The following is a 57,671-nucleotide window of genomic DNA, read 5'->3' on the forward strand; positions in this document are numbered from 1 at the left end:
AAACAGCAAAATCCAGGTTTTCCAGGTTCACAACCTCTATAGGTTTAATTGCGGCTGGTGCCTTGCTTTTTGCAGGTATGGCTAGTGCGCATGTGACGGTCAAGCCTTCCGTTTCACAACCTAATGCGTGGGAAACGTACACGTTGAAAGTGCCTGTGGAAAAAAACATTCCAACCACCAAAGTCGCTTTAAAAGTTCCTAAAGAGGTCGTTTTCAAACAATACGAGCCTGTACCGGATTGGAAGATAGCCACCGAAAAAGACAGCTCTGGCAAAATAACCACCGTCACATGGACGTCTGAAAAAGACGGCATTCAAGCGGGACAGTACCAACGCTTCAGCTTTGTAGCACAAAATGCAGACCAGAATACCGCGGCAGCCTGGGACGCCTTCCAATATTACAGTGACGGAAGTATTGTGGAATGGACAGGCGATGAAGGAAGTAACAATCCTCATTCCATTACCAAAATTACGGCAGATGCCACACCCGAAACTTCTGCTCCTGCCGCAGACAGCGGACATGATTCGGCAGGCACCGCAGAGGGCCATGCGAGCACAGATACGGCCAAAGATAACAGCAGTGCAGCGCCGACCTCGGACAATGCTGCTGAGGCTACGCCTGCCGCTTCTGCTCCAGCCAGCTCTGCTGCACAAACAACAGCACTTGTCCTCTCGATCATCGCAGTCGTGCTTGGTGCCGCAGCAGTAGGCATTGCACTCAAGCGTCGCAAGTAATCTGAGTTACAAACAACAGAGCCTTACATGTAAAAAAGCTGGTGCCATTCATTTAGGCACCAGCTTTTTTTATCGTTATCTCATCCTATCATTTTACATTCACCTATCTATCATTTTTTTGGTAAAATGATAGAAAACTCACGATTCTAACATGATAGCATTGCAATCTATTGAGCATAGGAGATCATAGGATGAAAATCGTAAATAAGGCTCTGTTATCTAGCGTTATCTTTCTGAGTACCGCAGCGGGCATCTATAGTCCCTTGGCACAAGCGGAGGCGGGTAAGGTCAGCATCATGCTGGACGGATATCCATTGCCGTTCCCTGTACAGCCTGCCATGATGAACGGCACGACGATGGTTCCCTTTCGCGCTATTTCTGAGGCTCTGGGCATTACAGTGAAATGGGATCAAGCCAGCCAAAGCATCACCGCTACCAAAGCGCAAGGCAATGCAACCAAGCAGGTGGTTCTCAAAATGGGGAGCCGCAATGCCACAGTAGATGGACAAACGGTTCAATTAACAGCATCACCGCAAACCGTACGCGGCAGCACGATGATTCCGCTGGGCTTTTTCGGGCAACAGTTTGGAGCCACAGTGAACTGGAACCAGGGAACACGGACGGTCTCTATTACATCGCCACGTGAAGCTATGTACACTGTAGGCTTCTATGCACTGTCTTCCTTTGACCAAAAATCCAAAATACCGAATTTTAATGCCGTTGCCTTCGGCTGGAGCCGAATTGATACGAACGGACAGTTCACAACGACCGGCAAAGAATATAAATGGCCTCAAGCTGCTGGAGCTGTAACGCCTGAGTCTATTCTACAGGAGGCAGATAGCCAGGGAACTTCCCCTTACCTGATGGTTTATTCTGTCGACGGTAATCATGAGCTAACCAAGGTTTTGGAAAATGTGCAGCTTCAAGAACAGACCATTTCTCAAATCGTCAGCACTGCCACCGATAAGCAGTTCAAGGGCATTACGTTAGATCTTGAAGGATTAGGCTGGAGTGGCGATAAGGCCAAAGCTCGCTCCGATTACAACGCCTTTATTAAAAAGTTATCAGCCAAAGCGCATCAAGCCGGGCTCAAGCTTACCGTCGTTTTGCATCCGCTGAATAGCTCTTACACTGGCTATGATTACAAGACGCTGGGCAATCTGGCGGACGATCTGATCATCATGGCCTATGATTACGGACAAAAATCTACGCCTGAGCCACTGGATAAAGTGGATGAAGCCATAAAGCTGGCGTTGAAGGAAACCTCGCGGGACAAGCTCATTTTGGGAATTTCAATGGGTAGCGAAAAAGACAGCACCATTAACGCCAAGATCGGTTTAGCCAAACGTTATGACCTCAAGGGAATCGCCATCTGGCGTCTGGGTATTATTGGAGAAACGGCCTGGGCGAAGATGAACGAATCGATCGAGTTTAAATAGTATCATTTTGTAAAAGGAATCCGTCCTTATTCCTCCCGCTAATGATTTTCATGCGCTTTCTATGAAATCATCGGTGGGCTTTTCTCATGTCTATCTTAGCAAAAATGCTTGCCTGACTTGGAAATTGTCTCCACAGGCTCGCATCCCTGTTCTCCGTAGAAGATCCCCCAGTCTCTCATAAAATCCAGCAACGGTCTTAACGTATCTCCCAACGGGGTAAGCGAGTATTCCACACGTGGTGGGTTCTCGTTATAAATTTCACGGTGCACAATGCCATCACGCTCCAATTCGCGCAACTGCAAGGTTAGCATCCGCTGTGTAATATTAGGCAAGGTTCGTCGAATTTCATTATAGCGCCGCGGTCCTGTGGTCAAATGATATAAAATGACTCCCTTCCACTTGCCTCCAATCACCCCAACAGTTTTCGCTACCGGACATCCAAAATTAACGCTAACTGTATGTTCCATCTCCTGTGCCATGTATTCCCCTTCTTTCTACAGGATGTAGGCTAATAGCCTCAGACCTATAACAAGGAACAAATATGTGCGTACTTGTTCCCTGCAAAAACTTTCTATATGATAACTATATATTCGATATTAGCTCTCATTATAGTAGCAGAAAACCCATAGAGTACCAACTAAACCCATATCAAAAGGAGTACATTTTATGTCCAATACATCAGCTAAAAAGCGGGAAATTCTGGATGCCTTTTTATTCAGACATGCCACGAAGGAATTCGACCCCGATCGCATCATACCTGAGGATGATTTTCAATTTATTCTCGAAACCGGACGACTTTCCCCAAGCTCCGTAGGATTTGAACCGTGGCAGTTTGTGGTCGTGCAAAATCAGGCATTGAGAGAAAAGCTGGCGGCGGTTTCCAGTGGTGGTCAAAAGCAAATTCCTGCGGCCAGCCACGTCGTCCTGATCTTGGCACGTAAGGATGTTCGTTATGATTCTCCTTACGTGGAGTACATGTATAAAGAGGTTAAGGGGATGTCTGACGAAGACTTTGCCTCCCTACCAGGCCGCTATAAGATTTTCCAGGGTGAAAACCAACGCCTGCTGGAAAACGAACGCACGTTATTTGACTGGGCCTCCAAGCAAACCTATATTGCCTTAGGCAATATGATGACAGCGGCAGCCCAGATCGGCATCGATTCCTGCCCGATTGAAGGCTTTAACTATGATCAGGTACATGCCATTTTAGAGGAAGAAGGATTGCTTGAGAACGGGCTGCTGGATATTTCAGTCATAGCCGCCTTCGGTTATCGTGCTCATGAACCCAAGCGGGAAAAATCCAGACAACCCCTGGAGAAGGTCACACGCTGGGTCCTGTAAATATTCGTCCAATACTGTTAGTCAATCTTTAAGTTTGACACAATTTGAACAGGCGGGCTTGCGATCACTCATCTTAACGATGGCCCATCGCAGCCCGCCTCTTTATTTAAAATTTTTTCTTCTACAACTGTTTGCTTATAGCCGTAGTCAAGTTATCCTATATAATAAGATGTATCTGCCTACAAAGGAGTACAGTACACGTGGAAAGATCAGAGATATTGACAAGGATTGTTATTGTCGATGATGAAGAGTTAGCTTTGGATTATATGAAGCGTCTGCTTGGCGAGTTACAAGGCATACATATTGCAGGAGCTTTTACGAATCCATTCGTGGCTAAGGACTATATTCTACTTGATGATATAGATATAGCTTTTTTGGATGTAAGACTTCCAGGGATCAGCGGAATTGAATTAGCACATCAAATTTTGGAGCACAAACCCCATATTCAGATCGTTTTTGTTACAGCCTACGATAAGTACGCTATTCAGGCCTTCGAGCTTAACGCACTGGATTATCTGCTCAAGCCGGTCACGACAGAACGTCTTATCAAAACCATGAATCGCATTCTGAAGCGTGACGATCAAGCTGCCTCCATGCCTGAGAATCAGCCTTCTGTTCTCCAGTTACAGGTTTTTCAATATGTCGTCTTTACATTACCGGATCAGCAACCCACTGTTATTCAGTGGAGGACTAAAAAGACCCAGGAGTTGTTTTTGTACTTGCTCCAAAATCATGACCAATGGGTTCGCAAATCAGCTTTGATTGAATTACTATGGCCAGAATATGAAGAAGATAAGGCCTACTCTCTTTTATATACAGCCGCTTATTACATTAGAAAAACGATAGCGCCGTATCATTCCTTTTTAGAGATTTCCAATACTAATGGCGGTTATATTTTGCACACGCAAAACGTTCTGTTAGATACAGAAAGATGGGAGTCTCTCCTGGCATCCGCTCCACAGATGAACAAGGAATCCATCCCATATTATGTAAAAATGATGGAACTTTACAAAGGCGACTATTTACAAGAATATGACTTTTGGTGGGTTGAAAGCGAACGCCAAAGGCTGCATAAAATGTGGTTATCCATATCATTAAAAATGGCAGAATGGTATAGAGGAAACTCCCAGCCAGAAGAGGCGATCTCTATTTATGAGGGCATCTGTAGTCGTCACCCCCAAGAAGAGGAAGCCTACTGGGGATTAATGAAGACCTATGCTGAGATGAATAAAAATAGCTTAGTGATCAAATGGTATGATTTATTATCATCCGTCTTATGGGAAGAGCTTCATGAGAAGCCCAATGAACAAATTACAAATTGGTTTAAAGAGTGGCAAATGGCTCATGCCTAATTTCACGACTGGGAATCATTCTCCGTACCCGTAGAGTCCCCATTAGAAGCGTCACTTACTTCGCCTCGTTCTGTATAGAGGACCTACGGGACAGAGATATTATGTTCCTTATCTTTGTACCTGGGGAACATGGAAGCTTACCGTTGTACCCTGGTTGGGAAGACTGCTAATAGATAATCCTTTACCGTATACTTGCTTCAAACGTCGATCTGTATTCCGTAATCCAATCCCGCTATCCTGTTCTTGATGAGGACTCAGCAGACGGTCCAGTTCCTCTTGACTCATGCCCACACCATCATCAATGATCGCTATTTCTGTTCCATCCTCCCGCTGCTGAATACGAATACACAATGTTCCTCCATCTATCCGATTCATGATACCATGCCTGATTGCATTTTCTGCAAGTGGCTGAATCGATAACGGTGGCAATAGCAAGTTTATCTGTTCGTCTACTTCCCATACAATATCTAGTCTATTGCCAAAGCGTTCCTTCTCTATATAAAGATAAGATTTCAGGAGAGCAAGCTCATATTCCAGTGATACGACTCTATCCAGATTTTGAGGGTTAAAGCTTGATCTTAAATATTTGCCGAATTCTTCAATAAGATTCACCATTCTGGTGTGATCCACATGACTTAAAGATGCAATGGTATTCAAGGTGTTAAACAAAAAATGAGGTTTGATTTGTGCCTGTAACCACGCAGCCTCCATCCAAAGCCTCTCCCTTGCGGACTTTTTAACATCAGTCAAGGCACGGACCCTTGATTTCAATTCCATAGAATCCACAGGCTTCATAATATAATCGTTGGCCCCTGCAAGAAATCCCGTATATAAGTCCTCCTGCTGACTACGTGCAGTCAACAGCAACACAGGCAGCTCGGAAATGCTAAAGTATTCCCTCACACGCCGAGTTAACTCATAACCCGACATTTGGGGCATCATGACATCGGCTATTATTAAATCCCATTCTCGATGATCCAGCCTATGCAAGGCATCCTGGGCACTGGTTACAGTGACAAGGTCGTAAGGCTCCGACTCCGAGGCGAGAATGCCCTCTAACACCCTTAAATTGACCGGATCATCATCTACTGCGAGTATGGCAGATCGTGCAGAGCCTGCTGCAACTTGCATCACAGCTTCGTTCTGTAGAGCTATAAAATCAGTATCTGCTTCTTCATCCATACATACCTGCTCGTTATCTCGTGATTCGTCTGGGGTAGGTGAGGGATCGAGCGGTAGTGTGAAAGAAAAGGTTGAGCCTTGACCAAGTTCAGAACTTACACTCAAAGATCCTCCATGAAGCTCCACCAATTGCTTGCTGATACTCAACCCAAGTCCAAGCCCATCCCCAATAACCGTCAAATGAGAATTTCCTTGTTCATATGGACGAAATATTCGCTTTTGCGTCTCCTCATCTATCCCAACGCCAGTGTCACGCACCTGAATACTGGCCATTTCGCCTTGGATGTGTGCGTGAACGGAAATAGTCCCCTCAGCAGTATGTTTAACAGCATTGTGAAGGAGATTGAACAGGATTTGGATTACTCGGTTTTCATCCGCTAATACATTCGGAAAATCAGCAGGGATGTTAACTACCATGTTTAAAGGTTTCCCATCTGTCATGAATTGAAGCATATCCAATACACCCGAGGCTACAGCCTTGGGCTTCAGGCTTCTTTTTTCCAGAATAATATCCTTTTCACGTAGACGTGTAACATCCAGCAAATCATTCAATAATAAGGACATACGGCGGCCGACCGTAACAAGCAATTGCATGTTTCTCCTGTTGGGTTCATCCAGAGCGCCGCCCCGGTTCTCCAGCACAGTCTGTGCTATATTGATCATCCCATGCAGTGGATTTCGCAGCTCATGAGAGGTGTTGGCTAAAAATTCATTTTTCACCTGATCAGCGCGCTGCAATCTGTCCGACAGCCTTCTCAGTTCAGCATTCGTATTAAAAAACCGTTTGAACCAATACGATGCAAATGCCACAAAAGCCAGCACAATATCCCAAGGGTAATAGGGGAGATCACTCGTTTTGAAAATGCCCCACAGCATGCTGGATGCGATGCTAATGGATGCTAGCAACAGAAAAACAGCCTCTTTTTGCCCTCTGAATGTTCTAAGAAAAGCAAGAGAGGGAACTGTAGCACATAGAGTAATAGCTGGTAATGCGATAAGAATCATAAGAAATGCATACAGGCTGGATGTAGGTGCAAGTAACACCAGAAGCGCAAAACAACAGTGGCCTATAAAAACAATCTGAATGATTCGGGATCGAACCAACAGAGACTGCGCTAGCTTCAGTACACACATGCCTATTCCAATATAGGAAAGGGTGGTTATTTTTAACGAAAGACTCAGATTAATGGGGAACCAGTCCAATAAAAGCTTGTCATCGTCTGTCAAGATGGATAATACCGTGCAGATTACAATTCCCGCAAAATACAGAAGCGCCTTCTTTTGTGGATTCATAAAAAATATAACGACTATATATAATCCGTGAAGCAGCAAAATAATACATACCATAATCTGCATTGCAATCGTGAAGTTGGTTCGGCTATTCACAGCATCCGCGCTTCCAAAAACGATAGGCTTCATAATTCCTCCACTAGCAGAGAAATCAAAATTGGATACTTGGATGACAATCTCAATGGTCTGCCTGTTCGCATCAAACATAGCAGAGAATGGAACAGTCGATCCTATATGCTGTTCGACCTTGCTAGAGACCTGACCACTATGACTAATTAAACGACCGTTCACAAATATGTTGGATGCCGTACTGATCTTTCCAATCCGAAGTCCGTATAGAGTGTCCTCCGACCTGTCACTCAAAATAAGCAGCCGATAGGTTCCAACGCCATATGCCTTATGATCCACAGGAGATACTGACTCACTCCATAATCCTGGTACCTGAATGGTCTGGCGCTGCTTCTGCATAAGTAAGGATTTCAGTTCGGCAGGAGAAGATAAAGTCCCAGGATAAAATTCCCACTCCCCATTTAATGGCAGGGTCTTTATCTCCTGCAGATTCAAGCCCCTCAGATCCAGAATTCCCGCCTTGGCCCGGGGATAATCCTGATTGTGGTAATAATCAAACCACAACAAACGCAAGCCGATAATCACGATCAGAAATAACAGCGTAATTAAAAAAAAGTTCCGCTTATTCATCTACTGGTGATCCGGCACCATACATCAACGTACCGTTGCCGGGCTCTCATCTGAACCAGCAGCATTGGATGGTGACCAATCCTCATAGTTTCACAACCTTATCTACACAAATATCATTTATCGTTCCTTAGCTCAGATTGTCCGTGCTACTCAAGCAACATACGAACCCCAGTAAGCACAATTCCAATCAGAAAACCTGTAAGCGCACCGTTAATCCGAATCCATTGTAAATCCTGCCCCAGCTTGTCCTCCATTAAAGCGATCAGTGAGGCATCATCCATTCGATTTACATTTTCTCGAACCAGATTACCAATCTGGCTATGGTTTGCTTCCACTACTCCGGTAACACCTGCTACGATCCACGAATTGATCTTGTCCAGCAGCTCCGTATTTCTCCATAAATCAGACAGCATTTGATCCAGCAAAGGTACAATGTACACCGTTACATAACTGGCATCTTCCATGTAATCCAGCAGATTACGACGAAGCTCTTCGAGCTTATCGGATATAGCTGCATCACCTTCCCAAGAATCAATAAAGGTGTTTTTCCAGTGATTTAGCCCCTCCCTGACCGTATCTTTGGCTGCCAGATGAATCAGCTGTGTGTTGAACCCATCCAGGACGGCCTGACGACGCGGATGTCCTTCATCTCGAAGCTCCGCTACGCGGTCCAGCAAAAAGTGACGAATCATCTCGCCCATACGCTCCTCATTCAAATAGCCAAGGAAAGCGTTCAGGGCAAACTGCATAAGCCCGCTGACCTGCAAGCCGCTAACAGCCTGCATCCCCAAGGTGCCTAGCGTAACCCCGGTGTCTGACCGCATTAGCCAGGACTCCGTCTGCTCCAGCGCATAATCCAACGCCCGTTGGTCATACTTTCGCTCGCCAGCTTGCCGGGCGAGCACCTCTAGCAATGGTCCTATATCGAATTCAGTCGCCTGTCGCTTAACCCCGATTGCGATGGCCGGGGCCAGCTCTGCCAGCGGAATCGAACGGACAAGTTGCTTGGCAAGAACATCTATAAAAGTAACCGCTTCGGGCGTACGTATTCCTTTTTCCACACTTTTCAGCACCAGCTCTGCCAGTCTAATCTCGGCAATTTTAGATGCAATACTTTCTTTATGAAGCAAATTATTCTCGACCGTGTTAACCAAGGCATCGGTCAGCTTTCCCCGATTTTTAGGGAGAAGCGCTGTGTGTGGAATCGGAATGCCCAGCGGATGACGGAATAACGCGGTTACGGCAAACCAGTCTGCCAACCCTCCTACAAGTCCGGCTTCAAAAGATCCGGCCAAAAGACGGGCCCAGCCAAATTGTTGAAAAGGTAACGTAGCAGCAAAGCCCGCTCCCATCATAACAAGTGACCAAGCTGCTGCGGTTTTTGTGTTTTTTGTTTTTCCCATCATGTAGTCCTCCAAACTAACAGTAAAATTTGTTTCATTACATCTGTAGTACCATCATATCATTGCCTGTGCAGATACCAAAGGTAACCATACTCTATTGTCAACAAATTGCATGATATTTAAAATTTGCACATTAGCTTAAATTGAGTTCGCATAACCACACTTATCCATACATTTTCGTGAACAAAATCACAACAATTAAGTTACAACTATTTTCTAACAAAATGAGCCCTTTGAATCATTTTGTCGAATTATGGTCCCATTTTTCTTGCAACCTAAAGGATAAATGCCTCAAAAAGTGGAATTGCAAGATTACGATATATTCATTGAGGAAATTAATTATTTCCAACCTCATTCTTTATTCCATCAATTTAAGGAATAAATTCCAGAATGACCTTATCCTTTTCAAATAGGTGCCTTCTGGTTAATTTTGTTATATGATGTATAACCCCAAATCGATACATGAATATACTTTAATGTGATAAAATAACCTTTGTAAATGGGAACTCCGGTTCTAAAAGGATATTCATGAAACAAACTACAATTGTCTTACTAAAATTGTTCTTTTGTAAAGGAATTGGATATGACAACAAACCAAAAAAATGCCCAGTATGTCTGGAGCGATGATCCAGTTGCAATTATATGTACACCCTCTGCTTTTGCTAAAAAATCCCTCTTTTATATACAGGAAATAGGCTATTTCAAAACAGATGCTTATGTAATGGAACGGCAAAAGCTCACCTCTTTTTTGCTCCTTTTTACTCTGTCTGGGAGAGGGGAATTACAATACCGGGGCAAGGATTATATATTGAAACCTCATGATATGCTTTTTATTAATTGCGAAGAATATGTACAGTACAAAACTTCCTGTCAGAAGACATGGGAGTTTATTAGTGTGAATCTATATGGCAATCTTATTGACCATTTCTACGAACAATTCGATAAACACAATAAGCCCGTAATCTCACTAAAGGATTCAAGTACAGTACTGGACAAGCTGCGCACCTTATTACATGTACAGCCAGAACGAAGCTTATCATCTGAGCTGCTCTCATCCAGGATAATCGTTGACTTGTTAACGATTATTTTACAGCACCCTTACACCAATCCCAATGCAAATTCAGATGGAACTGCAGAGGTGCGCAAGGTAAAGCAATATCTGGATCAATCCTATTGTGAGCGGATCACGCTGGATTCGCTAGCAGAAATGTTTGGTCTAAACAAGTTCAACCTGGCTAAAAACTTTAAAAAACAGATTGGCTTTTCCCCTATTGAGTATCTTATTAATGTTCGTATCACGGCTGCTCAAAGCTGGCTTAAAACTAGTGATGTAGCTATTGTGGACATCGCACAATATGTGGGCATTCCCAACACAAGTCATTTTATCAATCTGTTCAAAGAGCACATTGGAGAAACGCCTCATTCCTATCGCAAAAAATGGGGAAACCGTATAAAATAGGTCTTATGTATAATCTGCAAGCTTTCTTTGTCGATAAATAGCGAAAATCTGAGATTTAAACTTGCCTAATAGAGTACCTAACTGATAGAATAATAGTACAAGCTATTCAGGATAAATGGCAAACTTGTCGAAAGGCAAGGACGCAAAGCTACAGGGCCTTCTGTATGATGGCAGCCAGCTACCGGTTGAAGTGGCTTTTTGTCGTGCTTATTTTTCCCGAAAACTTTATACGAAATGGCAAACCTGTCGAAAGGCAGGGACGCAAAGCTATAGGGCCTTCTATTGATGATGGCAGCCTGGCCACCGAAAGGAAGTTTTTTATGGGGAAAATGATACTTTCCACACTTCTCCTATTTTTCATGCTGTCCGCAATTCTCTTAAATTCGACAATTTACGCTGCTGATAGTGTTGCATGGTTGGACCAAAACAATGTAAATCATGGGACGGTCAGTGTGCGCTACCCTGTTAAACCTAACGTTAAAACCAAGATTTTGGTTACCAAAGATGCACAAAAATACTCTTATAATTTAACACCCGGGAAATCCGAAGAAGTATTTCCTCTCCAAATGGGTAATGGGAACTATAACATCAGTATTTTAGAACAGCTTAGTGGTAATCAATATAAAGTGATAGGACAAGATACGATCGAGTTAAAGCTAAACGATAGCAAAGCGGTGTATCTTAATTCCGTTCAAAATATTAACTGGAGTAGTACTAATCAAGCGATTCAAAAAGCCCGTGAGTTAACCCAAGGTGCAACAACGGATCGCGAGAAGCTGCAAAAAATCTATGACTACGTAATTAGTCATATCAAGTATGACTCCAATCAGGCCTTTGCCTTAACGACTGACTATCTGCCACAAATTGATCATACGCTAAGCTCTCAAAAAGATATTTGTTATGGTTATGCTTCACTGATGGCTGCTATGTTACGAAGTGTAGATGTACCAACCAAGCTGGTTATGGGCAAATCTTCCTACGTGGACACTTATCATGCCTGGAATGAGGTCTACATCGATAATCAGTGGGTGGTCGTAGACACTACAGTAGATGCAGCACTGTATATGGGTAAACAGAAATTCGAAATGGTCAAAGATCCCTCCAAATACATTAAAACAAAGCAATATTAATATCAATGTTTTTAATTCATATTTTTTAAAAAATGAAAAAATAGAACTACATTTCTTGAAGAGCCTTGATCACATGATCAAGGCTCTTTTTCTATCCTTGTTGAGAAATTGTTGAGATGTGGCATGTATTCTAGTCCAGGAAGACAATGAGATTTCCAACCATTATCTAATTTCGAGTCAAAAGGAGGAGGTTCATCCCGAACATGAATTTTCATAAATTCTGAACAAGTAATTAATGCGGCTAACATAGCATCATATGAATGAATGATGAATATATAAATACAGTTCTCTCGACCTCGAAGGAATAACCATTAGCCGTTAAATAAGAGTATTTTAAGAATAGGAGATTTGTTTACCGTATGAGAAAAAAATGGAATACAGCAACGGTTGCGCTATTGCTCTTTTTGCAGTGTTTGTTCAGCACAACACAAGCTTATGCACAAAATCCCGACTCTACTCTGCCAGTGACCCCAGGAACCGATCCGGTTCAGAGTGTGACTAACGATGTTTATCCAATGCCCTCAGAGCCAATTAACATCCCACCTGCTGTCCCGGCTCCAGTCCCTGAACCAACTGCTGGCTCAACTTCTGAAGTTAGGGCAACTCAAGAAAGTATTTTAACCAAGCTAACCCTTACAGATTCTACTGGAAGTGTTATTGATGCAGTGTATAATCCCGATAGCCGTATTGATATTGGTTCCGCCATCCATTTAGGCTATGAATGGGAACTGCCGAACCATACGTATAAAGCTGGAGACACCTTTACCTTTCAATTACCTGAGCAATTCCAAATTTACACAGATATTACGTCTCCTTTGACGAATACAGATGGAGAAGTAGGTCATTTTACCGTAGACCGTCAAGGTAAAGTGGTTATGACATTTAATGATTACGTAGAAAGCCACTCTAATGTCAGCGGTAAGCTAGAGATCAAAACTGAATTTAGCACACAAATAGAAAAAGGCAGTACACAAGTTATTATTGCGATCCCGATCAAAGGCGGCGAGCAAACGGCTATCGTAAATATTAAGCCTGCAGCTGGTCCTACAATGGAGAAACAAGGAAAGTTTGATGGAAAAGACCAAATTCATTGGACAGTTGACGTAAATAAACACTTGGATCCTATCAAACACGCTGTAGTAACCGACCCAACTCCCCAAGGACTAGAACTAGTCAAGGACTCCATCCGGGTAAACCATTTACAAATTAATGTGAACGGAACCACCGTGCTGGGGGACACTGTTAGCGCAGATAAGTATACAGTAGAGGCTGATCCGGTTGTGCCGGGCTTCAGAATCCGTTTTAACGAGGAGAGTATTAACAGCGCCTACCGAATTCAATACTCCACAAACATAACAAGCGAGGATACTCGTTTCTCCAACACAGCCACTTTTTCAGGGGACGATGTGAAGGATACCTCCGCAACAGCTACAGTCACTGTTCAACGCGGGGATTTTTTAAGCAAAAAAGTGGAGAAATACGACCCAGTCACACAAACGATCTCATGGGCAATCAAATATAATTTTGCCAACAAAAAAATTCCCGCAGCTAAAGCCGCGTTAAGTGACCGTTTTAATAACAGCCAACAACTCATCATAAATTCACTTAAAGTGTATAAAGGGGATACACAGGATGAGCTCCCTGCATCCCAATACAGCGTCACTCCAGTTACTGACGATCATGGTACCAATGGTTTCAATCTGCTTTTCAATACGGATATTGAAGCCCCATATACCATCCGTTATCAAACAAAGGCTATAGATCGTGTAGTTAAAAATAGTAAAATAACGAACAGTGTAACTTCTGATGGGGTAACAAAAGAAACAACCACCGAACTGAAAAGTATAATTATCACCAAAGGCTATAAGGAACCGAACTATAACACCAAAACAATTCCTTGGGTCATTTCTATTAATGCGGATAAGTATACAATGGATCAAATCGTTATCGACGATGCCTTTCCGAATGGCGGTCTGGCCTTATTGCCGAACACATTGAAGATCCAAAGCGCGGACGGAAAAACAACACTAACATCACCGACAGACTACGAACTGATCCCTCTTACGCTGGATTACAAAAAAGGGTTCACTATACGTTTTCATAAAAAGATTCAAGACACGTACACCATTAACTACACAACTACCTTTAACAATGAATGGAAAATCGACAAAACCAAGCCGGACTTTTGGAATAAAGCCTCTATCACTTGGTTATACAACGGAACAACACAAACTGCTGAGGCCGAAGCTCGATTATGGCCGGACAATATGACCCAGCAAAATGGGGCGAAGTCAGGTAGTTACAATGCCAGCTCCAAGCAAATTACATGGGACATTAAGGCCAACTATAACCGCAAAACTCTGAATCATGCTGAAATTAGGGATACCTTGTTACAAGGGCAAAAACTGGTCCCAAATTCTGTTAAGGTATACGATATGACCCTGCTTGGATGGTGGAATGGCGTACAGAAAGGGGCCGAAGTACCTTCGAGCCAATATACTCTGGTTTTACCTTCCGCCGCTAACAACAACGAACTGCGCATCCAGTTTAACCAGTCCATCAACTCTCCTTACTGGGTCACTTTCCAAACAACATTGGAAGGGGAGCTTATTGATAAAGAGATTAACAATAACGCTCTGCTTATGGATGGAAAAAATGTAGATTCGGAATGGGCTGCCAAAGTGTCTGTACCCCACGGCGGAGAATACGTGACAAAGTCCGGTGCTCAGAATGGAAATAAAATCGACTGGAACATCCATATCAATGAAGGGCAATCCCATGTTTCCAATGCGAAGATCGTGGATACGCCCAGCAATAATCAAATTCTGATTGAAGATTCCTTTCATCTATACTCCACCAAAGTGTCTGCCAACGGAGAAGCTGTTAGGGACACTGAGTTAGTCAAGGATCAGGATTATAAGCTAAAAATAACAACGACTGCTCAAGGTCAGCAATCCTTTGAGCTTGCCTTTGCGAAGGCTATATCATCGGGTTATATTTTGCAATATCAATCCTTTCTTCAAGCTGAAGACAAGGCAAAAGTGAGCAATAAGGTTAATTTCGAGGGCGACCGTTTGACCACCGAAATCAGGGAAACAAGTAAGGAAATTACCGTGCGCACATCCTCTGGTTCAGGATCAGGAGGAGGAGTTACGGGAAGTCTGGAGATTACCAAAGTTGATGAGGACGATCACAATAAGGTTCTATCCGGGGCACGTTTTGCACTCTATGACAAGAATCAGAAAAGAGCACCTCTTGTCCAAACTACCAATTCGGACGGGAAAATCGTATTTTCTTCATTGAGTTATGATGACTATATCCTGGAGGAGCTTACTGCTCCTGAAGGCTACAAAATAACAGCGCCAAAAACAGAAATCAAAATAGATACAACTATTAAACAAAGTTCAGGCATTAAACAAATCGTAATCACCAACAAAAAAGACACTCCTGTTGATCCGGGTCCGGGTACACCTACTGATCCAGGCACCCCTACAAACCCAGGTACGCCTACAAACCCAGGTACACCTACCGATCCGGGTACACCTACGAGTCCGGGCTCAGGCAAAAAACATGATAAGGACCCTGAAATAACTGAACCTCCGGCGACGCCTGTTACGCCCGTAACAACCGAAGAACCGAAAATTATCGAGGATGAGGATGTTCCGTTGGGCGTTCCGGTTATTGAACAGCCACCTGTAGAACCAGAGGCGCAACCATCCGCTGAACCAGGGGTGCAACCTGAGACACCGGAAGCCGATCCTCACCAGGAGCCTTCTCCGCCCGTGAAGATTGAAGAAGACCCAGTACCTAAGGGTGTAATCCGCCTACCAGCAGAAAAACCAGAGAATCCAAGTGATCCGGGTCATACACCCAAGGTGGATACATTGCCAAAGACAGGAGAAGACAGTCCTGCTCCCTTCTATGTAAGTGGCATGTTCTTAATTCTTCTGGGGGCCTATCTGGGTTATAGACGAACGCATAAAAAATAAATAACATTTTATAATCAAAAATCCCCCTTCTCAGCTCATCACTAGCGAGAAGGGGAATTATTTTACATGTCCGATCTATGGATTACTGTATTAGGAGGCTTTTCAATTGAGTAAGCTGGCATACGTGAGCATCATTTTAGGAATCATCATCATGTTATTTCCTACCGCTAATGAATGGTTGGAAGATCAAAAGCAAAAAGAGCTATTACAGGAAGCTGAATCATTATCAAATACAGATACATCGACACTGACTCCCGAAATGATGAAAGGATATACAAATTTGTCCAATTGGCTGACAAATACTGCAGCAGCGGATGGGCCACAATTGTCACAAGCCACTCCCCCATCGTCGGCTTCAGAGCAAGCCCCAATCGCTACAATCCAGATTGATCGTATCGGGCTGGAACTTCCTGTACTCGAAGGTGCAACCCAACAGCATATGAGATATGCAGCCGTACATATGTCGGAAACTGCGACACTCGGCCAGGTGGGGAATGCTGCCATAGCCGCTCATCGCTCACGAACAACTGGACGTTTATTTAACCGGCTTAATGAGGTGAAAATCGGAGATCAGATTCTAATTCACACTCGGGGTGAAAAATACGTATACAAGGTCTACAACATTTCAGTCGTCACTCCTTCAAATGTCTCCGTTTTAAAAAGCATCAAGAAACAAAAGCTTCTCACACTAATTACCTGTGATCCTCTTGTAAATCCGACACATCGACTCATCGTTCATGCCAGACAACTAACCTAATGCCGCTAATAGAAGCGGAATAATCTATAAACTATATTGGTGGTGAACCCATTGAGTATATCTTTAACAGCCTTACTTCTAATCGGTCTAACTTTGGCGCTGTGGATATATACGTTAATTTTTTTACATTCTGTGATGATGGAAAGAAATTTGCTGCGGAAACTTGCCTATCAGGACCCTGTAACGGGTCTATTCAATCGGAATGCACTTGAGCTATTTTGGAAACGAAGCAACGGCAAGGAAGGCTTTGCTATTATGTATCTTGATCTGGATGGATTCAAAGCCATTAATGACACATATGGACATCAAATCGGTGATAAGCTGCTCAGACGGGTAAGCGATCATTTACTCCAGGTAACAAACTCCCATCAGAAAGCTTTTCGAATCGGTGGTGACGAATTTCTACTCATTATGAAGGATTATGATGCCGATCAGGTCACAGTTCTGGCAGAACTGCTGCTGCAAAAAATCAGCGTTCCTTATAACATCCAGGGAATCAATCTTCAAGTTACAGGTAGCATCGGGATTACTATGCATCCTTCTCCGAAGAAGCCCCTGCCTTCTTTACTGAAAGAGGCCGATATCGCCATGTACCAAGCGAAAGGAATGGGGAGAAACCGCTATGCTGTATACCAGAGGATCAAACAGAGGCCAAACGTCAGATCATATGGTACTGCACGAGTGATAAAGTTTGCAGCTGGTTTTCGAAAAAAAACAAAGATCCAAAGTATACAACAAATGGCAACTCTCTAACACTAACAAAAATACCCGTAACAACAAATCAGGCGGGTAAGGTCCTGTTTATCCAGGATTATACCCGCCGATAAAACATTCCTACTCCACCTTACCCTTGGCAATCAGCTTGAAATCATCAAAGTGGAATCCTGGTGCAACAACACAGGTTACCAGCACAGGCTCATCCCCCAGCGGACGTGCCGTTTGCCATACAGTTCCTGGTACGAGTGCTTGTGGATGTTGTCCTGCCTCCACATCTGCACCAACGATAATTACCGTTTCTTCGCCAGGTTCTTCTCCGCTTCCACCCAATTTTAACTCTATAGGGCTTCCACTATGGTACAACCACAGCTCGTCAGAATGGACCACATGCCATTCGGAGAACTCACCCGGATGCAGCAAGAAATACGTAGACGAAGCTGCAAAGCGCGGACCGGAATACACATCCGGCAGTACAGGCTTCGGAATTTGAAAATTGGCCTTCCACATCTCTTTGTACCAGCCGCCTTCTGGATGGGGCTCCATGCCCAATGCCGTGACTAGCGGTGAAATAGCTTTCGTCATTGTCTATCCTTCCTTTACCCTAAATTCCTTCTTCCCTACTGTAAAACATAGCGCTGCTTTTGTCACGTTTCTCCCTCTGCATGTCGAGGTTTCATAGTTTATGTCAAACTAAATAACATTAAATTGTGGATATATATTCGTTTTCATCATATAAATAACAAATAACTAGTGTAAAAACAGCCAAAAACACTTTTCACGTAAAGTTTATTGACATAAAATCTTGTTTTTTATTGTAAGCTTATAGTATCATGAGAGAAATTTCGAAATTCTAATAGAACTGCATCATGTCATTCCGTCTACTAAGCGATGTATTCAAGTCAAAAAAGGGGTGAGCTCTCTGATCCATTTTCGCAATGTCAACAAGCATTACGGTCACTTTCATGTACTTAAAGACATCAATCTTCAGATTAAGGAGGGCGAGGTCGTTGTCATCATCGGTCCCTCCGGCTCAGGTAAAAGCACCCTGCTTCGCTGCATCAATCGTCTGGAAACGATATCTGATGGGGAGCTAATCGTTAATGATGTCCCCGTGCATGACAAAAAGATTGATATTAACGCCTTCCGTCGCAATATCGGGATGGTGTTCCAGCATTTCAATCTGTATCCCCACAAAAAGGTGATTGAGAACATTGTACTGGCACCGATGAAGGTACTGGGCATCCCAAAAGAAGAAGCTATTCAAACTGCCCTCACCTATCTGAAGCGTGTCGGAATTGAAGAAAAGGCACAGAGCTACCCCGCCCAATTGTCCGGTGGACAGCAGCAGCGGGTTGCAATTGCCCGCGGACTTGCAATGAATCCGAAAATTATGCTGTTTGACGAGCCGACTTCAGCTCTGGATCCCGAAACGATCGGAGAGGTGCTGGATGTCATGCGCTCGCTTGCCCATCAAGGCATCACGATGGTCATCGTCACTCATGAAATGGGCTTTGCTCGTGAAGTGGCTGACCGCGTGATTTTTATGGACAAAGGACAGATCTTGGAAGACAGCCAACCTGCTGAGTTTTTTCAGAATCCGGGTGAAGAACGGGCTCGCCTGTTCCTGAGCCGTCTGATTCATCATTAAACAGACTATTATTAACTGGAATAAAAATTGAAAGGGGATCATTTTGATGAGAAAAAGATTTCAGTGGAGTACTTTGGTGCTGGTTGCATTAACCTGTCTGCTCGTCTTGGCAGGCTGTGGAGGTAAGCAAGAAGCAGCAACGTCAGGAAATGAAGCAGCAGCTTCCAACGGGCTGGAAGCCATCAAACAGCGTGGAAAACTGGTCGTTGGGGTGAAGTACGACACCAAGTTATTCGGACTAAAAGATCCGGCTAGCGGGAAAGTCGAGGGCTTTGATATAGACATCGCCAAGGCTGTAGCCAAGCATATTTTTGGTGATGAAACCAAGCTCGAACTCAAGGAAGTCACGTCCAAAACACGAATCACCTTACTGCAAAATGGGGACATCGACGCTATTATCGCCACGATGACCATTTCGGATGAGCGCAAAAAACAGGTCGATTTCAGCGATGTCTACTTTAATGCAGGGCAATCCCTACTCGTGAAAAAAGGAAGCCCGATCACCGGTCTGGAGTCCCTGACACCCGATACCAAGGTACTCGCTGTTAAAGGCTCTACCTCCGCAAAAAATATCCGCGAAAAAGCGCCCAAAGCAACGATTTTAGAGTTCGAAAACTATCAAGATGCCTTCAACGCCCTCAAGGCAGGTAAAGGGCAAGCGCTGACGACCGATAACTCTATTCTGCTTGGCATGCAACAGCAAGATCCGAATTATACCCTAGTAGGTGGGAACTTCACAGAGGAACCTTACGGCATTGCAGTGAAAAAGGGTCAGACCGAACTGCTGCAAGCCATTAATGATACGATCAAGGAACTGAAAAGCAATGGTGAATACGATAAGCTGCATGAGCAATGGCTTGGGGTTAAACCCGAATAATGATCTTGTGAAGGAGCCGCGATTGCGTGCTCCTTCCTTTCTTAGCTCTGGATAAGGAGGTATACCCGTAGATGCTAACTTTTGATATCAACGTACTTTTCGATCATGGCGATCGTTTCAGAGAAGGCTTGCTTCATACCGTTCAAGCTAGTGTTATTGCCTTGATCGGAAGCTTCATTCTGGGGGCTATCATTGCCATCTTCCGAATTGCGCCTTTTAAATGGCTAAACTGGATCGGTACTGTCTATGTAGAGGTCATCCGCAATATTCCATTGCTGATTGTTGTACTGTTTTTTTATCTCGGTCTTCCCACTTTGGGCATCCCCTTGGACGGCTTTGTATCTGGAACGCTTGGATTGACTGTGTACACCGCCTCTTTTATTGCAGAAGCTATACGTGCCGGCATTCAATCTGTACCCAAGGGACAATTTGAGGCGGCAAGGTCCTCCGGGTTGAATTACAACCAGACGATGATCAGCATTATTTTACCGCAAGCCATTAAAATTGTACTGCCTGCAATCGGCAATCAATTCATCAATCTGGTCAAAAACTCTTCCGTGCTGGCCATTGTGGCTGGACTGGATCTCATGTATTACTCGGACCTCATTAACTCAGATACCTTCCTGCCCATCACAGTCTATGCGATCACGGCGCTGCTGTATCTTGCATTGACGGTTCCACTCAGCTTTCTTGTGCTATATATGGAGCGACGCTTTTCCAAAACATCCTAAGGAGGGAAGCCCGTATGGATTTCGGTGGATTGTTTGCATGGCCTAATGTGCGTTTTATACTGGAGGGCTTCCTGCTCACGCTGGAGGTCGCTATTTACTCTATCATATTCAGCTTCGCTCTCGGTATTGTGTTCGGCATCCTGCGCTATGCCCGTATACCTGTCCTTTCACAGGTTGCAGCCTTTATCATTGATCTGATTCGCAACCTGCCCTTATTGCTCATTATTTTCTTCATCGGCATGGTTTTGCCATCCATCGGATTATCGATTTCCCTCAAGTGGGCAGCCATTACAGGACTGTCGATCTTCGAGGGAGCCATGATTGCCGAAATTGTACGCAGCGGTCTCAATTCGGTTCATAAAGGACAGCTGGAAGCCGCACGTTCCTCCGGTCTAAGCTATTCTCAAACCTTATGGCATATCATTCTACCCCAAGCGCTTCGTCGCATGGTACCTCCTATTGTCAGCCAGTTCATTTCCCTATTCAAGGATACCTCACTGGCTGTCATTATCAGTTTGCCGGAGCTGACGCATAACATTCAGATCGTCGGTGGACAAAATCAATCTTTTGTCATTCCAGCTCTGCTGTTCGCCGCTTTCCTGTACTTTGCCGTTAATTACAGTATGTCACTGATTGCTCGCAGGCTAGAAGTTCGTACACATTAAAGCACGTAGTACTCATCAGGGTTGCCACTAGTTGGAACACTCTGTTAGTACAGCTTGTATCTGTTCAATCAATCGCTTCACAGCTTCTCCCTGGTAACGGTCAGACCGATAAATCAACTCTAGCTGACCTTGAGGCACGCCACGCAAAATAGGTACCGTGCAAAAATGTGAACGATCCAGTTCGGCCGCAAGGGACTTCGTCTGTAGGGTTACGGCAAGTCCCTCCTGCACCCAGCGCAGGATTGAAGGTATAGAATTGGTTTCCAGGACGGTTGCAAAGGGATAACCGCGATCACGGAAGCACTTCTCAATCAGCTTCCTGCCGGGATGGCACTCTGGCTGCATCGCCCAGGGTACATGCCTCAATTCGTCCAGCATAAGGGAAGAACGATTGGAAAATGCATGATTTACGGGGACAATAAGACAGTAGTTCTCTGTGCGAAGAGGAAGCTGGACAAGCCTTTCATCTGTACCCGAATGTAGGGTGATGCCAACGTCCACACGGTTATCCAGCAGCTGTTCTGTTACATCAAAGGATGGACAGATGTGCAAGCTGATTTTAGGAAATGACCGATGAAAGTGGGCAAACATCTCTTGCAACGACTCCTCTAGCTCCGGTAATGCGAGACCAATCCGTAAACTGCCGCGTTGCTCGGTACGCAGTTCCTCAATAGAAGCCTTCGCTTGCTGTAAATCTTTGAGCGCATGCGCACTGTGTTGCAGCAGCAGTTTCCCGGCATCTGTCATTTTGATTTTCTTGCCTGCACGGTCAAAGAGCGTCATGCCCAGTTCCTCTTCCAGCGCCTTAATTTGCAAGCTAAGCGTGGGTTGAGAGATACCGATCTTTTCCGAAGCCTTCGTAAAATGCAGTTCCTCGCATACGGCTATGAAGTATTGAAGCTGACGTATTTCCGTCTTCCTTCTCTCCCTTCGAGAATCCCCAGAATGTTTGCATGAACAGGTCAAAAGAAGCGCGAGATCGGATCAATCCGGTTCGCGCTTCTTCAGGTTATTGCGCTTTTTTAGATTATTGGGCTACTTCTGCTTTTTCCGCGGTCAACGTAATATTCGCAAACGCGTCTGCATCGTACTCCTTGCCGCGGGTAATATCGTAATTGGCTACCCGATTATTTACTGCTTCCAACGAGTAACGGAATAACGTCGGTACAACGGGCGCCTCCTCGCTCATATACGCCTGCCACTGATTGTATATATCTTTACGATAATTGTCGTCAAAGGCTTTCACAGACACCCCTTCCTGCAACAGCTTATCATTCTCTTCACTGGTAAAGCGCGAGTAGTTAAAGCTGGCTCCGCGTCCATACAGCCCACTAGGGTTTACATCTGTACCTGTACTCCATGCGCCGCCAAAAATATCAATGCCCGGGTCATCCTTCTGCACACGGTCATAGAAAGAATTGAACTCCAGCAGACGACCGTCCACCAGTTCGACATGAAGCCCGACATCCTTCCAATTTTGCAAATAAAACTTAGCCAGCGATTCGGCCGTCGCATCCCCGCTCATTGCTGCATAATGGAGCACCAGTTCCTTGCCCTTAGGGTCTTCACGGTATCCATCTCCATTGGTATCCACATATCCTGCCTCGTCCAGCAGCTTTTTCGCCTTGTCTGGATCATACGCAATGCCCTTCGCATTCACATCATGGTATCCCTTGAAGGCGGGCGGGATCAGGGATGTCGCAGGAGTCCGAAGCCCATGATAGAGCTGCTTGCCAACCTGCTCATTATTCAGCGCATAGCCAAGGGCCTGACGCAATGACTTGTTCGCCAGCTTGGCGTTCGGGTCCATAATATTTAGACTCTTGGCCTGATCAAATTTGCCCAGCTTAAAGCCTACATAGCTATAAGATAATTCCTCCTGACCGAGAAACTGTACATTTTTCGGATTACTGGCCTCATTGTAACGGGTGGTTGGATAGCTGGCCCAGTCGATTTCTCCGCTTTTCAACGCCTCAGTAATGACATTCGGATTCACAACCTTCAGATGAAGGCCATCCAACTTGGGCGCACCGCGGAAATAATCTTCATTTTTGACGAATTCCACAGATTCACCTGTGACCATAGATTTAATTTTGAATGGCCCATAGCCAATCGGATGTTTGCGGACAGGGTCAGATCCAGCCATATCCTTTACAGGAATGTTCTGGAATACCCTCTTCTCCAGTGGTGTGGACCAAAGTCCCGACTTTACCGAAGGATTAGGTTCCTTAAAATGAATGGTAACCTCTTTCTCATTCAGCACCTTGATGCCAGAAATGGTTTTGGCCTTGCCGGCGTGATAATCTTCCATACCTACAATGTTGGTCATAAAACTATCATAACGTGGACCTTCATAGTCTTTGTGGCCAATCACTTCATAGGAAAAAGCATAGTCCTCTGCCGTTACGGGATTACCATCTGTCCAGTTCAGTTTGGGATCAATTTTGACAGTCACTGCCTTATTGTCTGCGGAAAAGAAAATCGTCGCCGCTCCTTTATCGTCAATATTCAGATTGGAATCAATCGAAAACAGGGAAGGGTAGAAAAACTGGAAGACTTCAAAATCCGGATTTCCATCATAAAATACAGGATTCAGAATACCTTCAAAAGGGGTATCGGACACAAGTGCATAATTGATGATGCCGCCCTTAATCGGGGGGTTATCGTTCTTGACCGCCTTTGCCAGCGCAGTCGCATTCACCTGCTTGCTGTCGGCCCCTGATCCACCTGTACCGTCAGACGATTTTGCTCCATTCGAAGCGGAAGGCGAGCCGCTGCATGCAGCCAAAGAAAGCACCAAAATGGCAGATAGAACAGGCAGAATTCCTTTTTTCCAGCGTTTAACCATTGTAATCCCCTCCTTGTTGTTGTCCTTATCCTTGAATTTCGGTTTAACCCAATCGTTGTTTGGCATCCGTGGCACGTTTGAGTGCCTGACCGATAAAGTTGATTGCCAGCATTAGCACCAATATAAGCAGTGAGGCAGGCAACCACATCCACCAGTTGTTCTGCAATACATCCGGGTCATTCGCATAACTCACCAGTGTCCCCAAGCTCGGAGTAGATTCCGGCAAGCCAAAGCCGAGATAGGAAAGCCCGGTCTCGATCCCGATATTTCCCGCAAGACTGAGCGTCAGATTAACAATCACAACAGAGCTGAGATTGGGCAGCACACCCAACCAGATGATCTTCCAATTGGGTGTGCCAAGGGTTTTGGAAGCCTGCACGTAGTCCAGTTCCCGCTCAGACAGCACCTTGGCCCGGATCAGGCGCGCTTTTCCAATCCATAAAAAGGCAGTCATAATAAAAATAAAGGAACCTATGCCGCTTTTGGGCACAATGCTGACAAATACGATAACCAGCATCAAGAATGGAAGCACCAGGATAAAATCAATGATTCGCATGATGATGTTATCAACCAGTCCTCCATAAAACCCAGCCAGTAAGCCCAGCGTCAAGCCGATGGCGGCGGATAACAAAGTAATCGTAAAGCCAATGGTAAAGGAATTGCGGGCCCCAATGACCAGCTGGCCGAATATATCCCTGCCCGCTCGGTCCGTACCCAGCCAATGCACTGAACCGGGAGCTTCGCGGATCGCACCCAAATCGACCGTCGTGACTACATCCTGATTGACAAACAGGACAGAGGCATATATAAAAATCAAGAACAGAGCCACAAATCCAATAGAAATCAAGGCCATTTTGTCACGTACGAGTTCACGACGCAGTACAGACCAGCTAGACGGTGATTTACGAATGATTTCCGGCGAGAAGACTTCCTCCACCTGCATAGACACCATAATCCCTCCTTTTCTCTAGACTTGTTCTCTATTCAATTCGAATGCGGGGATCGACCTTGCTTAGGATGACATCAGATAAAAGGGTCCCTAATAGTGCCAAGAAGCCGGAGATCATGACCAGTGCGTTCACAACTGAAAAGTCCCGTTGGGTGATGGACTGAAGAAATAGCTGGCCCAACCCCGGATAACCAAAAATAGATTCTAGGAAAACGTTGCCCGCAATCACACCCGTCAGATCGTAGCCCAAGAAAGCAGCAATGGGTAATAAAGAGTTTTTGAAAATATGACGGGAATAGATCTTTCCTTCGGGTACCCCCTTGGAACGCGCCGTTTTCACAAAATCCTTCAGACGTGTGTCAATGACCTCATTGCGCAAATACTGAATCGTAGCCGTTGTACTGAGTAATGCGCCTGTAACCGCCGGTAGAATGAGGTGATATGACTTATTCACGTAATATGACCATGTCCCCGGCTCTACACCTACATCCACACTGCCGCTGGTTGGAAACCAGCCAAGCCTGAACCCAAACACGTACAACAACAGCAATGCGAGTATAAATAGAGGTGTCGCAAAGCTGAGATAGGTATACCCGACCACGGTTTTATCCAGCAGACTATGCTGATAACGACCGCTGAGTACTCCCAGCGGAATGGCGATCAGATACGTTAGAACCAGAATCACAACACCCAGAAAGAACGTGTTCCCCAAACGACTGCCAATCAAATCGGTAACGCTAATTTTATGTACATAAGATTTGCCCAGATCCCCATGAGCAAGCTGGACGAGCCAGTTCCCATACTGCACCCACACCGGGTCATTCAATCCCAGTCTTTGCCGCTGTTCTTCCAGTGCAGCCGGATTTAGATTGGGAGTTGAAGTGATGAGCCCTGTCAGGGCATCCCCTGGCATAGCCTTAGCTAGGAAAAATATAAGCACACTCAGTGCAAAAAGTTGAGGGATCATAACCAGCAGCCGGCGCATTGTAAATTTCCACATATTCTGTCCCCCCTTATGGTAGCGCGACTTGATGGGATGAACTTACTGACTTTAGTGCAAACGGCTTTCCACTCGCGTCTAGATGTTTGGGCAGCTCTGACTTGTAAGAGGATAAAAGCTTTTGCCTTTTTTGAGCATTTTCCAGCCGTTTCGCAGGATCGATACTGGGAATGGTGGCAATAAGCCGCTGGGTATACAAATGCTGTGGACGCTCATAAATATCTTGCTCGCTCCCCTGTTCCACTAAGCGACCTCGGTACATGATGCCGATTTGGTCGCACATATGGCGGATAATCCCCAGGTCATGACTAATGAACAAATACGTCAATTTGAACTCCCGCTGCACATCCTTCATAAAATTAAGCACCTGTGCCTGCACAGAAACGTCAAGCGCTGATACGGGCTCATCTGCAATAATCAGTTTTGGGTTTAATGTCAGCGCACGCGCAATCCCGATCCTTTGCCGCTGTCCCCCGGAAAATTCATGCGGATATTTGTAGGCCGCATCAGCGTTCAAGCCAACCTTTTCCAGCAGCATCTGTACTTTCCGCCGTTCTTCCTCATTACTCAGCCTTTCAAAGTTTCGCAGTGGTTCAGCAATGACATCCAATACGCGCTTGCGCGGGTTAAGCGAAGAATAGGGGTCCTGAAAAATCATCTGAATGTCTCTACGCAGCGGATGGCGGTTATTACGACTCAGAGCCGTAAGATCCTTGCCATTAAAAAGAATCTGTCCGCTCGTCAGCTTATTCAGGCCGATAATCGTTCTTCCTGTCGTCGTCTTTCCACAGCCGGATTCTCCTACTAGCCCGTATGTTTGGCCTGCCTCTATGCTGATCGACACGCCATCCACTGCTTTTACCTGATCAACGACACGCTGGAAAAAACCGCCGCGCACCGGATAATGAACCTTCAAATCATTTATCTCTAGTAGTGCCATGAGCAGCCTCTCCCTTTGTCTCATCTTCAAAATGAAAATGTTGGTAACATGTACAGCGGACCCAATGGCCGGGAGAAATTTCACTTAATCGGGGATGGTCTTCATGCATTCTCTGCTGAATCCAAGGAATACGCGAAGCAAAGCGACAGCTATTGCGAGGAATATCTTGCAAGGAGGGAACAATACCACCGATGACATGCAGCGGTTCTCCCTTGGTATGCGATCCCGGCATGGAGGCTAGCAAGGAACGCGTATACGGATGCTGCGGATGCCGAAATAATTCAAAAACATCTGCGCTTTCCACGATTTCTCCGGCATACATTACCACCACACGGTCGGCTACTTCGGCCACAACGCCAAGATCGTGCGTAATCAGAATAATTCCGCTTCCGGTCTCCTGTTGAAGCTGTTTGAGCAAGTCAAGAATTTGCGATTGAATGGTTACATCGAGCGCAGTCGTCGGCTCATCTGCAATAATAAGAGAGGGTCGGCAAGCTATGGCAATCGCGATCATCACACGCTGGCGCATCCCTCCTGAAAGTTCATGCGGATACTGTTCATACACACGTACGGGATTGGGTATATCCACGCTTTCCAGTAGCTCCAGTACACGTTCCCTTTTTTGCTTCGTAGATAGGGACGTATGATAATCGAGATTTTCCTCGATCTGCTTACCAATGCACATTAACGGGTTAAGTGCTGTCAGCGGGTCCTGAAAGATCATGCCAATGCCCGCTCCGCGGATTTTATTCATTTGCCCTGAGGAGAGAGGGATCAGATCCGTGCCTTTAAAAAGAACCTTTCCTTCGACACGTGTTCGCTCCATGTCATGCAGTTGTGGGATCGAAAGCGCCAACGCGCTTTTGCCACAACCGGATTCTCCGACTACAGCCAGCACTTCATTGGGATTGACCGTCAGATCCAGATGGTCGACTGCGGGGTGATATTGATCCTTGATGCGAAAAGATACGGATAATCCCTTAATCTCCAACACGGGTATATTCAATGTGCGCTTCCTCCATTCTCCATGGTCTTGTCCCGCTTATTCTCACCATGTTTGATGTTTAAAACCTCTCATGAACATTACATACCGTTTTTATCGGAATAATTTGAATACATCCTATCACCAGTATATGGATATATCAATTAAGATTATGCTATCAACATCATTTAAAAAATCAATGATCCAGCAGTAGCGCGACTTTCCTGGCACAAAATGTAATCAAATAACCAACCACAGGTTAATTTTCATCACAAAAAAGCCGTTTGATCCCCTACAGAGGATCAAACGGCAAACTAGCACCCAACCACTCACACTGAATTCTTTACGTTTATTACGAAGCCGCTCCATAGGAGCCCGACTTGAACGTTTTTGGATCGTACCATTTGTAGCCTGCTGCTGGAGCAGACCAAGGCTCGGGTTGCGGTTCTGTGGAAGCCGCAGGCTCCTCAAACGGCAGAAGCTTCGTCGGTTGATCCAGCGTTAAACCTGCCACATCGGATAATTTGGTGTAGTCCTGCTTCCACGCAAGCCATTGGACCGTTTGCACCAGGAAGGTGGCATCGTCCACTTCCTTGAAACCATCATATGTCTTTTTCGACTGTCCGTTTTCTTCACGCGCATATTTCGGTGTAGCATCTTCTACAGGGGAAGAATCACCGATAAATGCTGCCTTGCCTTGACCTACCTTGGAGATCGCAGCATAAGGCCCTTCCGCACGGCCTCCACCGTTATAGACACCTTGGTCTACAGCATTACCCCATTTTTTCGTACCTGTAGGGATATAGGCAATTCCTTTGGCTTTGGTAGGATCAATAATAGCCAGCGTAGATCCCGCATGCATGGCAATCGAGCGTACACCCTTGGTAATGCCGAAGGATTGATCTGCGGCTACAATGTCCGTAGCATTCACGTCGCCAAGCGCATTGTAACGGAAACGAACACCAAAGTTGGTCGCCAGCCAATCGGAGCTAGTTAACCCCTGCATCGCCGGTGATGCTGCTTCTTCTGTAGTCATCCCTTTGGCCGGATTAGTATAGGCTCCACGACGGTAGCCATTCATAACCTCAGAGGAATCCCAACGGTTTTTGTTACGGTCCGCATTATAGTGGTCGGAGATGAAGAAAACACTTCCCCCGTTATTCACATATTGCAGCAGGGCAGCCTGCTCGGATGCCTTAAAGGCAACATTCGCTTCACCGATGATGAACACATCATATTGGCGCAGCTTATCATAGGTTATGGCCTGTTCTCCATAAGTAAAAGGAATGGGACGGTTCAGTTGGTCCACTGTAAAACCTACATTACGCAATCCATTGGCAAAGTCGGAGAAGGCGCCTTCAATGACCCAATCTGCTGCCCCAGCCGTCTGTGCGTGCGTATTATCGAACAGCACCTTTTTGCCTTTGCCATCCGGCAGTGTAGTACCGGGTTGACCCGGGTTTCCAGGTTCAGGTTCGCCAGGTTCACCTGGTTCCCCCGGCTCGCTTCCGTTCACCAGTTCAACAGTGCTTGGACTTTTCACTCCACCAAAATTATTGTAGGCGCCAAGTGTACCCGTCACACGGATTTTGCTGCCAATCAGCTCAGGATGGCCTGTTAGCCCAAATTGCCCTCTGTACGCTGATGTCAGCTGTACATCCAATAGATTAGACGTGCTTCGTTCATTGGCCTGGTCGGCAATCAGTACGTTAAAATCATTCGCAAACGGAGAAGAAAAATTAGCCGTTTTCGATCCGGTAGCATGTCCGACGATGTAACCTTCCACCGTCACTGTGCCTCCACTGCCTTGGCGCTGGAGTGCCTCGGCTACTGTCAGTGCTCCCTCCGCTTTGACCTGACCGAATGGAACGAAGATCCCGATCAGCAGCGATACGATCGCTGCCAGATGCAGCACCCCTTTCAAGCGTGAACCTGTGAACCGCAAGCCTTTTACCATACGTCAATATCCCTCCTATAATTCCATAAATGTGCTTGTCCTCTATCAGATTAGCTATCAATCTTCTAATTCCTTCCTGATTTCATCCATAATTATGTAAATTTTAATCTTTTTTATTGGAAACTCGCCTGTTTATGTAAAAATTGAACCCTGCGATTGACACCGAGCACAGCATACATTACGCTAAGAAAGATATGTAGAACGGTATACGCGAATGAAGATGACGGGAGAGTCTGTCCAGGGGCTTACACGCTGGCGGCACCGAAGGAGCAAGACGCCAACACCCGGCTGGCGGATAATCTCTCAGGTCCATGTATCGTCATCTGACGCAACTCTGGAGAGAGCGCAAGCCACCCAAGGGGTAAGGCGGTAAGGACACCGCACGAAACTCTCAGGTAACGAGGACAGAGATAAGGGAAACTTCCTTATCCTGTCCTTTTTTGCGCTCACATTGTACGTCAGCATTAGGAACCGTCATAGCCGCGCAAAAACGCGGAAATACCATATACTATGGTACTAGAACATACAGGGGGCCACACCATGCGTTTCAAAGATGTATTTTCCATTATCGGTCCGGCCATGACCGGACCTTCCAGTTCACACACTGCAGGCGCGGTGCGGCTTGCACGCGTTGCCCGTCACTGGCTCGGGACGCAGCCTGACCGTGCTCGCATGACACTGTACGGCTCCTTCGCCGACACATACAAAGGACACGGTACAGACCTAGCGCTCATCGCAGGACTGCTCAATTACGATACAGACGACCATCGAATTCCAGATGCCGAGCAATGGGCGGAGCAGGCCGGGATGACCGTGGAATTTGCCGTCAGCGGACTACCCGCCCCCCATCCGAACACCGTCCGTTTTGAGCTGTGGAAGGGTGAGGATCAGCGTACACTGCTGGGTTCCTCCATCGGCGGTGGCAGCATCCATGTCCAGCAGCTCAACGAATTCCGAGTCAACCTGACCGGAGAGCTGTCTACGTTGGTGCTTCTTCACTCGGATAAGCCCGGTACATTAGGTGCGGTGACTTCAGCGCTCGGCGCTGCTGACATTAACATTGCCTATATGCACGTGGATCGCAAAGGTCGGGATGGAGAAGCACTTACAGCCATCGAAACGGACAGTCCTCCTACGGCTGAATTAATCGCAAAACTACGATCCTTACCACATATGTACGAAATTAAAACGATTAATTTGAAAAAAGGAGCTGAATCTGATGCGATTTAGCCATCTGCATGAAATCAGCGCTATATGCGCGGAGGAATCCACCACGATTGGCCGCCTGATGATTCAAGAGCAGGTACAAGAGACGAATACAACGGAAGAAGAAATTTTCCGCCAAATGTCTGATTATTATGAAGTCATGAAGGAGGCCGTTCATCGTGGTCAGACGCAAGACACCGTATCCCGCAGTGGATTAACGGGCGGCGACGGCAAGCGCTTAGCCGAATATCTGCGGACAGGGGAAACCTGCTCCGGCGATGCCTCCGCGCTCGCCATGGCTTATGCGCTCTCCGTGTCGGAGGTTAATGCGTCCATGGGGCGCATTGTCGCCACGCCCACTGCAGGTTCATGCGGAGTCATCCCCGGTGTGTTCATTAGTGCGCAGGAGCGGTTCGGCTGGGATGATGAGCATATGGTGCACGGCTTGTTCGCAGCCGGAGCCATTGGCTACGTCATCGCCAACAATTCCTTCATTTCCGGCGCGGAGGGAGGCTGTCAGGCTGAGATTGGTTCAGCCATCGGGATGGCCGCTGGCGCTATGGTCGAGCTACGCGGTGGCACACCTGAGCAGGCCGTTCACGCTGTAGGCCTAGCGCTCAAGAACACGCTCGGCCTGATATGCGACCCCGTCGCCGGACTCGTCGAGATTCCGTGTATCGTGCGCAACGGGCTGGGAGCCGTGACCGCACTTGCCGCAGCGGATATGGCTTTGGCGGGTGTGCGCAGCGCCATTCCGTCTGACGAAGTCATTGACGTGATGCTTGAAGTCGGCAGCGCAATGCCGTCAAAGCACCGCGAGACCGCCAAAGGCGGCTTGGCCCAGACACCGACTGGCAAGCGTTTGACCGAATCCCTTACACGCAACACACTGGCCAAGAAAGATAAGTCGTAGCTTCTAAGCTCTAAACCAACTACTTTTCCTCTACAAAACAAAACGAATATCTCTCCCACACATTAAGGGAAAGAGAATTCGTCCTTAAAAAAAGAGCAAGCATGTCGTCCCTAGACGCATGCTTGCTCCTTTTCTTTTCAATTGATTACAGATTACTGGACAGTTACCTGTACCTTCGTCATTTTACCTGCATATTTCACGGTAATTACAGCTTTGCCTTTGCCCTGTGCTTTAATGTTACCGTCTTTGACCGTCGCAACAATAATTCTGGACGAGGACCAGACAGCCGGCTTGGAGACATCCTTCTCCGACTCATCCTTATACGTGGCTGTAGCCGTAACCTTAGCCAGCTGCCCTGCCTTCAAAGTCAAGGCGACTTCGTCCGTTTGCAGATATTTAAGCGTATCAACATCAACAGGCACGCTGATCACCTTACCGCCGAACTTCGCCTGAATGTTAGCTTTACCGTAGCTGATCGCGGTAACCTGACCTTTTTTGACGGTGGCTACCCTGTAGTTGGACGTTTTCCATTCAGCTTGGGTTGTAACATCCTTTTCTTTACCATCACTGGATTTAACCACAATCGCAATCGTTTTTTGATCCCCGGATTTCAGTGATAACGCAATGGCATCCGCTTCAATCTTTTGTGCTACGTCTACTTCTACCGTAAATGTAATGGTTTGCTTGCCATATGAAGCAGTGATCGTTGCCTTACCGCTAGCATTAGCTTTGATCAAACCTTCGCTAACTTCAACTACTTTTACATTGCTAGTAGTCCAAGTGGCGTCCTTGGTTACGTCTGTTTTTGTACCGCCACTCTTAACGCCTGATACTTTCAGCTGCTTCGTTTCCTGAGCACCGAGTGCAATTACGCGCGAGTCTGTTTCCAGACGGTCTACAAGGCCTACTTGTACGTTTATCGTCAGTTTTTTGCCGTTATAGGTCGCTGTAATAACCGCTTTACCGGCCGCTTTACCCGTAATCGTTCCCTTGGACACAGAAGCAATATCTTCCGCACTTGAAGTCCATTCTGCATCCTTTGTAACATCTTCCTTACGCCCGTCCGCATAAGTAGCCGTCAGAGTCGCAGTATAGTCCTCATTAATATCTATCGTTGCCGTTTTAGAGGACAAAGATAGATCACCAGGTACGTTTACGGATACGGTAGCTGTGGCTGTTTTGCCGCCATAAGAAGCTGTGATCGTTGCCTCACCTGTTTTATAACCTGTGACTTCTCCCCCGCTGACAAAAGCGATATCTTCATTACTGGACTTCCACTCTGCTTTACTTGTGATATCTTCTTCCGTCCCTGTTACATAGGTTGCGGTCAGCTTGAGCTTTTTGGATTCCTTAGCATTCAAGCTGAGCTTGTCCTCGCTTAAATCCAGAAATCTAGAGGTTTCAACATCTGTCTTGATCGAAACCGTCTTATCTCCGTACTTAGCGGTCACTGTAGCCGAACCCGCTCCAATGGCCATAATCGTTCCTTTATTCACTGTTGCAATTTTTTCATCGCTTGATGTCCAAGCAGCTTTATCTGTGATATCTGTTACCGTACCATCCGGGTACACAGCAGATACCTGTATTTTTTTTGATTCATCCAAACGGAGAAAAATATTGGTTTCGCTGGCTTTCAGCTTATTCGTCTGATCCACATCCACCGCAATCGTAGCGGACATCGTGCCATATTTACCTGTGATTGTCGCCTTCCCTGTGCTATAGCCGGTAATAGTGCCTTTCAGAACATCTGCCACGGCTGTATTGCTGGAGCTCCACTCGGCAGACTCTGTAACATCCTGAGTCGATCCATCCGGGAACGTGGCTGTCAATTTAACCTTCTCCGTATCTTTTAACAAAAGAGAAACCTCTGATGTACTGGCATCCAGCCGTTTGACCTGCTCTACCTGTACAGCAATCGTTACGGTCTGTTGTCCATATACAGCCTTAATATTAGCTGAACCTGCTCCCTGAGCAGTAACTAATCCGTTGACTACAGTCGCTACCTTCTGATTATCCGAAGTCCAGGTCGCATCACCTGAAACCTGAGCTGTTGTATTATCACTGTAAGTCGCTGTCAGATTGATCTGTCCTGTACCGCTTGAACGCAAGTTCAGGCTTTGTACATTGGATGTCAGCGCCTTAACCTTTTTCGTTACATGTACCTGAACGGATTGTACCTTCTCCTTATAGGTCGCAATCACAGTGGCTTCCCCTTCAGCTTTGGCTGAAACTGTACCATTGTACACCGTAGCAATAGATGTATTATCACTTTTCCAATCTGTGCTTACGGTTACATTTGAGGTTGTCCCATCGCTATAAACAGCCGTTGCCGTCAACGCAGCTGTATCCCCCTGTTGCAAAGTTACCTCGTTAGACGAAAGGACAATCTTGGAAAGCACTGCTTCTGCTGCAGATGCAAACCCTGCATATGATGTAAAACTTGAAATCAGGATGACCAACGCCAGAAAACCGGACCATCTATTCTTCAAAATCTAATTCCCTCCCATTTCAAAGCTAAAAATTAAGGATTTCGCAAAATCCCTACACCTACGTTTTATGTCGTCATATGGAAAAGAATAGTTTAGACTTTAGAGAAAATTTGGTCCTTATTAACTAGAATCGGAACTTACAGACAGCTATAAGCTGCTGCACGAATTCTTAAATGGTGGTACTCTTCCATATTGGGATCAAGCTGATGCATATAAACGACGGAGAACTGTTCGCTCGGATCTATAGAAACCCAGGTGCCTGCCATTCCCGTCCAGCCAAATTCTCCAATCGAGCTGTTTGCATGCCCAGCCGCTTTATCCATTAACGTGCGTACACCCAGCCCATAGCCATAACCTGTATGGTATGAATTGGTGAAATCCGATAGTTGAGCTGTATTCAGATGATTTGTACGCATTAAATCAATGGTTTTTCTCCCCAATAAGTTCACACCTTTTACCGTGCCGCCATTTGACATCATTTGTGAAAATGTGAGGTAATCTTTGACTGTCGAATATAAACCTGCGCCTCCACCTTCATATATAGCATCTGGCTGATGATATTCATCCAGGAAACCCTCAATTTTTTCAAGTTTTCCGGCGTCTGTCCGTTGATACATGGAAGCCATCCGCGATTCAATATCTCCACGATAACGGTAACCTGTATTGTTCATTCCAAGCGGATCAAAGATTTCATCCTTCAAAAATTGCCCTAATGATTTACCTGAAATGACTTCAATAAGACCAGCAACAAGATCGTGGCCATATCCGTATAACCATCGTGTTCCTGGTTCAAATGCAAGCGGAACTTCAGAAAGCGCTTTAATTTCTGTGCGCAGGTCATATTTCCCCTGCTTCTCCTTTAATGCTGTAATGACCTTATGCATAGCTTTTCCTGTTTCTGAAAACTCAGAAGCATACGGAATTCCTGCACTCATATTGAATATATGCTTAATCAAAATAGGGTTATCCGCCTTATCAATGTAGGTGTGTCCGTTAGGAGCAGTTTTGAATACATACGAATTACGATACTCAGGTAAATATTCATACAAAGGCTCATTCAATAAAAATTGTCCGCGTTCGTATAGCATAAGTGCAGCCGCACATACAACGACCTTTGTCATAGAAAACAAGCGATACACGGTATCTTCAGTAATCGGTTTCCGAGTTTCCACATCAGCATATCCATGATACCCTTCATACAACACTTGACCATTTTGTGCAATGGCACAACCACACCCTGCCGGCCCATTCGCTAAGAATCGTTGCAATAGCTGATCTACCTTGTCAAAACGAGACATTTTCATCCCTCCTATTTTCCTTCAAAAGAAACAAGCTTCCCCTCACGCTCTAATTCCTGTTCTAACAAGCCCAACCTGACTCCTTGTAAGCGCTTATTCCCTTGCATCTATTTTAACGGTAAACTTGGTAATTACAAAGATGATTTGTCATAATCAGATAGCTTTATACCAACAACTCTGCCACCGTCTCTTTCCAGCGATTGATCACCGATTCCGGCTCCTTGAGGCGAATTGTGACACCTGTCAAGATATCCGCATATTGAGCCGAATCTTCTCTGGCCGCAAAAACATGGGCCGCAAATCGCTCACGTACATGCTTGGCTCCGGGTAAAGCAGGCAGATGTTCCAGCGACAACCGCACATAATGCGCCTTTCCCCCGGTGAACACCGCAAGCGTTGCCTTCCCAGTACGGATCATGTTGCCTGTCGTGGTCGTACCCGGCCATAGGGCCAGACGCAAATTCCCCTCGTCCAGCGCTACAACCTCGCCCACACTAATCATCGCTATGTGCGGCCACTGATCTTCTGTAACCGTCAACAGCATCATTGCTTCTTGTTGCTTGTGCTCCAACTCCTTGCCGTTCAGCAGCGTGAACAGCTCCTTACCGATCCTTGGCGTCTGCATGAAGTATAATCCCCTTTACATTTGGCCTATAACTTCAAAATACCATAATTTACGGCTACTTACGAACGACCCTATATCCGCTCTGGAATAGGAGGAACATGAGCAGCATCCGGAATATCTTGGGGGTTTACCTTGAACGCCGATTTATACTTTGCTGGATCAGTAATGCTATCCGGTTCTGAGGTTCGCCATGTGAACAGGCATACAGGACACAACAAAACCTCCCAGGCACCTTTAACCGGCGAATGGGAAACGACTTCTGAACGATTGGACTCACAACGGGGACAAATATGCATCTGTCAGCACTCCTTTAATCTTTCTTTGTTTTTAAAAATATTTAGCGAAGCATTTGGCTCAACTTTTTCTCCCATTCCGCTACACCCAGCGGGGAATCGAGCGGCTGCGAGTAATGGCCTCTAATATCCGGTGCTACAGGTGTCGTCGCATCCAGTATCATTTTGTGCGTCATACCTGCCGGATCAGAGCCGGGGTCAAGAGGTAAAATAGACAAGCCAGGAACAATGACAGCATCATGCTTTGGATGAAGCTTGGTGGATAAAGCCCACATGACTTGCGGCAGATTGAACGGATCGACCTCCTCGTCCACCACAATCACCAGCTTACAATACCCCAATCCATGCGGAGTCGTTAACGCACGTATTCCCACAGCCTTCGCAAAGCCGCCATACCGGGTTTTCGTGGAAATAATAGCGACCAGCCCATGCGTATACATGGCATTAACAGCTACGATTTCATTAGGAAAAGCATCCTTAAGCTGCTGAAACAACGGTACACTTGTATTCACACCGATCATATAATCCGTTTCCGTCCAAGGCATCCCGATGTACAGATGCTCAAAGATAGGCTGTTTGCGGTGATATACACGATTAATCTGAATGACTGGCATCGCGCGACCGCCGGAATAGTGACCTGTGAATTCACCGAATGGACCTTCATACTCACGTTCACCTGCTAACACTTCGCCTTCCAAAATGACCTCGGCTCCCCAAGGCAGATCCAGGTCTGCATCCTTCGCTTTGACCACACGATAAGGCTCACCCTGAATGGCGCCCGCCATCTCATATTCGGATTGATCGTACAGCAGCGGCGTAGAAGCAGCCGTTGTAATCACAGGCTCACATCCGAGGGCAATAGCCACCTTCAGATTTTCGCCACGCTCCTCAGCCTGACGGATATGGATCGCAATATCATGCTGTGGTACAGGCTGGATGCCCAAACGGTTCTTGCCTTTCACCTGCATCCGGTATAAGCCGACATTTTGCTTACCGTAGGTGTCCGGGTCATCCAGATCGCGTGAAATTAGAATTGCTTTATCCAAATAAAACCCTCCGTCCCCCTGATTCAAACGAAACAACGGCAAAATATCAAACAAATTAATATTCTCCGTAATCTCGACTTCATGAAAAGGAGCGGCGTCTTCCCGCTTCACGGGCACCGGAAATTGTTCATAGCGTCTGGCAAATTCAAAAAACTGCTCCTTGAGCGGCGTATTTTTGGGCATTCCCATCATGAGGGCATGATTGGGCCAGGAGCCCATCACATTCATTGCAATACGAGCATCCGTATATCCATAGATGTTGTTGAAAAAGAGAGCAGGCGTCTTATCTCCAAGATTGTTTAATGCTCTGTTAGCTGCTGCGAGGTCCGGCTCCGGCTTTACCTCATCGCTGATCGTGAGTAATTGTCCCTCCTTTTCCAAGGTGTGTAGAAAATCGCGAAAGTCTTTATAAGCCATCATTCATTCTCCTTCGTCTTTCGATTTCTCAATTCTGGTGCAGCCTGGAGTCATTCTGCTTCATCCCATCCCAGCGTTTGGCTGCGGTTGTGACAATACCGAACTGATCCAATGCGCGAAAAACAATATGATCCACTAATTCCTCAATACTTGCAGGATGATTATAAAAGGCAGGCATCGGCGGCAGGATCATCACGCCCATACGTGACAGCTCCAGCATATTTTCCAGATGGATACTGCTTAATGGTGTTTCTCTGGTCATGAGCAGCAGCTTCTTTCGCTCCTTCAGTATCACATCCGCTGATCGGGTAAGCAGGTTGTCCGCCATACCGATACGAATAGAGGCAAGAGTCTTCATACTGCAAGGAGCGACGACCATACCATCTACCCGGAAGGAGCCGCTAGAAATACGTGCGGCCTGATCCTTATACGAGTAGACTGCATCCGCCATTGCCTCCACTTCCTTCACCGTGTAGCCTGTCTCATAGGGAATGTTGGCAATAGCCCACGGGGATAGCACCAGATGGCTTTGGACTCCAGCCTCCCGTAATTGTTGCAATATACGGATACCAAAGATTGACCCTGTCGCTCCCGATATTCCTACAATGATTTTCTTCATATGTCCCCTCCTTCCACCCCATCGTTTTATGTTCACCCATGCATTACTGTCAAAAATTATACGCCCGTTCCCTGCACACGAAAAATATATATAATATATGTAATGCATACTTTAAAAGTATTCAAATCGAAGCGTTGTTTAGAAATGAGGAGGAATCCCCAATGGACTTGAAGCATCTGCATTACTTTTGCGTCATCGTGGAGGAAGGGCAAATCACCAAGGCCGCCAGAACGCTCAACATGGCCCAACCTCCACTGAGTCAACAACTCAAAAATATGGAGGACGAGCTTGGTGTAAAGCTGATTTACCGTGAAGGAAAGAAGTGGGAAGTTACCGAGGCCGGATATACACTGTATACACGCGCCAAACGATTATTGGCTGAAATGGAGGACACCTGTAGAGAAATTGGGGAGTTTGAAAACAGAGTAACCGGCACACTTGCCATAGGCACGTCATCTGCCTGTATGTCTCTGATTAATGAACAACTCAGTCACTTTCATCAGGTTTATCCAGAGGTATACGTTAAAATAGGACACGGAGACACACATCATCTGGAAGAGCTGCTGCATCAAAATAAAGTCGATCTGGCCCTGCTGCTGCTTCCGGTAGACGACAAATCGTACCATACGATTGAACTGGAGGGCGTTTCTTTTGTTGCGGTTCTTCCGTGTGAATGGGCAGATCGCCATCCCAGTGGGGAAATTACATTACAGGAAGCTGCCAGCTATGACCTCTTGTTGGGACGCCGAACAGAAGGACACGGACTATACGAAACCGTCATCCGCAAATTTCAGGAACACCATCTTATTCCGCGCGTCGTATTGGACTGTCCAGAAATATCGACCATTCTCTCGCTCGTTTCCACAGGCATGGGAATTACCATTATTCCAGACGCTGGCTTGGGACAAGAATACGGGGACAGATTTCGCACACTCTCCATTAAGGAGCCATTCCCCTTCACACAGCCTGCCGTCGTATGGCGCAAGGATCGTTATTTATCCAATGCAGCTCGCAAATTTGTTGAACTGCTACAAGCTGGAGACACGAAAAAGACTGTTCCCGAGTAGATGCTCTACCGCTCTACTCCTGAAACAGTCTGATGCTGGATGAACTTCCTTCATTCGGTCGTTGATACCAACTTATTTAACTCCTTGATGCCGATACTCGGTCGGAGTCATTCCACATTTGCGCCGAAACACCTGTGTAAAATGCCTCATATCTTGATAGCCGATCCGCTCGGAAATATCAGCCAGCCGCAGATGAGGATCATTTAGTAGCCGCTTCGCCTCTTCCATACGCAAGGAAATGACGTAATCCTTATACCCTTGTCCCGTCTTTTGCTTGAATAGCTGGCTGAAATATACTGGATTTAAAAATACGATTGAGGCCACTTTTTCCAGTGACAGCTCCTCTGTAAAGTGAGCCCGAATATACTGCAATGCTACATCAACTGTATGCATGCCCTTGCGGAGACATTCTCCTGTATCCGCTGCTGCGGCTGCAATCTCCTCTGGCGTTCGTCTTAGTCGCGCCACCTCTTCAGGTATGGATGAGAAATTGTGATGGACACCTGAACGTGTAATTTGCAGAGGCACTCTGACATAACGCTTTAAATGGGATTCAAGCAACATCTCTAACCGTGCAGCCTCTGCTTCATCCCTTAGCCTTGCAATCCCCAGCAGACTATGGCGGTCTAGACTGACGACAAAACCGCTGCCTCCAGCCTCAATGAGCTCGGACAGTACATTTTCAATCATAAAATGCTCCAAATGTGTCTGCTTGTGATCAGGTTCCATGCGAACCATAAAAAGATGGAATTCTGGATAATTTTCGACGAAAGGCTGTATATCCAGCTTCCCCGTATCCAATCCGAGTGCATAACGTTGGAAAACAGCTTCACGTAAATAAACCATATTGGATTTAAGAAGCCTGCCCTCGTTTGCCTGTTGCGAGGCCACGAGCGCTTCGGCTGCTAACATTTCAATGCATTCCAGTAGCTTCTTTTTGCCGATTGGCTTTAACAGGTAGTCTTTGGCACCCAGCTTTACTGCTCTTTGCGCATATTGGAAGTCGGAATGGGCCGAAATGACAACCCACTGCAGATGAGGATGCTTTCGCTTGGAAATACGCATGAACTCCAGACCATCCATACCGGGCATCAGGATATCAGTCAATACAATATCCACAGGATGCTCCGCCAGAATGCCTGCTGCTTCCTCGGTGGAAGCAGCGAGATGAATGCCGCAGGTTGGTAGAGCTTGGCCAATAGTGCGCCGAATCCCCTGTCGAATCATATTTTCATCGTCAGCTATCAGAATATTCATGTTTCTCCTCCTTCTGTGGCAGAGGCACACTTACAGTGACTGTCGTTCCGGCCCCTGGTGTGCTGGAGATCCGTAGGCCGTACTCTTCTCCGAACATGTGCCGTAGCCGTAAATTTAGGTTTTGCAGGCCGATGCCTCCCGCCTGCCCGCTGCCCGCCTGTTTGCCGGGTTCTGCCAAAGCGACCTGGACCACCTCCCATCGTTCATATTCCATCCCTACACCATTGTCTATGATATGCAGACTCAATACACCGCCATACTCCTCCGCTCTGACGAGCAGTTTGCCACCTGTATCTGCATGAAGAGGCTCCAGCCCGTGTTTCACCGCATTTTCAATTAACGGCTGTAAGGTCATTTTGGGCAAACGGATATCCAGCCATTGTTCCTCAATGTTGACGTCAACAGATACCCTGCCCTCCAGCCGAGCTTGGATAATGGTGAGGTAGTGGCCGACTTGCTCTACCTCTTCTCGAAGACTTACATCGGCTCCCTCTTCCCAGTGACTGCTGTAACGGAACATATGGGATAAGGAGAGAACCACCTCACCGAGCTGATCCTGTCCCTTTTCATCCAGCATCCAATAGATCATATCCAGCGTATTGTACAGAAAATGTGGATTAACCTGCGTCTGTAGAGCGTGCAGCTCCGCATTTTTTTCGCTGACCGATGATATACGCACTAACTCAATCAGTTCTGCAATCTGTCTTACCATATGGTTGAAAGAAGTAGCCAACTGGTTGATTTCTTCATAAGATTCGATGTTTACCGTGTGACGAAAATTGCCTGTCTCTACCCGTTTCATTTCCCCAATAACTCGTTTGAGCGGATGGGAGATGCTCCTAGAGACGATGGACGCAATTAGCGCTGACACCATAATGAGTATAGGTGCCACGATAAATAAGTATCTTTGATTTTGCGCCAGTTCTACGTTCAGATCCTCACTGGGTGTCACACTAATCACCGACCAATCGGCAAACGGAAGTTTGGAAGCGATTACAACTTTCTCATTATTCCGATCTACAATTACATCCTCCTCCGGGACCTGTTCCTGTAGATTTCGCAAATCTGGTGGCGGATCAGAAGAAGTAGCCGATACAATTCGATTTTCATGGCCCAACAGATATACCTGACTATTAGTGCTCAGCCGCAAATTGTGGAGAGCGGACAATACTGAACGTGGTTCAGCCTCAAACAGAACAATACCAATCGGCTTGTGTTCATCCAGATCATAGAGCTGCCGTCCGAATGCAAACACAGGTCTGGTTTCCACTTGGTCGATGACAGAGTGAGGATACACACCCAGCCATGCAATTTTGCCCGCCGATCTTTGAATCTCCCTGTACCATTCCGTATGCTCGTAATGAGTATCAATGACATTCATATAATTTCCATAATTGTATACCTTGCCAGTGTCTGTGATGACATGAATGCCGATTAGGTCCTCCCGCGAATAGTAGATGGCTCCAAGGATATTCGTAATCGTACGTTCGTTGATGTAATTGACAGCAGGTAAATCACTATGATCTGTCGTCAGCAGACGAACCAAATCCATATTGTTGCTGATCGACTTGGAGAGACTGTTATAGCTGTCGAGCAGCAATTCGAACAGTCCTGCCGTCTGAGATACATTTTTACGCGCAAGCTCGCTGATCTTATCATGGAACTGCACTGTAGTACGGTTGTAAAATAATAGACTGACTGCCAGCACAATGCTGGACATGCTCAATAGGAACAGAACAAACAAGCGGTATTGAATGGATTGAAAACGGCGCATCATACCTTCGTGCGCTCCTTTCGCATCGGCCGCCTATCCTTTAACCGCTCCTGCAACCATGCCCTTGGTGATTTTTTCGGACAGGACAAAATAAATAATAATGACCGGTAAGGCTCCCATAACTAGAAAAGCACCAATATTGCCGTAGTTCACAGAATACTGGCTGACAAACGTATAAACGCCGAAAGGGAGAGTTTTTAGCTTTTCGGACGAGATAAAGGTGGCAGCCATAATGTATTCATTCCAGATATTAATGAAAGTTAAAATACACACTGTCATGATAGGCGGAATCGAGATGGGTAAGATTACACTGCGGAAGATACGATAAATGCTCGCTCCGTCAATGTAGGCGGATTCTTCAATTTCGTGGGGAATGGACCGCATAAAGCCGGATAGGATGAAGACCGCAATCGGTGTCTGAAAAGCAATGTAGGGTAAAATCAGCGAGAAATACGTATTCAGAATATGGACGTTTTTAAACATCACCATCAGCGGTAGCAGTGTAGCTTGCATGGGGATCATCATCCCGACCAAAAACAACGTCAGTACAACAGCCCCGAAACGCCAGCGAAAACGTGTAATTGCATAAGCAGTCATCGAGCTTAATACAATGACGAACATCATCGTAACCCCAGTCACCAGCACACTGTTTCCTAAATAACGCAAGTAGCTCCCTGATTCATAGGCCTCCTGATAGTTGTGCCACTGGGGCACTTGAGGGAGTGCAAAGAAGCTTGAACTTAATATCTCTTCATTCGTCTTCAACGAATAGGTCAACAACCAAAAGAGTGGATACAGCTGCGTGACCACTAAGACAGCCAACAGGGAGAAGACTCCCGTTTTTTTCAAGGCGTTCAACAGTCCCATCTCCTTTAGCTTACCTTATTTTCGATCCGTTTGAAAACAAAATTTATCACAATTGTAAATGACAAGCAGATTACTACGAGAAATGAAGCCAATGCACTGCCATACCCGTATTTCATAGATAAAAAGGACATATTGTACATATACGTGGATACTGTATCCGTCGCATGGGCCGGTCCTCCACCCGTCATCACCCAGATCAAATCAAACGATTGCAAAGACCCGATAAAGGCTAATACAATAGATATTTTGAAAATAGGCACAATGAGTGGCAACGTAATGTAACGGTCTGCTTTGAATCCTTCTGCCCCATCAATTTTAGCTGCTTCATACAGCTCATTGGGTATATTTTGTACACCGGTAAACTGGATAAGCAAATGGTAGCCAAAATATTGCCACAACGATACAAAATATAGAGCATACATCGCTATCTGCGGTTCCGTCAGCCAAGAGCGTGTCCAGCTTTCCAGCCCGACCGCCATCAAAATACCATTCAGCATCCCACCCATCGAGGCCGGATTATAGATCGTTTTCCACAACTGCCCGATAATGACCACCGATAGAATGACCGGCAGAAAATACATCGTTACCAATGTATTTGCCTTACGCACATAACGATTGAGTAAAATCGCCAGCAGCAGACAGAGTGGAATTTCCAGCATGGAAAATACAGCGAACATCATCGTCCGCTTCACGGACGGCCAGAACACTGGATCGGCTGTAAAAATTCGTTTGAAATTAGCTAGCCCCACAAACTTCGCCTCTGCAATTCCGTTCCAATCTAGCAACCCGCAATACACAGATACCAGAATCGGAACAAATACCATACAGGTATACAGCAACAGGCAGGGCAGCACGAAAACGGCAATCGTGCGTGCCGGCACCTTCAGTACATTCATGCTCTAATCTCCTTTGTGTTGATTCGGAGTATCTTCTGGGGATGCTTAACCATATGTGATTGCGAATCAGGGAAGAGTACCTTCGCTCCCTCCCCTAGAGTCCGCTACTTCAGGATTTTGCAAAATCCTCACTTATTTATTGGCTTCAAAAGTGTTCTGGTGTTCCTTCGCAACTTGCGCAGAGTCTTCTTGTTGCACAAACAGGTTTTGAATGCTACTTAGATGCGCCTGCGCAATAGCCGGATTCATCGTATTATCAAAAGCGAGGTCTCCTCCTTTTACATTTTTGAACAGCTCATTGAGACTAATGGCTAGTTCGGAATAACCCGCTTCCTTCAGATCGCCTTTCATTTTCTGACCACTGCCAATTGCATTTTTCAGATCAAACTGAATCTTGGGCATCTCTGTAATAAAATAGTGCAGAAAGTCCTTCGTCTCCTGTAAATGTTCACTATTCGCAGATACCGCAAACGCGCTACCTGGCGCGATGACATACTCATTTACATTCCCTTTGCCATTCACCGTAGGGAACTGAAACGCTCCGACCTTACCCGCTACCGGGGAAGCATCAATAGAACCTGTTTCCCAAGTGCCCATGATATACATCGCAGCTTTTCCTGTTTTAAAAATATTACCGCCTGCATTATAGTCAATAGATGTGGCTCCATCCGGGAAAGCCCCAGCCTGCACCAATTCCTGGAACGCATCTACAGCTTCCACAAAAGCCGGGTCGTTAAACGTCTTTTTGCCATCCAGCACATCATTAAGGAAGTTTGGTCCTTCATTCGTACGCAACAGAATATTCATAAAAAGGAGGGAACCAGTCCATGAATCCTTTTCCCCAATAGCAATTGGAGTAATTCCCTTCGCTTTTAGTGTCTTGACCGTTGTAATCAGCTCATCAAAGGTAGTCGGCAACTTTTGAATTCCCGCCTGCTCGAACAGCTCTTTGTTGTAAAAGACCACTTCTATATTGTTACCATCCGGAAAAGCATACAGCTTATCATCGAAGCTATAGTAATTAAGAAGGCCATCCTGAAACGTATCTTTTAACCCCTCTTTATCAGCTACATCATTTAATGGTGCCAGTAGCCCGGCATCTACAAATGGCTTCATCTGTGCAGCCGGATTTACAATCGTAATATCCGGTACTTCCTTCGCTGCTGCTTGTGTTTTTAGCTTGAGCTTTTGCTGATCTGTATTTAACGAATCCAATTCAATTTTGACATGAGGATGATCCTGCTCGTATTGACTTACAATCTGCTTAATCATTTTGTACGAAGGGGTGCTCGGATCAGGATTGATGTTTTGAAAAGTAATCGTCACATCCTTCGTTACATTGCCTCCACCCTTTTCCCCTGAATTTCCCGGACCTGCGCTCTGTCCGTTATTACAAGCTGCCAGCGTCAATGCCAAGGCGCCCGCCGCCACAACGGCAAACGCTTTCATCTTTATTCTGCTCATGTTCCTATTCCTCCTCTGGTTGAAGCATTGCGCAATTTATCCTCCTAGTCGGTGGACACTCAATGCCCGCTTGTTCTTTTCATTATGTTCCATAGAAAAGACGTGAACAATGCGTGAACTTAAGGAGAAGGGTTTGTTTTTTTAAGCCCTCATTTGCGTGCTTCAAAATTCATTCATATCATAACTTGCAATTTATCTAGAAGACAGGCATAATATGAATAAGATCGTTATTTGATAATGATTATCATTATTAAATGATAAATACACATAGACTTTAAAGGAGGCAGGACCGCAGTGAAAGAAGCTTTTAGTAAAACCTCCCTGCATATCGATGATTATTTGGATCTTCTCAATCTTGCCGTACAAGTCGGAGATACAAAGTGGCAAAAGGAAATTACCCGTAAACTTCAAGCCTTAAGTGCCCTCCAGGCAGAACAGGTTAAAATAGATTAACATCGCACAGTGATGGATGTCAGTTGAAGCAGCACGTCAGGCAGCAATATACAAGGACAACCAGAATATTGTAGTGCTTTTAAACAAAGGCATGCCATGAGCCTTTCATATGAATGATAAATGAATCGGATATACAAAAAAAGAGCACAGCCATTAAGGCTGTGCTCTTTTTTTGTGCTTGGCGGCGTCCTACTCTCCCAGGACCCTGCGGTCCAAGTACCATCGGCGCTGGAGGGCTTAACGGTCGTGTTCGGGATGGGTACGTGTGGAACCCCTCCGCTATCGCCACCAAACATGAATTTGCCTCGCAAATTCTAACTTCAAGGTTACACCCTGAAAACTGGAACCGAAACTTCCTTGCGTCTTATCTTTAGGATAAGCCCTCGACCGATTAGTATTGGTCAGCTCCATGCATTACTGCACTTCCACCCCCAACCTATCTACCTCGTCGTCTTCAAGGGGTCTTACATACTGGGAAATCTCATCTTGAGGGGGGCTTCACGCTTAGATGCTTTCAGCGCTTATCCCTTCCGTACATAGCTACCCAGCGGTGCTCCTGGCGGAACAACTGGTACACCAGCGGTACGTCCATCCCGGTCCTCTCGTACTAAGGACAGCTCCTCTCAAATTTCCTACGCCCACGACAGATAGGGACCGAACTGTCTCACGACGTTCTGAACCCAGCTCGCGTACCGCTTTAATGGGCGAACAGCCCAACCCTTGGGACCTACTTCAGCCCCAGGATGCGATGAGCCGACATCGAGGTGCCAAACCTCCCCGTCGATGTGGACTCTTGGGGGAGATAAGCCTGTTATCCCCAGGGTAGCTTTTATCCGTTGAGCGATGGCCCTTCCATGCGGTACCACCGGATCACTAAGCCCGACTTTCGTCCCTGCTCGACTTGTAGGTCTCGCAGTCAAGCTCCCTTCTGCCTTTGCACTCTTCGAATGATTTCCAACCATTCTGAGGGAACCTTGGGGCGCCTCCGTTACTCTTTAGGAGGCGACCGCCCCAGTCAAACTGCCCACCTGACACTGTCCTCGTACCGGATCACGGTACCAAGTTAGAACCTAGATACGATCAGGGTGGTATCCCAAGGATGCCTCCTCTCAAGCTGGCGCTCAAGATTCTACGGCTCCCACCTATCCTGTACAGATCGTACCCAAATTCAATATCAAGCTGCAGTAAAGCTCCATGGGGTCTTTCCGTCTTGTCGCGGGTAACCTGCATCTTCACAGGTATTAAAATTTCACCGGATCTCTCGTTGAGACAGCGCCCAAGTCGTTACGCCATTCGTGCGGGTCAGAATTTACCTGACAAGGAATTTCGCTACCTTAGGACCGTTATAGTTACGGCCGCCGTTTACTGGGGCTTCGGTTCATAGCTTCGCTCCAAAGAGCTTACCACTCCCCTTAACCTTCCAGCACCGGGCAGGCGTCAGCCCGTATACTTCGCCTTGCGGCTTCGCACAGACCTGTGTTTTTGCTAAACAGTCGCTTGGGCCTTTTCACTGCGGCCCCCTCGGGCTATTCACCCTACCGAGGCACCCCTTCTCCCGAAGTTACGGGGTCATTTTGCCGAGTTCCTTAACGAGAGTTCTTCCGCGCGCCTTAGAATTCTCTTCTCGCCTACCTGTGTCGGTTTGCGGTACGGGCACCTTCTCCTGGCTAGAGGCTTTTCTTGGCAGTCTGAGATCATGACCTTCGCTACTATAATTTTCGCTCCCCATCACAGCCCAGCCTTAACAATGTGCGGATTTGCCTACACATCAGCCTCACTGCTTAGACGGACATCCATCAGTCCGCGTCACTACCCTACTGCGTCACCCCATCGCTCATCACGGATTACGGTGGTACAGGAATTTCTACCTGTTGTCCTTCGACTACGCCTATCGGCCTCGCCTTAGGTCCCGACTTACCCTGAGCGGACGAACCTTCCTCAGGAACCCTTAGGCTTTCGGCGGATCTGATTCTCACAGATCTTTTCGTTACTCATACCGGCATTCTCACTTGAATGCAGTCCAGCGCTCCTTCCGGTACACCTTCAACCCGCATTCAACGCTCCCCTACCCCTGATGCAAAGCATCAAGCCATAGCTTCGGTGGTGTGTTTAGCCCCGTTACATTTTCGGCGCAGAGTCACTCGACCAGTGAGCTATTACGCACTCTTTCAATGGTGGCTGCTTCTAAGCCAACATCCTGGTTGTCTGTGCAACTCCACATCCTTTCCCACTTAACACACACTTGGGGACCTTAGCTGATGGTCTGGGCTGTTTCCCTTTCGACAATGGATCTTAGCACTCACTGTCTGACTCCCGGAACTAAATCTATGGCATTCGGAGTTTGACTGAGCTTGGTAACCCTTGCGGGCCCCGCACCCAATCAGTGCTCTACCTCCACGATTCTTTTTTCCGAGGCTAGCCCTAAAGCTATTTCGGGGAGAACCAGCTATCTCCGGGTTCGATTGGAATTTCTCCGCTACCCCCACCTCATCCCCGCATTTTTCAACATGCGTGGGTTCGGGCCTCCAGTGCGTGTTACCGCACCTTCACCCTGGACAGGGGTAGATCACCCGGTTTCGGGTCTACGTCCACGTACTTATTCGCCCTATTCAGACTCGCTTTCGCTTCGGCTTCAGCTCTTCACCTTAACCTTGCACGGGAACGTAACTCGCCGGTTCATTCTACAAAAGGCACGCCATCACCCATAGATCGGGCTCTGACTTCTTGTAAGCACACGGTTTCAGGATCTATTTCACTCCCCTTCCGGGGTGCTTTTCACCTTTCCCTCACGGTACTGCTTCACTATCGGTCGCCAGGGAGTATTTAGCCTTGGCAGATGGTCCTGCCGGATTCATACGGGGTTTCACGTGCCCCGCACTACTCGGGATCCGTCTCGGAGGGAACAAGTTTTGAACTACAGGGCTTTTACCTTCTCTGGCGGGCCTTTCCAGACCTCTTCATCTAACCGGTTCCTTTGTAACTCCATGTGAGACGTCCCACAACCCCAAGGAGCAAGCTCCTTGGTTTGGGCTAATCCGCGTTCGCTCGCCGCTACTGACGGAATCACTATTGTTTTCTCTTCCTCAGGGTACTTAGATGTTTCAGTTCCCCTGGTCTGCCTCTCACTCACCTATGAATTCAGTGAGTAGTGACTGTCGATGAAGACAGCCGGGTTTCCCCATTCGGACATCCCCGGATCAAAGCTTGCTTACAGCTCCCCGAGGCCTTATCGTTGTTCGCCACGTCCTTCGTCGGCTCCTGGCGCCTAGGCATCCTCCGTGTGCTCTTTGTAGCTTAACCTAGTATCTACAATGTAAATACGATATGCTACCTTTATTTCACTTGTTTACACAAGATCAGCTTAAAGGAATATTCTAAAACGCAATTTCGTTTCGGTATCCAGTTTTCAAGGTGCAATTTGAGAGTTTGAACTCTCAAAACTGAGCAACGAGTGAGTAAGTTTGAAGCTTATGCTTCATATTTGAATGTTTCCATCGCAGGAAACGATTCTCCATAGAAAGGAGGTGATCCAGCCGCACCTTCCGATACGGCTACCTTGTTACGACTTCACCCCAATCATCTACCCCACCTTCGGCGGCTGGCCCCTTGCGGTTACCTCACCGACTTCGGGTGTTGTAAACTCTCGTGGTGTGACGGGCGGTGTGTACAAGACCCGGGAACGTATTCACCGCGGCATGCTGATCCGCGATTACTAGCAATTCCGACTTCATGTAGGCGAGTTGCAGCCTACAATCCGAACTGAGACCGGCTTTTCTAGGATTGGCTCCACCTCGCGGCTTCGCTTCCCGTTGTACCGGCCATTGTAGTACGTGTGTAGCCCAGGTCATAAGGGGCATGATGATTTGACGTCATCCCCACCTTCCTCCGGTTTGTCACCGGCAGTCTGCTTAGAGTGCCCAGCTTGACCTGCTGGCAACTAAGCATAAGGGTTGCGCTCGTTGCGGGACTTAACCCAACATCTCACGACACGAGCTGACGACAACCATGCACCACCTGTCTCCTCTGTCCCGAAGGAAAGGTCTATCTCTAGACCGGTCAGAGGGATGTCAAGACCTGGTAAGGTTCTTCGCGTTGCTTCGAATTAAACCACATACTCCACTGCTTGTGCGGGTCCCCGTCAATTCCTTTGAGTTTCAGTCTTGCGACCGTACTCCCCAGGCGGAATGCTTAATGTGTTAACTTCGGCACCAAGGGTATCGAAACCCCTAACACCTAGCATTCATCGTTTACGGCGTGGACTACCAGGGTATCTAATCCTGTTTGCTCCCCACGCTTTCGCGCCTCAGCGTCAGTTACAGCCCAGAGAGTCGCCTTCGCCACTGGTGTTCCTCCACATCTCTACGCATTTCACCGCTACACGTGGAATTCCACTCTCCTCTTCTGCACTCAAGCTCCCCAGTTTCCAGTGCGACCCGAAGTTGAGCCTCGGGATTAAACACCAGACTTAAAGAGCCGCCTGCGCGCGCTTTACGCCCAATAATTCCGGACAACGCTTGCCCCCTACGTATTACCGCGGCTGCTGGCACGTAGTTAGCCGGGGCTTTCTTCTCAGGTACCGTCACTCTTGTAGCAGTTACTCTACAAGACGTTCTTCCCTGGCAACAGAGCTTTACGATCCGAAAACCTTCATCACTCACGCGGCGTTGCTCCGTCAGGCTTTCGCCCATTGCGGAAGATTCCCTACTGCTGCCTCCCGTAGGAGTCTGGGCCGTGTCTCAGTCCCAGTGTGGCCGATCACCCTCTCAGGTCGGCTACGCATCGTCGCCTTGGTAGGCCATTACCCCACCAACTAGCTAATGCGCCGCAGGCCCATCCACAAGTGACAGATTGCTCCGTCTTTCCTCCTTCTCCCATGCAGGAAAAGGATGTATCGGGTATTAGCTACCGTTTCCGGTAGTTATCCCTGTCTTGTGGGCAGGTTGCCTACGTGTTACTCACCCGTCCGCCGCTAGGTTGTTTAGAAGCAAGCTTCTAAACAACCCCGCTCGACTTGCATGTATTAGGCACGCCGCCAGCGTTCGTCCTGAGCCAGGATCAAACTCTCCATTAAAGACCAACCGAAGTTGGTTATAGAAAGAGCGATTAGCTCATGTTGAAACTGACGAGATAAAATATCTCATTGTTGATTTTGCGAACAAAATCAATTTACTCACTCGTTGTTCAGTTTTCAAAGATCAAATTCTTTTTCGCTGCGTTTTTCAGCAGCTATAAGATCATATCATGTTCGTTCCAAAAATGCAAGAGTTATTTTTTTCTCTTCTTTTCGAAGATTGTTTCGCCCTAGTTATTCTTTTTCGAAACGGCTGTTTTGTTGTCAGCTCAAATAATATACCATTTTCAACTACAGAATACAACTTGTAATATTTTACAAATATCCAATATCTGAATTTTATTTGCTAATAGTCAGCTATTTCAACATGTACTACTTTTAAAAAAACTATATCGTTGATTTGCCGCTAAACGCGTCGTCGATTTTTTTGATATTTATAATACTCGTTCCTTTTATTTGCTTATTGTCAGAAGACTTACAATTAGACGGAGTCTTTTAGCCCCCCGCCTAACGATGCTCATCATTTTATAACCTACAAACCTCATGGGCACATTGGCCATACGAAGGACAACAGCACATGGCACGCAACACCTTCAGGTCATGAATGACGATTTTTCCGTCTCTCGTATCCAAGGTTCCCTGCTCTTTTAGCGAGCTCAGCATCCGATTCACACTTTCGCGCGTTGCTCCAATCATCTCGCCCAGTTCGGAGTGACTTAGCTTCATGTTCAGTAAAATGCCATCCTTCACAGCTACACCACATGTATTACTTGCACGGATCAGTGTAGACGCTAGTGCCCCCGTTTTACCATACAACAGTAAGTCCCGAAACCGTGATTGCATAATTCGTTGCTTCATTGCCATCCACTGTATGAACTGAAGCGCCATTTCCCCGTTCTTAGACAGGAGTGACTCCAGGTCCTTAACAAGCACAACACCTAACTCACACACATCGGCTGTTTCTGCAGTACAACTATACTCTTCCCCATCTATCCCACTAAACTCCCCGATCAAATCGCCTTGGTGCTGAATAGTCAGAATCAATTCTTTACCGTCTTCTGTCGATTTACGGAGTTTAACATGACCCGAATGTATATAATAAAGCTGCTCCGCATCATCACCCTCTCGAAAAAGCATAACGCCTGCCTTTACCTTCTTCCACGACATAATATCTTTTAACAGCTCAAAATGCTCTTCCGTCAGAAAAAGCTGAATCCCCGTGCGCTGCGTTTCGTCCCTAAACCGTTCCATACAAGTGGCTTGCATATTAGCGTCCTCCTCGTGTTTACCTGATATCTTTATCATAATGTTTTGATTCCTGGGTTGTTATCGGGAGAACACCTGATTTTGCACCTCCCTACTCCCTGATTTGCAGTGATAAATATCACTTCCAGGATTATCTAACGCCCCATTTATCGCCCCACCTCTTATTGATTACCCAGTCTAATGAAAAGTCAGTGTTTCCTGCGCCTATAGATCAGGGGGTTCCCTGAATTACTTTTGTACCTGTCGGAATTACAATAAATTAGAGCTACAGTTGGTTAAGATAAAGGATGTGTCTTCTATGCTACAAATAACGGATGAAATGCGAAATGAACTGAACCAGTTGCGAGATCATGTTTATGGGGATCTCACTGCACTTGCATTTATGTCCAAGTCAGGGGGTAAGTTGCATTGGTATTATGCCTCCGGCAGCCGAAACAATCGCTATCGCCTTATCTCTTTTAAAGTCGGTCATGGGATTGCCGGGATGGCTGTTCGTCTAGGGCGTACCGTAACCGTTAGCGCTTTAATATCAGGCAGTATACGTTTACGTCAAGAATGTGCGCTTATGCTGGCCGAACAGTTACATTCTGCAGTAGCCATTCCCATTTCCAGTACAGGAGACTTGCCAAACGGTGTGCTACTTGTTGGTAACCGTGAAGTGAGAACATTCACCGAATCTGATGTAGCCAAGGCCACTCAAGTCGCACATCGCCTTGGCCAGCTATGTGCTCTCCCTCTCACTCCATAGATTGATATTTGAAGAAAAATAAAATTATAAATATAAGTGAACATGAACAGCTCATCTAACTATCTCTGTTGATTGAAATCCCTAAAATTTGCTATGATTATGACAAAACGCACGGTTTTTTTACCGTTCGAGGGGATGACTAATTGATTCGTATACTAGTAGTGGATGATCATGTTGTCGTACGTTCTGGCCTCATGGCCCTATTGGACGGCAAAAACGGTATTAAGGTAGTAGGAGATGCAGCAGACGGGGATGAAGCAATCCGCAAAGCGGTGGAGCTACAACCTAATGTCGTGCTCATGGATTTTAGTATGCCACCTGGCAAAGATGGCCTCACGGCAACCACCGAATTAAAAAGACAGTTGCCGGATACAGAAGTGCTTATTTTAACGATGCATGATGATGAGGAATATCTGTTCCGAGCCATTCAAGCCGGAGCATCTGGATATATTTTAAAAAGTGCACCTCATGAGGAATTACTCGCTGCCATCCAGTCTGTGGCCGAAGGCAGTGCCTATCTATACCCCAATGCAACCAAACGCCTGATGAGTGAATATCTGGACAAAATCAAACAAGAGGGCATAGCCGGACCGTATGAATCCCTGTCTGAGCGGGAAAAAGAGATCCTATCATGGGTAGCCAAAGGATATGCCAACAAGGAAATTGCCGAACACCTGGTGATTAGCGTCAAAACCGTAGAGTCCCACAAAAGCAACCTTATGGAGAAGCTTAACTTGAAAACACGGCCTGAGTTGGTCAAATTTGCACTGAAAAAGGGGTTGCTCCATTATGAATGAACCTTCTAACCCTTTACTGCAGCCCGCCTTTGGGGAGTCAACCGATAAACTACTGAATGATTTGGAAATTCATATACCAGATTCTCCTTTTCTCCATGTACTGCGTAGTTCTCTCCACCAGCTATCCAATCTTAAATTTGCTCTAGATACATCTTCCATCGTTGCTCTGACCGATCATCGAGGAATTATTCAGTACGTAAACGATAAGTTCTGTGAGATTTCGCAATATAGTCGTGAAGAATTGATCGGGCAGGATCATCGTCTCATTAATTCGGGCTATCATACTCGAGCCTTCATGAAGAACCTGTGGACTACGATCCGTTCTGGTGAGGTATGGCAGGGAGAAATACGAAATCGTGCTAAAGATAACAGCTACTACTGGGTGAATACTACGATTGTTCCATTTATGGACGAGGAAGGTAAACCCTATCAGTACTTAGCGATCCGTAATGAAGTAACTAAATTAAAAAAAGTAGAGGCAGAGCTTCAGACCATGATGACGCAAGTCATGCAAATACAGGAGGAAGAGCGTAAACGCTTTTCAAGAGAGCTTCATGATGGGATTGGTCAAAGCCTGTTTTCACTTATTATTCAACTAGATAGCCAACTAGCTGAACAGCCCAGTGCTACTCTGGAAAATCTGCGTACACAGGTAACTGATATCATTAAAGATGTTCGTGGCTTAGCGTGGGAACTTCGTCCCTCAGTTCTGGATGATTTGGGTGTCGTACCGGCCCTAAGAACTTATATTGAAAATTTCTGTTCGCATTACGGAATCGAAGTGCATTTTCAATGTACTTTACGTAAACGCCTTGATATCCGAAAAGAAATAGCAATCTATAGAATTGTACAAGAAGCACTGACGAATGTGGCTAAATACGCAGATGTAGCAGAAGCATACGTTGATGTAGAGGATCAAGACGAAATAATAAAAGTAACTATTCGGGATGAGGGTATGGGCTTCTCTGGAGAATCCAAAGGAGAGGGAGTTGGATTGTTCAGCATGGAAGAACGAGCTAGAGGAGTAGGCGGCTTCATGAGCATGACTTCTGCTCCAAATCGGGGAACCTCCATCCAACTAACCATTCCAGTGTAAAATCTGTGCACTAGATCAGTTATCGGTGTATCCCCCTGCAGGAACAGGAGAGATACACCGATGGCAAGCACTAACAATAGCCATCACTTTGTGGAATCTATGGAATATAAATGTACAAAAAAAAGAGAGAGCTCTGTCCCCAGACAGGCTCTCTTTATTTATAAGGTGTCACCACTGAGGCAACAAGAATCCGCTATAGCAAAAAGCGGGTGATGGGAATCGAACCCACGCTACCAGCTTGGAAGGCTGGAGTTCTACCATTGAACTACACCCGCAAATCAGTATCGGGATGACACGATTTGAACATGCGACCCCCTGGTCCCAAACCAGGTGCTCTACCAAGCTGAGCTACATCCCGACATTATACATTTTTTAAGAAATGGCGCGCCCTGAGAGATTCGAACTCCCGGCCTTTTGATTCGTAGTCAAACGCTCTATCCAGCTGAGCTAAGGGCGCATATTAAATTCCATAATGAGCAGTTAAGGCGCCACCCAGATTTGAACTGGGGATGAAGCTTTTGCAGAGCTTTGCCTTACCACTTGGCTATGGCGCCGTATGGATAATGGAGCGGACGACGGGAATCGAACCCGCGACCCTCGCCTTGGCAAGGCGATGCTCTACCGCTGAGCCACGTCCGCAAAATATGGTGCGGTCGAGAGGACTCGAACCTCCACGGGGGGTTAGCCCACACGGACCTGAACCGTGCGCGTCTGCCAATTCCGCCACGACCGCAAAATAATTTATAAATGGTGAGCCATGAAGGACTCGAACCTTCGACACCCTGATTAAAAGTCAGGTGCTCTACCAACTGAGCTAATGGCTCTTAATGGCTGGGGATATAGGATTTGAACCTATGCATGACGGAGTCAAAGTCCGTTGCCTTACCGCTTGGCTAATCCCCATTAAATTAAGAATCAAAGGGCGGCCGATGGGGCTTGAACCCACGAATGCCGGAGTCACAGTCCGGTGCGTTAACCACTTCGCCACGACCGCCATATGATTATAAAACTGGTGGAGGATGATGGATTCGAACCACCGAACCCGTAAGGGAGCAGATTTACAGTCTGATGCGTTTGGCCACTTCGCTAATCCTCCAAAATGGTGCCGGCGAGAGGACTTGAACCCCCAACCTACTGATTACAAGTCAGTTGCTCTACCAATTGAGCTACACCGGCACATTACCAATTCCCACTTGAAAGGTGGCTCGGGACGGAATCGAACCGCCGACACGAGGATTTTCAGTCCTCTGCTCTACCGACTGAGCTACCGAGCCATATTTAATTTTATAACTATACCATATAGTTCGTACTATATGCATTTAAATGGCGGAACTGACGGGATTCGAACCCGCGATCTCCTGCGTGACAGGCAGGCATGTTAGGCCTCTACACCACAGTTCCAGAGGCATTTCCAATAGGAAATTAATTGCGGGGGCAGGATTTGAACCTACGACCTTCGGGTTATGAGCCCGACGAGCTACCGAACTGCTCCACCCCGCGATATAAAATATGGTGGAGGCTGAGGGGATCGAACCCCCGACCCTCTGCTTGTAAGGCAGATGCTCTCCCAGCTGAGCTAAGCCTCCATAATTATGACCCGTAGGGGATTCGAACCCCTGTTACCTCCGTGAAAGGGAGGTGTCTTAACCCCTTGACCAACGGGCCTTACAAAATAAATTCTGATTTAATAAATTTATGGCGGAGAGAGAGGGATTCGAACCCTCGCACCACTTTCGCAGTCTAACCCCTTAGCAGAGGGTCCCCTTATAGCCACTTGGGTATCTCTCCGAGTAGCGGCAGAGGGGATCGAACCCCCGACCTCACGGGTATGAACCGTACGCTCTAGCCAGCTGAGCTACGCCGCCACCTTATATATAAAATTCAGAAGTATTAAAAATATGGCTCCCCGAACAGGACTCG

At 46.4% G+C, this 57,671-nt stretch carries 43 protein-coding genes, 19 tRNA genes, 3 rRNA genes and 3 riboswitches (2 of these 68 cut by a window edge); of the genes, 20 read left to right on the plus strand and 45 right to left on the minus strand.

What is annotated here, in order from left to right:
- Together ACXHJ2_RS21610 and ACXHJ2_RS21615 are read left to right on the plus strand one after the other, a co-directional pair.
- On the plus strand, window positions 1-734 hold the 3' portion of the coding sequence (locus ACXHJ2_RS21610) for a YcnI family copper-binding membrane protein (RefSeq protein ID WP_165083813.1). It extends 16 nt beyond the left edge of the window; the window shows 734 of its 750 coding nt (coding positions 17-750); its start codon lies beyond the left edge, outside the window; the stop codon is at window positions 732-734.
- Between the two features lie 191 nt (window positions 735-925).
- Window positions 926-2,173, plus strand: a complete 1,248-nt coding sequence (locus tag ACXHJ2_RS21615) for a stalk domain-containing protein (RefSeq protein ID WP_165083811.1) — start codon at window positions 926-928, stop codon at window positions 2,171-2,173.
- Window positions 2,174-2,268: 95 nt separating this feature from the next.
- Here ACXHJ2_RS21615 and ACXHJ2_RS21620 read toward each other — a convergent pair whose 3' ends face one another.
- Complete coding sequence (locus tag ACXHJ2_RS21620; protein WP_013369064.1) at window positions 2,269-2,652, minus strand: winged helix-turn-helix transcriptional regulator; 384 nt, start codon at window positions 2,650-2,652, stop codon at window positions 2,269-2,271.
- 187 nt (window positions 2,653-2,839) lie between these two features.
- Between ACXHJ2_RS21620 and ACXHJ2_RS21625 the strand changes: the two genes are divergently transcribed.
- A complete protein-coding gene (locus ACXHJ2_RS21625; RefSeq protein ID WP_165083809.1) occupies window positions 2,840-3,514 on the plus strand; it encodes an NAD(P)H-dependent oxidoreductase in 675 nt (224 codons plus the stop codon).
- Between the two features lie 200 nt (window positions 3,515-3,714).
- Window positions 3,715-4,866 (plus strand): response regulator, encoded by a 1,152-nt coding sequence (locus ACXHJ2_RS21630; RefSeq protein WP_058831365.1) that lies wholly within the window; start codon window positions 3,715-3,717, stop codon window positions 4,864-4,866.
- Between the two features lie 108 nt (window positions 4,867-4,974).
- Here ACXHJ2_RS21630 and ACXHJ2_RS21635 read toward each other — a convergent pair whose 3' ends face one another.
- Both ACXHJ2_RS21635 and ACXHJ2_RS21640 read right to left on the minus strand, forming a co-directional pair.
- Entirely contained in the window at window positions 4,975-8,037 is a 3,063-nt protein-coding gene (locus ACXHJ2_RS21635; RefSeq protein WP_165083807.1) for a hybrid sensor histidine kinase/response regulator, read from the minus strand.
- A gap of 146 nt (window positions 8,038-8,183) precedes the next feature.
- Complete coding sequence (locus ACXHJ2_RS21640) at window positions 8,184-9,440, minus strand: DUF445 domain-containing protein (protein WP_165083859.1); 1,257 nt, start codon at window positions 9,438-9,440, stop codon at window positions 8,184-8,186.
- 583 nt (window positions 9,441-10,023) lie between these two features.
- Here ACXHJ2_RS21640 and ACXHJ2_RS21645 point away from each other — a divergent pair.
- The 5 genes from ACXHJ2_RS21645 (at window position 10,024) to ACXHJ2_RS21665 (ending at window position 17,528) form a co-directional block, all read left to right on the plus strand.
- A complete protein-coding gene (locus ACXHJ2_RS21645) occupies window positions 10,024-10,899 on the plus strand; it encodes a helix-turn-helix transcriptional regulator (protein ID WP_165083805.1) in 876 nt (291 codons plus the stop codon).
- Window positions 10,900-11,006: 107 nt separating this feature from the next.
- Window positions 11,007-11,085: riboswitch (cyclic di-GMP riboswitch) on the plus strand.
- 40 nt (window positions 11,086-11,125) lie between these two features.
- Window positions 11,126-11,207: riboswitch (cyclic di-GMP riboswitch) on the plus strand.
- A 51-nt stretch (window positions 11,208-11,258) separates the two neighbouring features.
- Window positions 11,259-12,029, plus strand: a complete 771-nt coding sequence (locus tag ACXHJ2_RS21650) for a transglutaminase-like domain-containing protein (protein ID WP_457874349.1) — start codon at window positions 11,259-11,261, stop codon at window positions 12,027-12,029.
- A 359-nt stretch (window positions 12,030-12,388) separates the two neighbouring features.
- Entirely contained in the window at window positions 12,389-16,018 is a 3,630-nt protein-coding gene (locus ACXHJ2_RS21655) for an LPXTG cell wall anchor domain-containing protein (RefSeq protein ID WP_165083801.1), read from the plus strand.
- 106 nt (window positions 16,019-16,124) lie between these two features.
- A complete protein-coding gene (locus ACXHJ2_RS21660) occupies window positions 16,125-16,775 on the plus strand; it encodes a class D sortase (protein ID WP_238791130.1) in 651 nt (216 codons plus the stop codon).
- A gap of 135 nt (window positions 16,776-16,910) precedes the next feature.
- Window positions 16,911-17,528: a GGDEF domain-containing protein gene (locus ACXHJ2_RS21665; protein WP_238791717.1), complete on the plus strand. Its 618-nt coding sequence runs from the start codon at window positions 16,911-16,913 to the stop codon at window positions 17,526-17,528.
- An 81-nt stretch (window positions 17,529-17,609) separates the two neighbouring features.
- On the opposite strand, the gene ACXHJ2_RS21670 is transcribed toward ACXHJ2_RS21665, so the two are convergent.
- Complete coding sequence (locus tag ACXHJ2_RS21670; RefSeq protein WP_013369054.1) at window positions 17,610-18,074, minus strand: cupin domain-containing protein; 465 nt, start codon at window positions 18,072-18,074, stop codon at window positions 17,610-17,612.
- A 328-nt stretch (window positions 18,075-18,402) separates the two neighbouring features.
- Here ACXHJ2_RS21670 and ACXHJ2_RS21675 point away from each other — a divergent pair, with 328 nt between their 5' ends.
- From ACXHJ2_RS21675 to ACXHJ2_RS21690, 4 genes are all read left to right on the plus strand, one after another.
- Window positions 18,403-19,140: an amino acid ABC transporter ATP-binding protein gene (locus tag ACXHJ2_RS21675; protein WP_017427181.1), complete on the plus strand. Its 738-nt coding sequence runs from the start codon at window positions 18,403-18,405 to the stop codon at window positions 19,138-19,140.
- Window positions 19,141-19,186: 46 nt separating this feature from the next.
- Entirely contained in the window at window positions 19,187-20,017 is an 831-nt protein-coding gene (locus tag ACXHJ2_RS21680) for a transporter substrate-binding domain-containing protein (protein WP_013369051.1), read from the plus strand.
- 71 nt (window positions 20,018-20,088) lie between these two features.
- Window positions 20,089-20,748: an amino acid ABC transporter permease gene (locus ACXHJ2_RS21685; protein WP_165083799.1), complete on the plus strand. Its 660-nt coding sequence runs from the start codon at window positions 20,089-20,091 to the stop codon at window positions 20,746-20,748.
- 14 nt (window positions 20,749-20,762) lie between these two features.
- The gene (locus ACXHJ2_RS21690) at window positions 20,763-21,413 is read left to right on the plus strand and encodes an amino acid ABC transporter permease (protein ID WP_165083797.1); all 651 of its coding nucleotides are present in this window, start codon (window positions 20,763-20,765) and stop codon (window positions 21,411-21,413) included.
- Between the two features lie 27 nt (window positions 21,414-21,440).
- Here ACXHJ2_RS21690 and ACXHJ2_RS21695 read toward each other — a convergent pair whose 3' ends face one another.
- From ACXHJ2_RS21695 to ACXHJ2_RS21725, 7 genes are all read right to left on the minus strand, one after another.
- Window positions 21,441-22,379: a LysR family transcriptional regulator gene (locus tag ACXHJ2_RS21695; protein WP_238791714.1), complete on the minus strand. Its 939-nt coding sequence runs from the start codon at window positions 22,377-22,379 to the stop codon at window positions 21,441-21,443.
- 61 nt (window positions 22,380-22,440) lie between these two features.
- Complete coding sequence (gene opp4A, locus ACXHJ2_RS21700; protein ID WP_165083795.1) at window positions 22,441-24,261, minus strand: oligopeptide ABC transporter substrate-binding protein; 1,821 nt, start codon at window positions 24,259-24,261, stop codon at window positions 22,441-22,443.
- Between the two features lie 43 nt (window positions 24,262-24,304).
- Window positions 24,305-25,204 (minus strand): ABC transporter permease, encoded by a 900-nt coding sequence (locus ACXHJ2_RS21705; RefSeq protein WP_016818864.1) that lies wholly within the window; start codon window positions 25,202-25,204, stop codon window positions 24,305-24,307.
- Window positions 25,205-25,241: 37 nt separating this feature from the next.
- A complete protein-coding gene (gene opp4B / locus ACXHJ2_RS21710) occupies window positions 25,242-26,210 on the minus strand; it encodes an oligopeptide ABC transporter permease (RefSeq protein WP_013369045.1) in 969 nt (322 codons plus the stop codon).
- A 13-nt stretch (window positions 26,211-26,223) separates the two neighbouring features.
- On the minus strand, window positions 26,224-27,150 hold the full coding sequence (locus ACXHJ2_RS21715; RefSeq protein ID WP_025679577.1) for an ABC transporter ATP-binding protein: 927 nt from the start codon (window positions 27,148-27,150) through the stop codon (window positions 26,224-26,226).
- Window positions 27,128-28,156: an ABC transporter ATP-binding protein gene (locus ACXHJ2_RS21720; RefSeq protein WP_165083793.1), complete on the minus strand. Its 1,029-nt coding sequence runs from the start codon at window positions 28,154-28,156 to the stop codon at window positions 27,128-27,130. Before ACXHJ2_RS21720 ends, ACXHJ2_RS21715 begins: the two co-directional genes overlap by 23 nt.
- A gap of 328 nt (window positions 28,157-28,484) precedes the next feature.
- Entirely contained in the window at window positions 28,485-30,089 is a 1,605-nt protein-coding gene (locus tag ACXHJ2_RS21725; RefSeq protein WP_165083792.1) for a DUF6359 domain-containing protein, read from the minus strand.
- A 214-nt stretch (window positions 30,090-30,303) separates the two neighbouring features.
- Window positions 30,304-30,418: riboswitch (glycine riboswitch) on the plus strand.
- Between the two features lie 211 nt (window positions 30,419-30,629).
- Between ACXHJ2_RS21725 and sdaAB the strand changes: the two genes are divergently transcribed.
- Both sdaAB and sdaAA read left to right on the plus strand, forming a co-directional pair.
- Window positions 30,630-31,319, plus strand: a complete 690-nt coding sequence (gene sdaAB / locus ACXHJ2_RS21730; RefSeq protein WP_165083790.1) for an L-serine ammonia-lyase, iron-sulfur-dependent subunit beta — start codon at window positions 30,630-30,632, stop codon at window positions 31,317-31,319.
- Window positions 31,309-32,208, plus strand: coding sequence for an L-serine ammonia-lyase, iron-sulfur-dependent, subunit alpha (sdaAA, locus tag ACXHJ2_RS21735; RefSeq protein ID WP_165083788.1), 900 nt, complete (start codon window positions 31,309-31,311; stop codon window positions 32,206-32,208). Before sdaAB ends, sdaAA begins: the two co-directional genes overlap by 11 nt.
- 152 nt (window positions 32,209-32,360) lie before the next feature.
- On the opposite strand, the gene ACXHJ2_RS21740 is transcribed toward sdaAA, so the two are convergent.
- The 6 genes from ACXHJ2_RS21740 to ACXHJ2_RS21765 all read right to left on the minus strand — a co-directional run bounded on the left by ACXHJ2_RS21740 (window position 32,361) and on the right by ACXHJ2_RS21765 (window position 38,995).
- The gene (locus ACXHJ2_RS21740; RefSeq protein WP_165083786.1) at window positions 32,361-34,697 is read right to left on the minus strand and encodes an Ig-like domain-containing protein; all 2,337 of its coding nucleotides are present in this window, start codon (window positions 34,695-34,697) and stop codon (window positions 32,361-32,363) included.
- A gap of 137 nt (window positions 34,698-34,834) precedes the next feature.
- A complete protein-coding gene (locus ACXHJ2_RS21745; RefSeq protein WP_165083784.1) occupies window positions 34,835-35,995 on the minus strand; it encodes a serine hydrolase domain-containing protein in 1,161 nt (386 codons plus the stop codon).
- Window positions 35,996-36,158: 163 nt separating this feature from the next.
- On the minus strand, window positions 36,159-36,620 hold the full coding sequence (locus ACXHJ2_RS21750) for a pyridoxamine 5'-phosphate oxidase family protein (protein ID WP_165083782.1): 462 nt from the start codon (window positions 36,618-36,620) through the stop codon (window positions 36,159-36,161).
- 71 nt (window positions 36,621-36,691) lie between these two features.
- Complete coding sequence (locus tag ACXHJ2_RS21755; protein WP_016818874.1) at window positions 36,692-36,916, minus strand: non-oxidative hydroxyarylic acid decarboxylases subunit D; 225 nt, start codon at window positions 36,914-36,916, stop codon at window positions 36,692-36,694.
- A gap of 41 nt (window positions 36,917-36,957) precedes the next feature.
- Window positions 36,958-38,376: a non-oxidative hydroxyarylic acid decarboxylases subunit C gene (locus ACXHJ2_RS21760; protein ID WP_040102322.1), complete on the minus strand. Its 1,419-nt coding sequence runs from the start codon at window positions 38,374-38,376 to the stop codon at window positions 36,958-36,960.
- Between the two features lie 28 nt (window positions 38,377-38,404).
- A complete protein-coding gene (locus ACXHJ2_RS21765) occupies window positions 38,405-38,995 on the minus strand; it encodes a flavin prenyltransferase UbiX (RefSeq protein ID WP_013369033.1) in 591 nt (196 codons plus the stop codon).
- A gap of 161 nt (window positions 38,996-39,156) precedes the next feature.
- Here ACXHJ2_RS21765 and ACXHJ2_RS21770 point away from each other — a divergent pair, with 161 nt between their 5' ends.
- Window positions 39,157-40,062, plus strand: coding sequence for a LysR family transcriptional regulator (locus ACXHJ2_RS21770; RefSeq protein WP_165083780.1), 906 nt, complete (start codon window positions 39,157-39,159; stop codon window positions 40,060-40,062).
- Window positions 40,063-40,134: 72 nt separating this feature from the next.
- On the opposite strand, the gene ACXHJ2_RS21775 is transcribed toward ACXHJ2_RS21770, so the two are convergent.
- From ACXHJ2_RS21775 to ACXHJ2_RS21795, 5 genes are all read right to left on the minus strand, one after another.
- Window positions 40,135-41,319, minus strand: a complete 1,185-nt coding sequence (locus ACXHJ2_RS21775; RefSeq protein WP_013369031.1) for a response regulator — start codon at window positions 41,317-41,319, stop codon at window positions 40,135-40,137.
- On the minus strand, window positions 41,300-43,096 hold the full coding sequence (locus tag ACXHJ2_RS21780) for a sensor histidine kinase (RefSeq protein ID WP_165083778.1): 1,797 nt from the start codon (window positions 43,094-43,096) through the stop codon (window positions 41,300-41,302). Before ACXHJ2_RS21780 ends, ACXHJ2_RS21775 begins: the two co-directional genes overlap by 20 nt.
- 30 nt (window positions 43,097-43,126) lie before the next feature.
- The gene (locus ACXHJ2_RS21785) at window positions 43,127-43,960 is read right to left on the minus strand and encodes a carbohydrate ABC transporter permease (RefSeq protein ID WP_376740010.1); all 834 of its coding nucleotides are present in this window, start codon (window positions 43,958-43,960) and stop codon (window positions 43,127-43,129) included.
- Window positions 43,961-43,965: 5 nt separating this feature from the next.
- Window positions 43,966-44,856 carry a carbohydrate ABC transporter permease gene (locus tag ACXHJ2_RS21790; RefSeq protein ID WP_013369028.1) on the minus strand — a complete coding sequence of 297 codons (891 nt, stop codon included), beginning with the start codon at window positions 44,854-44,856 and terminating at the stop codon, window positions 43,966-43,968.
- A gap of 132 nt (window positions 44,857-44,988) precedes the next feature.
- A complete protein-coding gene (locus ACXHJ2_RS21795) occupies window positions 44,989-46,320 on the minus strand; it encodes an extracellular solute-binding protein (RefSeq protein ID WP_058711592.1) in 1,332 nt (443 codons plus the stop codon).
- 294 nt (window positions 46,321-46,614) lie between these two features.
- On the opposite strand from ACXHJ2_RS21795, the gene ACXHJ2_RS21800 reads away from it, so the two are divergent.
- Window positions 46,615-46,773 carry a hypothetical protein gene (locus ACXHJ2_RS21800; RefSeq protein WP_165083777.1) on the plus strand — a complete coding sequence of 53 codons (159 nt, stop codon included), beginning with the start codon at window positions 46,615-46,617 and terminating at the stop codon, window positions 46,771-46,773.
- A gap of 176 nt (window positions 46,774-46,949) precedes the next feature.
- On the opposite strand, the gene rrf is transcribed toward ACXHJ2_RS21800, so the two are convergent.
- From rrf to ACXHJ2_RS21820, 4 genes are all read right to left on the minus strand, one after another.
- Window positions 46,950-47,066 (minus strand): 5S ribosomal RNA (gene rrf / locus ACXHJ2_RS21805).
- A 78-nt stretch (window positions 47,067-47,144) separates the two neighbouring features.
- Window positions 47,145-50,073: ribosomal RNA gene (locus tag ACXHJ2_RS21810) — 23S ribosomal RNA — on the minus strand.
- A 217-nt stretch (window positions 50,074-50,290) separates the two neighbouring features.
- A 16S ribosomal RNA gene (locus ACXHJ2_RS21815) occupies window positions 50,291-51,844 on the minus strand.
- Together the 16S, 23S and 5S rRNA genes form the textbook arrangement of a ribosomal RNA operon.
- A 525-nt stretch (window positions 51,845-52,369) precedes the next feature.
- Window positions 52,370-53,110, minus strand: coding sequence for a Crp/Fnr family transcriptional regulator (locus ACXHJ2_RS21820; protein WP_064962656.1), 741 nt, complete (start codon window positions 53,108-53,110; stop codon window positions 52,370-52,372).
- 298 nt (window positions 53,111-53,408) lie between these two features.
- Between ACXHJ2_RS21820 and ACXHJ2_RS21825 the strand changes: the two genes are divergently transcribed.
- From ACXHJ2_RS21825 to ACXHJ2_RS21835, 3 genes are all read left to right on the plus strand, one after another.
- A complete protein-coding gene (locus tag ACXHJ2_RS21825; protein ID WP_165084688.1) occupies window positions 53,409-53,858 on the plus strand; it encodes a GAF domain-containing protein in 450 nt (149 codons plus the stop codon).
- A 143-nt stretch (window positions 53,859-54,001) separates the two neighbouring features.
- Window positions 54,002-54,655 carry a response regulator gene (locus ACXHJ2_RS21830; RefSeq protein ID WP_165084690.1) on the plus strand — a complete coding sequence of 218 codons (654 nt, stop codon included), beginning with the start codon at window positions 54,002-54,004 and terminating at the stop codon, window positions 54,653-54,655.
- Complete coding sequence (locus ACXHJ2_RS21835) at window positions 54,648-55,751, plus strand: PAS domain-containing sensor histidine kinase (protein ID WP_165084692.1); 1,104 nt, start codon at window positions 54,648-54,650, stop codon at window positions 55,749-55,751. Before ACXHJ2_RS21830 ends, ACXHJ2_RS21835 begins: the two co-directional genes overlap by 8 nt.
- 204 nt (window positions 55,752-55,955) lie before the next feature.
- Here the strand turns inward: ACXHJ2_RS21835 and ACXHJ2_RS21840 are convergent.
- The 19 genes from ACXHJ2_RS21840 to ACXHJ2_RS21930 all read right to left on the minus strand — a co-directional run.
- Window positions 55,956-56,026: transfer RNA gene (locus ACXHJ2_RS21840), tRNA-Gly, on the minus strand.
- Window positions 56,027-56,035: 9 nt separating this feature from the next.
- Window positions 56,036-56,109 (minus strand) — tRNA-Pro (locus ACXHJ2_RS21845).
- Window positions 56,110-56,131: 22 nt separating this feature from the next.
- Window positions 56,132-56,208, minus strand: a tRNA-Arg gene (locus ACXHJ2_RS21850).
- Between the two features lie 26 nt (window positions 56,209-56,234).
- A tRNA-Cys gene (locus ACXHJ2_RS21855) sits at window positions 56,235-56,305 on the minus strand.
- A 10-nt stretch (window positions 56,306-56,315) separates the two neighbouring features.
- Window positions 56,316-56,390, minus strand: a tRNA-Gly gene (locus ACXHJ2_RS21860).
- 6 nt (window positions 56,391-56,396) lie between these two features.
- Window positions 56,397-56,484: transfer RNA gene (locus ACXHJ2_RS21865), tRNA-Leu, on the minus strand.
- Window positions 56,485-56,499: 15 nt separating this feature from the next.
- A tRNA-Lys gene (locus ACXHJ2_RS21870) sits at window positions 56,500-56,575 on the minus strand.
- Between the two features lie 4 nt (window positions 56,576-56,579).
- Window positions 56,580-56,654 (minus strand) — tRNA-Gln (locus tag ACXHJ2_RS21875).
- 18 nt (window positions 56,655-56,672) lie between these two features.
- Window positions 56,673-56,745, minus strand: a tRNA-His gene (locus ACXHJ2_RS21880).
- Window positions 56,746-56,761: 16 nt separating this feature from the next.
- Window positions 56,762-56,847 (minus strand) — tRNA-Tyr (locus ACXHJ2_RS21885).
- Between the two features lie 4 nt (window positions 56,848-56,851).
- Window positions 56,852-56,927, minus strand: a tRNA-Thr gene (locus ACXHJ2_RS21890).
- A 25-nt stretch (window positions 56,928-56,952) separates the two neighbouring features.
- A tRNA-Phe gene (locus ACXHJ2_RS21895) sits at window positions 56,953-57,025 on the minus strand.
- Between the two features lie 50 nt (window positions 57,026-57,075).
- Window positions 57,076-57,152: transfer RNA gene (locus ACXHJ2_RS21900), tRNA-Asp, on the minus strand.
- A 25-nt stretch (window positions 57,153-57,177) separates the two neighbouring features.
- Window positions 57,178-57,251 (minus strand) — tRNA-Met (locus tag ACXHJ2_RS21905).
- Between the two features lie 10 nt (window positions 57,252-57,261).
- Window positions 57,262-57,337, minus strand: a tRNA-Val gene (locus tag ACXHJ2_RS21910).
- A gap of 7 nt (window positions 57,338-57,344) precedes the next feature.
- A tRNA-Glu gene (locus ACXHJ2_RS21915) sits at window positions 57,345-57,416 on the minus strand.
- Window positions 57,417-57,447: 31 nt separating this feature from the next.
- Window positions 57,448-57,539: transfer RNA gene (locus ACXHJ2_RS21920), tRNA-Ser, on the minus strand.
- A gap of 3 nt (window positions 57,540-57,542) precedes the next feature.
- Window positions 57,543-57,616: transfer RNA gene (locus ACXHJ2_RS21925), tRNA-Met, on the minus strand.
- 34 nt (window positions 57,617-57,650) lie between these two features.
- Window positions 57,651-57,671, minus strand: a tRNA-Asn gene (locus tag ACXHJ2_RS21930) (it continues 55 nt past the right edge of the window).

This window comes from Paenibacillus sp. ALE3, from assembly GCF_054113405.1.

Excerpts from the sequence above, each read along its gene's own strand:
- ACXHJ2_RS21615 (WP_165083811.1), top strand. The coding sequence starts at position 926 with ATGAAAATCGTAAATAAGGCTCTGTTATCTAGCGTTATCTTTCTGAGT.
- ACXHJ2_RS21620 (WP_013369064.1), bottom strand. The coding sequence starts at position 2,652 with ATGGCACAGGAGATGGAACATACAGTTAGCGTTAATTTTGGATGTCCG.
- ACXHJ2_RS21625 (WP_165083809.1), top strand. The coding sequence starts at position 2,840 with ATGTCCAATACATCAGCTAAAAAGCGGGAAATTCTGGATGCCTTTTTA.
- ACXHJ2_RS21635 (WP_165083807.1), bottom strand. The coding sequence starts at position 8,037 with ATGAATAAGCGGAACTTTTTTTTAATTACGCTGTTATTTCTGATCGTG.
- ACXHJ2_RS21640 (WP_165083859.1), bottom strand. The coding sequence starts at position 9,440 with ATGGGAAAAACAAAAAACACAAAAACCGCAGCAGCTTGGTCACTTGTT.
- ACXHJ2_RS21645 (WP_165083805.1), top strand. The coding sequence starts at position 10,024 with ATGACAACAAACCAAAAAAATGCCCAGTATGTCTGGAGCGATGATCCA.
- ACXHJ2_RS21650 (WP_457874349.1), top strand. The coding sequence starts at position 11,259 with ATGCTGTCCGCAATTCTCTTAAATTCGACAATTTACGCTGCTGATAGT.
- ACXHJ2_RS21655 (WP_165083801.1), top strand. The coding sequence starts at position 12,389 with ATGAGAAAAAAATGGAATACAGCAACGGTTGCGCTATTGCTCTTTTTG.
- ACXHJ2_RS21665 (WP_238791717.1), top strand. The coding sequence starts at position 16,911 with ATGATGGAAAGAAATTTGCTGCGGAAACTTGCCTATCAGGACCCTGTA.
- ACXHJ2_RS21670 (WP_013369054.1), bottom strand. The coding sequence starts at position 18,074 with ATGACGAAAGCTATTTCACCGCTAGTCACGGCATTGGGCATGGAGCCC.
- ACXHJ2_RS21680 (WP_013369051.1), top strand. The coding sequence starts at position 19,187 with ATGAGAAAAAGATTTCAGTGGAGTACTTTGGTGCTGGTTGCATTAACC.
- ACXHJ2_RS21685 (WP_165083799.1), top strand. The coding sequence starts at position 20,089 with ATGCTAACTTTTGATATCAACGTACTTTTCGATCATGGCGATCGTTTC.
- ACXHJ2_RS21690 (WP_165083797.1), top strand. The coding sequence starts at position 20,763 with ATGGATTTCGGTGGATTGTTTGCATGGCCTAATGTGCGTTTTATACTG.
- opp4A (WP_165083795.1), bottom strand. The coding sequence starts at position 24,261 with ATGGTTAAACGCTGGAAAAAAGGAATTCTGCCTGTTCTATCTGCCATT.
- ACXHJ2_RS21705 (WP_016818864.1), bottom strand. The coding sequence starts at position 25,204 with ATGCAGGTGGAGGAAGTCTTCTCGCCGGAAATCATTCGTAAATCACCG.
- opp4B (WP_013369045.1), bottom strand. The coding sequence starts at position 26,210 with ATGTGGAAATTTACAATGCGCCGGCTGCTGGTTATGATCCCTCAACTT.
- ACXHJ2_RS21715 (WP_025679577.1), bottom strand. The coding sequence starts at position 27,150 with ATGGCACTACTAGAGATAAATGATTTGAAGGTTCATTATCCGGTGCGC.
- ACXHJ2_RS21725 (WP_165083792.1), bottom strand. The coding sequence starts at position 30,089 with ATGGTAAAAGGCTTGCGGTTCACAGGTTCACGCTTGAAAGGGGTGCTG.
- sdaAB (WP_165083790.1), top strand. The coding sequence starts at position 30,630 with ATGCGTTTCAAAGATGTATTTTCCATTATCGGTCCGGCCATGACCGGA.
- sdaAA (WP_165083788.1), top strand. The coding sequence starts at position 31,309 with ATGCGATTTAGCCATCTGCATGAAATCAGCGCTATATGCGCGGAGGAA.
- ACXHJ2_RS21745 (WP_165083784.1), bottom strand. The coding sequence starts at position 35,995 with ATGTCTCGTTTTGACAAGGTAGATCAGCTATTGCAACGATTCTTAGCG.
- ACXHJ2_RS21750 (WP_165083782.1), bottom strand. The coding sequence starts at position 36,620 with ATGCAGACGCCAAGGATCGGTAAGGAGCTGTTCACGCTGCTGAACGGC.
- ACXHJ2_RS21755 (WP_016818874.1), bottom strand. The coding sequence starts at position 36,916 with ATGCATATTTGTCCCCGTTGTGAGTCCAATCGTTCAGAAGTCGTTTCC.
- ACXHJ2_RS21760 (WP_040102322.1), bottom strand. The coding sequence starts at position 38,376 with ATGGCTTATAAAGACTTTCGCGATTTTCTACACACCTTGGAAAAGGAG.
- ACXHJ2_RS21765 (WP_013369033.1), bottom strand. The coding sequence starts at position 38,995 with ATGAAGAAAATCATTGTAGGAATATCGGGAGCGACAGGGTCAATCTTT.
- ACXHJ2_RS21770 (WP_165083780.1), top strand. The coding sequence starts at position 39,157 with ATGGACTTGAAGCATCTGCATTACTTTTGCGTCATCGTGGAGGAAGGG.
- ACXHJ2_RS21775 (WP_013369031.1), bottom strand. The coding sequence starts at position 41,319 with ATGAATATTCTGATAGCTGACGATGAAAATATGATTCGACAGGGGATT.
- ACXHJ2_RS21780 (WP_165083778.1), bottom strand. The coding sequence starts at position 43,096 with ATGATGCGCCGTTTTCAATCCATTCAATACCGCTTGTTTGTTCTGTTC.
- ACXHJ2_RS21785 (WP_376740010.1), bottom strand. The coding sequence starts at position 43,960 with ATGGGACTGTTGAACGCCTTGAAAAAAACGGGAGTCTTCTCCCTGTTG.
- ACXHJ2_RS21790 (WP_013369028.1), bottom strand. The coding sequence starts at position 44,856 with ATGAATGTACTGAAGGTGCCGGCACGCACGATTGCCGTTTTCGTGCTG.
- ACXHJ2_RS21795 (WP_058711592.1), bottom strand. The coding sequence starts at position 46,320 with ATGAGCAGAATAAAGATGAAAGCGTTTGCCGTTGTGGCGGCGGGCGCC.
- ACXHJ2_RS21820 (WP_064962656.1), bottom strand. The coding sequence starts at position 53,110 with ATGCAAGCCACTTGTATGGAACGGTTTAGGGACGAAACGCAGCGCACG.
- ACXHJ2_RS21825 (WP_165084688.1), top strand. The coding sequence starts at position 53,409 with ATGCTACAAATAACGGATGAAATGCGAAATGAACTGAACCAGTTGCGA.
- ACXHJ2_RS21835 (WP_165084692.1), top strand. The coding sequence starts at position 54,648 with ATGAATGAACCTTCTAACCCTTTACTGCAGCCCGCCTTTGGGGAGTCA.